This window comes from Scytonema hankhaensis NUACC26, assembly GCF_045865695.1.
GTDB lineage: Bacteria > Cyanobacteriota > Cyanobacteriia > Cyanobacteriales > Nostocaceae > Scytonema.
In genome coordinates this window covers 1-49413 of sequence record NZ_BAACAP010000172.1, presented here as the reverse complement: position 1 = coordinate 49413, position 49413 = coordinate 1, and the positions used below count along the sequence as shown (strand labels likewise).

General features: G+C 40.0%; 44 protein-coding genes. 29 read left to right on the top strand and 15 right to left on the bottom strand.

Features of this window, described 5'->3' with window-relative positions; genetic code table 11:
- Nucleotides 1-51: 51 nt before the first annotated feature.
- The 10 genes from ACKTT2_RS15190 (at nucleotide 52) to ACKTT2_RS15145 (ending at nucleotide 16796) form a co-directional block, all read left to right on the top strand.
- The gene (locus ACKTT2_RS15190) at nucleotides 52-1272 is read left to right on the top strand and encodes a glycosyltransferase family 4 protein (RefSeq protein ID WP_407888253.1); all 1221 of its coding nucleotides are present in this window, start codon (nucleotides 52-54) and stop codon (nucleotides 1270-1272) included.
- Nucleotides 1273-1335: 63 nt separating this feature from the next.
- Nucleotides 1336-2550, top strand: coding sequence for a glycosyltransferase family 4 protein (locus ACKTT2_RS15185; protein ID WP_407888251.1), 1215 nt, complete (start codon nucleotides 1336-1338; stop codon nucleotides 2548-2550).
- A gap of 18 nt (nucleotides 2551-2568) precedes the next feature.
- Nucleotides 2569-3216 carry a sugar transferase gene (locus ACKTT2_RS15180; protein WP_407888249.1) on the top strand — a complete coding sequence of 216 codons (648 nt, stop codon included), beginning with the start codon at nucleotides 2569-2571 and terminating at the stop codon, nucleotides 3214-3216.
- Nucleotides 3217-3425: 209 nt separating this feature from the next.
- Nucleotides 3426-5315 (top strand): chitobiase/beta-hexosaminidase C-terminal domain-containing protein, encoded by a 1890-nt coding sequence (locus tag ACKTT2_RS15175; RefSeq protein ID WP_407888246.1) that lies wholly within the window; start codon nucleotides 3426-3428, stop codon nucleotides 5313-5315.
- A 211-nt stretch (nucleotides 5316-5526) separates the two neighbouring features.
- Nucleotides 5527-6588: a GNAT family N-acetyltransferase gene (locus tag ACKTT2_RS15170; protein ID WP_407888244.1), complete on the top strand. Its 1062-nt coding sequence runs from the start codon at nucleotides 5527-5529 to the stop codon at nucleotides 6586-6588.
- Nucleotides 6589-6605: 17 nt separating this feature from the next.
- On the top strand, nucleotides 6606-7853 hold the full coding sequence (locus ACKTT2_RS15165; RefSeq protein ID WP_407888242.1) for a DegT/DnrJ/EryC1/StrS family aminotransferase: 1248 nt from the start codon (nucleotides 6606-6608) through the stop codon (nucleotides 7851-7853).
- A gap of 95 nt (nucleotides 7854-7948) precedes the next feature.
- On the top strand, nucleotides 7949-10144 hold the full coding sequence (locus ACKTT2_RS15160) for a GumC family protein (protein ID WP_407888255.1): 2196 nt from the start codon (nucleotides 7949-7951) through the stop codon (nucleotides 10142-10144).
- A gap of 843 nt (nucleotides 10145-10987) precedes the next feature.
- Nucleotides 10988-11491, top strand: coding sequence for an anthrone oxygenase family protein (locus ACKTT2_RS15155; RefSeq protein WP_407888240.1), 504 nt, complete (start codon nucleotides 10988-10990; stop codon nucleotides 11489-11491).
- 152 nt (nucleotides 11492-11643) lie between these two features.
- On the top strand, nucleotides 11644-16155 hold the full coding sequence (locus ACKTT2_RS15150) for an nSTAND1 domain-containing NTPase (RefSeq protein ID WP_407888238.1): 4512 nt from the start codon (nucleotides 11644-11646) through the stop codon (nucleotides 16153-16155).
- Between the two features lie 335 nt (nucleotides 16156-16490).
- Nucleotides 16491-16796, top strand: a complete 306-nt coding sequence (locus tag ACKTT2_RS15145) for a hypothetical protein (RefSeq protein ID WP_407888236.1) — start codon at nucleotides 16491-16493, stop codon at nucleotides 16794-16796.
- A gap of 24 nt (nucleotides 16797-16820) precedes the next feature.
- Here ACKTT2_RS15145 and ACKTT2_RS15140 read toward each other — a convergent pair whose 3' ends face one another.
- On the bottom strand, nucleotides 16821-17051 hold the full coding sequence (locus ACKTT2_RS15140; protein WP_407888234.1) for a hypothetical protein: 231 nt from the start codon (nucleotides 17049-17051) through the stop codon (nucleotides 16821-16823).
- Between the two features lie 214 nt (nucleotides 17052-17265).
- Here ACKTT2_RS15140 and ACKTT2_RS15135 point away from each other — a divergent pair, with 214 nt between their 5' ends.
- Nucleotides 17266-18723, top strand: coding sequence for an aminotransferase-like domain-containing protein (locus ACKTT2_RS15135; RefSeq protein WP_407888232.1), 1458 nt, complete (start codon nucleotides 17266-17268; stop codon nucleotides 18721-18723).
- 63 nt (nucleotides 18724-18786) lie between these two features.
- On the opposite strand, the gene ACKTT2_RS15130 is transcribed toward ACKTT2_RS15135, so the two are convergent.
- Both ACKTT2_RS15130 and ACKTT2_RS15125 read right to left on the bottom strand, forming a co-directional pair.
- Complete coding sequence (locus tag ACKTT2_RS15130) at nucleotides 18787-19221, bottom strand: hypothetical protein (protein WP_407888230.1); 435 nt, start codon at nucleotides 19219-19221, stop codon at nucleotides 18787-18789.
- A 269-nt stretch (nucleotides 19222-19490) separates the two neighbouring features.
- The gene (locus ACKTT2_RS15125; RefSeq protein WP_407888228.1) at nucleotides 19491-20519 is read right to left on the bottom strand and encodes a Fic family protein; all 1029 of its coding nucleotides are present in this window, start codon (nucleotides 20517-20519) and stop codon (nucleotides 19491-19493) included.
- Between the two features lie 256 nt (nucleotides 20520-20775).
- Between ACKTT2_RS15125 and ACKTT2_RS15120 the strand changes: the two genes are divergently transcribed.
- Nucleotides 20776-21042: a hypothetical protein gene (locus ACKTT2_RS15120; protein ID WP_407888226.1), complete on the top strand. Its 267-nt coding sequence runs from the start codon at nucleotides 20776-20778 to the stop codon at nucleotides 21040-21042.
- A 407-nt stretch (nucleotides 21043-21449) separates the two neighbouring features.
- Nucleotides 21450-22025 (top strand): SH3 domain-containing protein, encoded by a 576-nt coding sequence (locus ACKTT2_RS15115; protein ID WP_407888224.1) that lies wholly within the window; start codon nucleotides 21450-21452, stop codon nucleotides 22023-22025.
- 203 nt (nucleotides 22026-22228) lie between these two features.
- On the opposite strand, the gene ACKTT2_RS15110 is transcribed toward ACKTT2_RS15115, so the two are convergent.
- On the bottom strand, nucleotides 22229-22672 hold the full coding sequence (locus ACKTT2_RS15110; RefSeq protein ID WP_407888222.1) for a tetratricopeptide repeat protein: 444 nt from the start codon (nucleotides 22670-22672) through the stop codon (nucleotides 22229-22231).
- Nucleotides 22673-22769: 97 nt separating this feature from the next.
- Nucleotides 22770-23351 (bottom strand): DUF1802 family protein, encoded by a 582-nt coding sequence (locus ACKTT2_RS15105; protein WP_407888220.1) that lies wholly within the window; start codon nucleotides 23349-23351, stop codon nucleotides 22770-22772.
- Nucleotides 23352-23673: 322 nt separating this feature from the next.
- Here ACKTT2_RS15105 and ACKTT2_RS15100 point away from each other — a divergent pair, with 322 nt between their 5' ends.
- Both ACKTT2_RS15100 and ACKTT2_RS15095 read left to right on the top strand, forming a co-directional pair.
- On the top strand, nucleotides 23674-24363 hold the full coding sequence (locus ACKTT2_RS15100; protein WP_407888218.1) for a hypothetical protein: 690 nt from the start codon (nucleotides 23674-23676) through the stop codon (nucleotides 24361-24363).
- A 487-nt stretch (nucleotides 24364-24850) separates the two neighbouring features.
- Nucleotides 24851-25399 (top strand): L,D-transpeptidase, encoded by a 549-nt coding sequence (locus ACKTT2_RS15095; protein WP_407888216.1) that lies wholly within the window; start codon nucleotides 24851-24853, stop codon nucleotides 25397-25399.
- A 556-nt stretch (nucleotides 25400-25955) separates the two neighbouring features.
- Here ACKTT2_RS15095 and ACKTT2_RS15090 read toward each other — a convergent pair.
- Entirely contained in the window at nucleotides 25956-26894 is a 939-nt protein-coding gene (locus tag ACKTT2_RS15090; RefSeq protein WP_407888214.1) for an alpha/beta fold hydrolase, read from the bottom strand.
- A gap of 127 nt (nucleotides 26895-27021) precedes the next feature.
- Between ACKTT2_RS15090 and ACKTT2_RS15085 the strand changes: the two genes are divergently transcribed.
- The 3 genes from ACKTT2_RS15085 to ACKTT2_RS15075 all read left to right on the top strand — a co-directional run bounded on the left by ACKTT2_RS15085 (nucleotide 27022) and on the right by ACKTT2_RS15075 (nucleotide 29828).
- Entirely contained in the window at nucleotides 27022-27894 is an 873-nt protein-coding gene (locus ACKTT2_RS15085) for a shikimate dehydrogenase (protein ID WP_407888212.1), read from the top strand.
- Nucleotides 27895-28299: 405 nt separating this feature from the next.
- Nucleotides 28300-28539, top strand: coding sequence for a hypothetical protein (locus ACKTT2_RS15080; RefSeq protein ID WP_407888210.1), 240 nt, complete (start codon nucleotides 28300-28302; stop codon nucleotides 28537-28539).
- A 188-nt stretch (nucleotides 28540-28727) separates the two neighbouring features.
- Complete coding sequence (locus tag ACKTT2_RS15075) at nucleotides 28728-29828, top strand: bilin-binding protein (RefSeq protein WP_407888208.1); 1101 nt, start codon at nucleotides 28728-28730, stop codon at nucleotides 29826-29828.
- Between the two features lie 285 nt (nucleotides 29829-30113).
- Here the strand turns inward: ACKTT2_RS15075 and ACKTT2_RS15070 are convergent, their stop codons facing one another.
- The 4 genes from ACKTT2_RS15070 to ACKTT2_RS15055 form a co-directional block, all read right to left on the bottom strand.
- Nucleotides 30114-32213: a hypothetical protein gene (locus tag ACKTT2_RS15070; protein ID WP_407888206.1), complete on the bottom strand. Its 2100-nt coding sequence runs from the start codon at nucleotides 32211-32213 to the stop codon at nucleotides 30114-30116.
- 76 nt (nucleotides 32214-32289) lie between these two features.
- On the bottom strand, nucleotides 32290-32517 hold the full coding sequence (locus ACKTT2_RS15065) for a hypothetical protein (protein WP_407888204.1): 228 nt from the start codon (nucleotides 32515-32517) through the stop codon (nucleotides 32290-32292).
- A gap of 91 nt (nucleotides 32518-32608) precedes the next feature.
- Nucleotides 32609-33121: an orange carotenoid protein N-terminal domain-containing protein gene (locus tag ACKTT2_RS15060; RefSeq protein ID WP_407888202.1), complete on the bottom strand. Its 513-nt coding sequence runs from the start codon at nucleotides 33119-33121 to the stop codon at nucleotides 32609-32611.
- A 540-nt stretch (nucleotides 33122-33661) separates the two neighbouring features.
- Nucleotides 33662-34153, bottom strand: a complete 492-nt coding sequence (locus tag ACKTT2_RS15055) for an orange carotenoid protein N-terminal domain-containing protein (protein ID WP_407888200.1) — start codon at nucleotides 34151-34153, stop codon at nucleotides 33662-33664.
- 227 nt (nucleotides 34154-34380) lie between these two features.
- Here ACKTT2_RS15055 and ACKTT2_RS15050 point away from each other — a divergent pair, with 227 nt between their 5' ends.
- On the top strand, nucleotides 34381-35256 hold the full coding sequence (locus ACKTT2_RS15050; RefSeq protein ID WP_407888197.1) for an SDR family NAD(P)-dependent oxidoreductase: 876 nt from the start codon (nucleotides 34381-34383) through the stop codon (nucleotides 35254-35256).
- A 78-nt stretch (nucleotides 35257-35334) separates the two neighbouring features.
- Here the strand turns inward: ACKTT2_RS15050 and ACKTT2_RS15045 are convergent, their stop codons facing one another.
- Nucleotides 35335-35466 carry a hypothetical protein gene (locus ACKTT2_RS15045; protein WP_407888195.1) on the bottom strand — a complete coding sequence of 44 codons (132 nt, stop codon included), beginning with the start codon at nucleotides 35464-35466 and terminating at the stop codon, nucleotides 35335-35337.
- 17 nt (nucleotides 35467-35483) lie between these two features.
- Nucleotides 35484-35894: a DUF6335 family protein gene (locus ACKTT2_RS15040; protein ID WP_407888193.1), complete on the bottom strand. Its 411-nt coding sequence runs from the start codon at nucleotides 35892-35894 to the stop codon at nucleotides 35484-35486.
- Nucleotides 35895-36532: 638 nt separating this feature from the next.
- Between ACKTT2_RS15040 and ACKTT2_RS15035 the strand changes: the two genes are divergently transcribed.
- The 9 genes from ACKTT2_RS15035 to ACKTT2_RS14995 all read left to right on the top strand — a co-directional run bounded on the left by ACKTT2_RS15035 (nucleotide 36533) and on the right by ACKTT2_RS14995 (nucleotide 45955).
- Entirely contained in the window at nucleotides 36533-36934 is a 402-nt protein-coding gene (locus ACKTT2_RS15035; RefSeq protein WP_407888191.1) for a DUF2267 domain-containing protein, read from the top strand.
- 68 nt (nucleotides 36935-37002) lie between these two features.
- Entirely contained in the window at nucleotides 37003-38100 is a 1098-nt protein-coding gene (locus tag ACKTT2_RS15030; RefSeq protein ID WP_407888189.1) for a DJ-1/PfpI/YhbO family deglycase/protease, read from the top strand.
- Between the two features lie 131 nt (nucleotides 38101-38231).
- Complete coding sequence (locus ACKTT2_RS15025) at nucleotides 38232-38930, top strand: SRPBCC family protein (RefSeq protein WP_407888187.1); 699 nt, start codon at nucleotides 38232-38234, stop codon at nucleotides 38928-38930.
- A gap of 119 nt (nucleotides 38931-39049) precedes the next feature.
- Nucleotides 39050-40219 (top strand): zinc-dependent alcohol dehydrogenase, encoded by a 1170-nt coding sequence (locus ACKTT2_RS15020; RefSeq protein WP_407888185.1) that lies wholly within the window; start codon nucleotides 39050-39052, stop codon nucleotides 40217-40219.
- A gap of 136 nt (nucleotides 40220-40355) precedes the next feature.
- Entirely contained in the window at nucleotides 40356-40964 is a 609-nt protein-coding gene (locus tag ACKTT2_RS15015) for a hypothetical protein (RefSeq protein WP_407888183.1), read from the top strand.
- A 97-nt stretch (nucleotides 40965-41061) separates the two neighbouring features.
- Complete coding sequence (locus ACKTT2_RS15010; RefSeq protein WP_407888181.1) at nucleotides 41062-42231, top strand: zinc-dependent alcohol dehydrogenase; 1170 nt, start codon at nucleotides 41062-41064, stop codon at nucleotides 42229-42231.
- A gap of 68 nt (nucleotides 42232-42299) precedes the next feature.
- Complete coding sequence (locus ACKTT2_RS15005; RefSeq protein ID WP_407888179.1) at nucleotides 42300-43484, top strand: Gfo/Idh/MocA family protein; 1185 nt, start codon at nucleotides 42300-42302, stop codon at nucleotides 43482-43484.
- Nucleotides 43485-43568: 84 nt separating this feature from the next.
- Complete coding sequence (locus ACKTT2_RS15000) at nucleotides 43569-43910, top strand: cupin domain-containing protein (RefSeq protein WP_407888177.1); 342 nt, start codon at nucleotides 43569-43571, stop codon at nucleotides 43908-43910.
- Between the two features lie 194 nt (nucleotides 43911-44104).
- A complete protein-coding gene (locus ACKTT2_RS14995) occupies nucleotides 44105-45955 on the top strand; it encodes a tetratricopeptide repeat protein (protein WP_407888175.1) in 1851 nt (616 codons plus the stop codon).
- A 264-nt stretch (nucleotides 45956-46219) separates the two neighbouring features.
- On the opposite strand, the gene ACKTT2_RS14990 is transcribed toward ACKTT2_RS14995, so the two are convergent.
- On the bottom strand, nucleotides 46220-46828 hold the full coding sequence (locus ACKTT2_RS14990; RefSeq protein WP_407888173.1) for a DUF4276 family protein: 609 nt from the start codon (nucleotides 46826-46828) through the stop codon (nucleotides 46220-46222).
- Complete coding sequence (locus ACKTT2_RS14985; RefSeq protein WP_407888171.1) at nucleotides 46825-47973, bottom strand: AAA family ATPase; 1149 nt, start codon at nucleotides 47971-47973, stop codon at nucleotides 46825-46827. Before ACKTT2_RS14985 ends, ACKTT2_RS14990 begins: the two co-directional genes overlap by 4 nt.
- Nucleotides 47974-48176: 203 nt before the next feature.
- On the opposite strand from ACKTT2_RS14985, the gene ACKTT2_RS14980 reads away from it, so the two are divergent.
- On the top strand, nucleotides 48177-48716 hold the full coding sequence (locus tag ACKTT2_RS14980) for a hypothetical protein (protein ID WP_407888169.1): 540 nt from the start codon (nucleotides 48177-48179) through the stop codon (nucleotides 48714-48716).
- Nucleotides 48717-48932: 216 nt separating this feature from the next.
- Here the strand turns inward: ACKTT2_RS14980 and ACKTT2_RS14975 are convergent.
- A partial coding sequence (locus ACKTT2_RS14975; RefSeq protein ID WP_407888167.1) for a CO2 hydration protein occupies nucleotides 48933-49413 on the bottom strand: 481 nt, incomplete at its 5' end.

The window sequence follows — 49413 nt, the reverse complement described above, 5'->3', positions numbered from 1 at the left end:
ATCCAAAATCCCTCAATCTAAAATCTAAAATCCAAAATCCAAAATCTTAATATGCGTGTATTAGTCACAAGCAGTGCTCGTTTTGCTATTCTAAAAGATGGAACACTATGGACATCCGATCCATCTGTATCCTACAAATTTTGGTCTCGATATCTAGATGTATATGATGAAGTTCATCTGCTAGTACGTGCAACAGCACATGACGTACCACAGCCCGGATGGAAAATGTCATCAGGTTCTGGAATCAAGCCAGTACCACTCCCTAATTATCGTGGTGTGTGGCAGTACGCTAAAAATTATCATCGCGTCAAACAGATTATTCATGAAGCCATAGCCAATGTAGAAGCCGTACATTTGCGGATACCTTGTGAAATTGGCGGAATGGTTCAACATTCTCTAGAAAATTCAAGACCTTATGGTGTGGAAGTGATAGGGGACCCGTATGATGTTTTTGCACCTGAGGCTTACAAACATCCTTTGCGTCCAGCTTTTCGTTGGTGGTTTACCAGACAATTGCAGCAACAGTGCCAGCAAGCCACAGCTACTGCTTACGTTACACGAGAAGCTCTTCAACGCCGATACCCTCCTAATGCCGAGGCATTTTCTACTCATTTTTCCAGTATTCATTTGCCAACTTCAGACTTTGTGACTGAATCGCGATTGTCTTGTCCAGTTGCGCCTTATACCCTCATATCCGTGGGTACATTAACTCAACTCTATAAAGCCCCTGATATAGTCATCGATGCGATCGCTATTTGCGTTCAACAAGGATTAGATCTGCAATTAGTTTGGGTAGGAGATGGCAAATACAAGCAAGAACTTGAAGCAAGAACTCAAATGAGAGGCTTAAGCAAGCGAGTCAGTTTTTGCGGTCAATTAAACAGTAGAGAAGAAGTAATTAAGCAGTTAGATCGAGCCGATCTTTTCGTTTTGCCATCTCGACAAGAAGGCTTACCCAGAGCCATAATTGAAGCAATGGCGCGAGGTTTACCTTGCATTGGTTCTTCTGTAGGAGGCTTCGCCGAACTACTACTTCCGGAGGAAATAGTACCTCCAAACGATGTAGCCAGTTTAGCAGCCAAAATTTCCGAAATTTTAGTAAACCCACAACGCATGGCTGTGATGTCAGCCCGCAATTTAGAAAAAGCTCAAAACTATAGAGATGATATCTTACGCCAGCGTCGTATGAAATTCTATCAATATGTACGCGATCGCACGCAAGAATGGCTGACCTATCAATCTTACCCTCAACCTGAAATCACCTGTCTCTAACTCTTCCTCATCCGCGTTTGTCCGCTACAGGCTGCGGTTCACATTCAAACAGGAGCAAAAACAATGTCTAAAAACATTAAACTACTCCACATCACTACTGTCCCCGAATCATTAAACTTTTTCAAAGGGCAAATAGCCTACATGAAGGCACAAGGAGTTGAAATTCACGCCCTATCCTCTCCCGGATACCTTTTAGAAGAATTCCGCAAGCGCGAACAAGTGCCTACATATGCAGTCACCATGCAACGACGCATAACTCCATTAAAAGACATCCAATCTATATTTCAAATATGGCAATACATACAAGCTATCAATCCCCATATAGTTCATACTCACACTCCTAAAGGTGGTCTGTTAGGAACGATCGCTGCTTGGCTTGCAAGAGTCCCTGTTTGTATTTACCATGTTCATGGTTTACCAATGATAACAGCTAAAGGTTACAAACGCTTATTATTGACTTGGAGTGAAAAAATTTCTTGTCTGCTTGCATGCCAAGTCATTAGCGTGAGTCACTCAATTCGTGAAGTTGCTATCCGCGAAGGTCTTTGTCCGCCAGAAAAAATCAAAGTTTTATTGAAAGGTAGTTGCAACGGTATAGATGCGCTAGATTCCTTTAATCCGGCAAATTTACCTCTCAATACCCGTCAAGAAACGCGCAAAAATTGCGGTATTCCAGAAGATGCCATCGTTCTTGGATTTGTAGGTCGTTTAACCCGAGAGAAAGGAGTAGAAGAATTAGTCAGGGCATGGCAAATCTTGCGAGAAGAATTTTCTAACCTGCATTTACTTGCTGTTGGCTATTTTGAAGCCCAAGATCCAATATCTACAGAGATAAAAAAACTACTTCTAAGCGATCCGCGCATTCACATGACAGGAAGGATGAGTTATGTTCCGCCATTCTATACCGCAATGGACATTTTGGCTTTACCAACTTATCGAGAAGGATTAGGCGAAGTTCTTCTAGAAGCATCAGCCATGAAATTACCTATAGTCGCTACTGATATTCCAGGCTGTGTGGATGCTGTAGAAGATGGCTACACGGGGTTGCTAGTACCACCTCGCGATATTGAGGCATTAGCCAGGAAAATTCGGCAATATATCCAGAATCCTCAATTACGCTATCAGCACGGAAATGCGGGACGCGATCGTATTTTACAAAAATTCCGTCAAGAAGCGATTTGGGAAGCTCTTTACCAAGAATATTTAAAACTTTTACCTCCCGATTCTGTACTAGGTATCGAAGAAGAGATGGTACTGCTACATTCCAAACTTTTGTAAGTTACAGAGGTTGCATCAATGACTACTGAATATTTACCAGGTGTTTATTTCTCCACACATAGCAAAATCATCAAGTCTTTATTAGACAGAGTTCTTGCAGCCATTGCATTATTAGTTCTTGCCCCACTGATGCTGATACTAGCAATCGCCATCTACATTCAGATGGGTCGCCCAATTTTCTTCACCCAACCCCGTCCCGGTAAAAACGCCCGTATTTTCACCTTCTATAAATTTCGGACAATGATAGACCATCGGGATGCAAAAGGTAATCTTCTTCCTGATGAAAAACGCCTAACAGCATTTGGACAACTTCTCCGGAAAAGCAGTTTAGACGAACTCCCTCAACTCTGGAATGTTCTTAAAGGAGACATGAGTTTTGTCGGTCCTCGACCATTATTAGTCAGATACCTTGACCGTTACACACCCGAACAAGCACGTCGTCACGAAGTCAAACCAGGTATCACGGGGTTAGCACAAGTTAAAGGTCGTAACGCTATCAGTTGGGAAGAAAAATTTAAACTTGATGTTTGGTACGTAAACAATTGGAATTTATGGCTAGACTTAAAAATTCTTTATTTAACAGTCTTTAAAGTTTTACAACAAGAAGGAATTAGCCAACAAGGCTACATTTCATCAGAAGAGTTTAGAGGTCAATTACAGGAGTGACCAGTGAACAGTAACCAGTGAACAGTGACCGATGAATAGTGAACAATGGTGTTTAGATAACTAGACTATGCTCTTGTGGTACGGGCGTCCTCGCCCGTTCTCTTGAATGCACGGGCGAGGACGCCCGTACCACTCAATAGAGTCCATTAACAGGAAAATTACTGTAAACGCAACGCACCATTTATTTGTGCATGAGACAAAAAATATTTATGCAAAACCTTGCTCTATTTATCGGAACAATAGCCATAACTACAGCCTTATGGCTTAGTAGTATGTTACCAACTGTATCCTCAAAAACAGTCAGAACAGTCATAGACAATGAAAGAGGATTATACTACGTATTTCCCCACGATAAAGATTGGAAAAAAGTTGGTGCTTACATAGGTTTACCTCATTATGAGGATATTTTTTCCGCTATGAATCCCGAAGCAATTAAAGGGATTCATGGACGTTTTCAACATTTCCATCCTCAAGATGAAAAGGACTATGTTTATTTTCCATATGCTGAGTTAAAAAAATATGAATTGGATGAGTTAGCTCAACGCCGTCCTCCTCTTTGGATAACTGCCACTTATCAAGGTAAGAAAAGACCTGTTATTTTTGAGTGGCAGTCAAAAGAAAAAGCACAAGCAGTCAATATTGGCGACCAACGCTACATTGATTTTTTTATTAAAAACTATGTCCGTGACAGACTTCAAAAAGGTTCCTATCAAAATTTGTGGGTGGGATTAGACAATTGCGCTTTTATTTATAATCTTTATGGGGTATTTGATGACAAAAATAATTATAATAACAAAATAAAATGGGATCGACCATTTCCACAAAACGATAAAGAATTTATCCAAGCTGTTGAATATTTCTTTAAACGTTTAAAAGAAACATCGCCAGATATTAAAATTATTTGTAATGAGGGAAGCATTTATGATGAAAGCCTGTATAAAGAAATATTTGCTCATACTGACGGAGTACTTCTAGAAGATTTCCTAGGCGAAGTTTATAATTCCGATAGCGCTTTGACAAGATTAAGAACTTATCGTTCTTACCAGCGAATGCAAAATTTTTCAGCTAATAAATTACAAATATATCAACCTAATACGCGGAATAAAGATGAACTGATTCACAATATGTATCTTGCTTATTTAATTTTTGGAGGAAAGAACCGATTTTATAGTGGAGATGACGGTCACAGTCTAGAAATCGATCCAAAACGTTATGCAAAAATTAAGAACCTACTTGGTGATTCTATAACTCCCGCACAAGACAAACAAGAATTCGGTAAAAGTGAAGGATATCGTCTTTATTGGAGATTTTTTGAGGGAGGAGTTGCTTATTTTAATTTAACCGGAAAAACTCAAGCAATAAATTTAAACCAGGGTAAGAAGTATTTTGATGAATATAGCAATTCTATCAAACAAGTTTCAATTAAAGATAAAGAAGCAAAATATATACTTTTCTCTTCCGAAAATCGAACTGCAAAACCTATATTTTATCCAATTAGAGCAATAACTGTGGCTGGTTCAGTTTCTGTTGAGATCGGTACAATGACACCAAATGCATCTATTCGGTATACTCTTGATGGTAGCGACCCCAATCAAAACTCTCTACTCTATACCAAACCTATTAAACTCACTAAAAGTACAGTGGTGAAAGCTAAAGCTTTTGGCTCAAATTTACAGGAAAGCTTTGTTTCTACAACCTTTTATAGTATTACAGATAAACAACCGTCTGTAGAATTTCATCTGAGTAGTAACAGTAGCAGTGAATTTCTTAAAGCTGATTACCCATTAGTATCTCTCAGTCATATTTCAGCAAAACCTATTACAGTTAATTATTCTGTTATAGGAGGAACGGCTACGAGTAATGAAGATTATAAGTTACTTTCTGGAAGTCTCATATTTTTACCAGGAGAAAAGTATAAGTATTTTTCAATTGATATTAGAGATGATAAAAAATTTGAAAAAGATGAATCGATAGAGGTATCGCTTTCTCAACCTAAAAATGCTTACTTAGGATACAAAAAAGTGTATAGATACACTATTCAGGATAACGATAAACACTCGTTCAGTAAAAGTAAGTTACTAACATCAAAAAGAGAATAAAGGAATAATAAATTATTTTCAGTAGGGTGGGCAATGCCTACCAATAGTTAGTGTGGTAGGCATTGCCCACCCTACGTATATTTCAAAAATTAAAGAGGAATTTTACGAATAGGAAATAAAATCATTTTTTTAAGCAGACAATTTACCTATTCAAATCTTGCTTCAAAAAAAGCATCTAAAGTATTCAAACAGTTGAAATAGGAGAAAAACCATGAAAAGTCAAATTATTAATTTATCTAGTAACTTATGGACAGATATCTTGAAAACACTTCCACATGATATTTATCACGAACTAGAATATATATATGTAGATGCTATTAGAACTAACACAATACCAGAAGCTATTTTAGTGACTCAAGATGATAAAATCTTCTTCTTACCTTATTTATTACGTTATTGCCAGCCAGAAGAAAAAGAAATTTTTGACGTTGTATCTCCTTATGGATATCCTGGAATTCTCTTAAATGAAGCAGCTTTAAATTCACCTCAGTTTCTTAATAAAGTAATTGAAGAGTTAAAGAATGTATTTTTTTATAAAAACGTGTGCTCGGCATTTTTTAGACTCCACCCAATTTTAAATCAAGATTTAGATAAACTTTTGCCTGTTAGTATTTGTAAAGTAAATGGTGAAACTATTTCTATTAATTTAGAACTTTCTGAAGTAGAAATATGGCAACAAACACGTCATAGCGATCGCACGAGAATCAGCAAGTGCAAACGTGCGGGGATGGTAGCAAAAATGGTTCCTTTTATGGAGTATATCGACGATTTTATTGAAATCTATGAAGAGACGATGCATCGGGTCGAGGCTCAATATTCCTATTATTTTGATTATAGTTACTATTTAAATTTGGCAATCTTAGGCAAAAAAATTCATTTATGTATTGTGGAATGGGAAGGGGAAGTGACTTGTGCGGGATTGTTCACAGAATGCTGTGGGATTGTACAATTCCATCTTTCAGGAACAAGAAATCGATTTTTGAAACAAGCACCAAGCAAACTCATGTTAGATTATGTGAGATTTTGGGCTAAAGAACGTGGTAATAAAGTTTTCCATTTAGGCGGTGGAGTGGGAAGTTCTCACGATCGCCTTTATGAGTTTAAATCAGGTTTTTCCAAACAAAGACATAATTTTCTAACCATGCGTCTGATTGTCAATGAAAAAAAGTATCTGGATCTCGTTAATTTTCAAGCACGAGTCCTAGAAACAGAACCTGAAAAACTACTCGTTAATGGTTTTTTCCCCGCATATCGTTGCACGGGTATCAAATAGTCAAGAGGGACTTGGAGATGATAAAACCTATTTTACTATCAACACCCCACATGGGCGATCGCGAACTAGAATTTGTGAAAGAGGCGTTTGACACAAACTGGATTGCACCCGTTGGTCCTCAGATCGATGCTTTCGAGCAAGAATTTTGTCAAGCGAATGGTGCGCGTCATGCGGCGGCTGTCAGTTCTGGAACAGCAGCACTTCATTTAGCATTGAGATTAGTCGGCGTTGAAAGTGGCGATGAAGTTTTTTGTTCGACACTCACATTTATTGCTACCGCCAACCCAATTACATATTTAGGTGCAAAACCAGTCTTCATCGATAGCGATCTCACGACTTGGAACATGAATCCTGACTTGTTGTGGGAAGCATTGGAACGTCGTTCGAGACGAGGTAAATTACCCAAAGCAGTTGTTTTAGTGCATCTCTACGGTCAAAGTGCGGATATCGATCCTATTCTAGAAATTTGCGATCGCTATGAGATACCTTTAATAGAAGATGCAGCTGAATCTTTAGGAGCAACTTATAAAGGTCGAGCAACAGGTACTTTTGGGCGCATTGGTATATACTCGTTCAACGGAAATAAAATCATTACTACTTCTGGTGGTGGAATGCTTGTTTCTGATGACGAGCGACTTGTAACCGAAGCCCGTTTTCTAGCAACCCAAGCGCGAGATTTAGCTCCTCATTACCAACACTCAGAAATAGGCTATAACTATCGTCTCAGTAATATTTTAGCAGGAATTGGTCGCGGTCAATTGCGTGTTTTGAATGACAGAGTTGCTGCTAGACGACGGAATTATGAGATTTACGCTGCTGCTTTAGGAAAGTTACCAGGAATTGAATTCATGCCTGAAGCTAACTTTGGAAGTGCTACGCGATGGTTGACGTGTTTAACCATCGATCCAGAAGCATTTGGTGCAGATCGAGAACAGGTTCGGTTAGCTCTAGCTAAACAGCAGATCGAAACTCGTCCTGTCTGGAAGCCCCTACATCTACAACCCGTATTTACGAAATGTAAATGTATTGATGGTGCGATCGCTGAATATTTATTTACACGCGGTTTGTGCTTGCCCTCCGGATCTAATCTTACAATAGAAGATCTAGAGAGAGTAATTGATGCGATCGAGTCTGTATATAAATCTCACTCTCCCATCTTTAGTTCCCAATCTGAGCCTGTCTCTCGTTCCCAGGCTGAGCCTGGGAATGCACATCTAGAGGCTCCACCTCGCCAGTTGTTGTTGAATGGAGGCGGAGCCTCTTAAGAAGGCATTTCCAGGCTCAGCCTGGAAACGAGGTGATGTATAACAAAGGAGTTTCCCCAATCGCCAATCCCCAGTCCCTAGTCCCCAATAAAGTTATGGAATTACAAGAATCTTCCTTCATACTTGATAAATATTGGCACGTAGCCAAACGTCGTTGGCTAGCTATCCTAGTAGTATTTTTTCCAGCTTTTATAATATTTACATCAGCATCATTCATGCTCAAGAAGCCCTATTATGAAGCAGAAGGAAAGCTCATTTTTGAAAGAACAAATACTATTTCCTCTCTTACGGGAGTAGGAACAGAAATAGGAAAGTTAGAGTCTGTAGTTCAAGAGAAAAGTAACCCTCTAAGTACCGAAGCGGAAATTATACGTTCCATCCCTATTGTCAAAAAAGTCATTAATCAACTCAACTTACAAGGAAAAGACGGGGAACCTCTAAAATATAAGGATTTTCTCAAACAACTGACCGTCAATGACATCCAAAGAACAGACATACTCAAGGTGTCCTACATGGATACCAACCCTGTAATAGCTGCACGAGTTGCTAACGCTTTGATGGCGAATTATTTAGATCAAAATATTTCTGCCCACAGAACACAAGCATCAGTTGCTCGGAAGTTCTTAGAAAAACAAGTTCCCAATGCAGAATTAATTGTCAAGAGGGCAGAAGCTGAACTACGCGGGTTCAAAGAAAAAAATAAAGTGGTTGCCCTCGGAGAAGAAGCAACCAAAGCAGTAGAAGTGATTGCAGAGTTACACAAACAACGCGGAAGTACTGAATCTGAAATTGCCAATCTCGATTCTCAAGCTGAGACAATTCGCCAACAGTTAAGCATGAACCTGAAAAAGGCAGTGACTACAACTTCCCTTAGTCAGACTTCAGGAGTACAAGATATTCTCAAAGAAGTTCAACAAACTGAGTCTCAACTTGCAGTTAGGAGAACTGTTCTTCAAGGCGAACATCCCGAAATCCAAAATTTAGAAAACAAGTTAGCAGTTTTACAACAGATACTGCAAAGGCGAACAAAACAGGTTGCAGGAACAACACCAATCGGTCAAAATGATAACCTTCAAGTCGGACTATTGCAGCAACAACTCTCTGCTAAGTTAGCAGAATTAGAGTCAACTTATCAAGGTTTAAGTCATAAAGTATCAGCTTTAAACAAGTTAGAAACAATTTACAGAGAACGACTTAAAAAATTACCATACCTAGAACAGCAACAACACGAGGCAGAACGTAACGTACAAGTCGCGCAATCTACCTATTTACTTCTTCAACAAAAGCTGCAAGAAAGCAGAATTGCTGAAAATCAAAATATAGGTAATGCTAGAATGGCATCTGCTGCGGAAATTCCAGATGAACCTGTTTCTTCTAGAATGCTTGTCTTTGTCAGTGCAGCTTTATTCGCTAGCATGCTTTCTCTGGCAATTGTTTATCTATTAGAAGCAACAGATAAATCTATCAAAACTATTGATGAAGCCAAGCAGTTATTAGGATTGACTTTATTAGGGGTAATCCCTTCGTTTTATAGGTCAAAAAAGTTACATCGAAATTATCAAGAGTTAGAATTACAAACACGCCCACTTGTTGTCAGAGATATGCCTCGCTCGTATATCAGTGAAGCTTTCCGAATGTTGCGGGCAAATTTAAAATTTGTAAGTGCTGATAAAGAAATTCGAGTCATAGTTGTAACTAGCTCTATACCTCAAGAAGGGAAATCTACAGTTGCTGCCAATTTAGCCATAGCTATGGCTCAAATGGAACGCAAAGTTTTACTCATAGATGGAGATTTACACCGTCCAGTTCAACAGCAAATTTGGGAGTTACCTAATAGCAAAGGGTTAAGTAATGTCATTGTAGGACAGGCTGATATTAAGACAGCGATCGCAAAAGTGATGGATAATTTATACGTCCTCACTTCTGGAGTTGTACCTCCCTCTCCAGCATCTCTCCTAGACTCCAAACGCATGGCTACTTTAATTGACATTCTTGCATCACAATACGACTTTGTAATCGTAGATGCTCCATCCTTAACTGTTGCTGCGGATGCAGTCACTTTGGGTCAAATGGCTGATGGTGTTTTATTTGTGGTTCGACCTGGAGTTATCGATGCTACCAATGCTATCTTTGCTAAAGAACTTTTGGAAAAATCAGGACAGAATATTTTGGGACAGGTGGTGAATGGCGTCACTTCTAACAATGAACGCCATAGCTACTACTTCACTAAAGAATACAGTTTTGAAACTCAGAGCGTTGGAAATCGGGGAGCGGTCAATCTACACCTTTAGTATCAATTTATATACTAATACGCGATTGCAACAGGAGTTCCAAGGACTGTGAGGCACAGAAAGAGGACAAGGAAGAGGACAAAGATTTTAACCAGTATATAAATGATACTGTTGGGATATGGAGTTGTATGCATGATGTTGTACCTCCATTTTTAACATTAGTACCGCTCTTAAACTGAGTTGAGGGCGGAATACCTTTTTAATTTTCTTTATAGAGCAAAAACTTGAGGAACTTGTGAGGAAGCCAGGTCGCCTAATCCGATTTTTGAGAATGATGACAAAATACTTTAAATGCAGAGATATTCAAAATCAAGCCCAATACAAGTTTTACAGCAGTTTTTACCTAAATGAACCACATCGTTTGTAAGGGCGCAAGGCATTGCGCCTCTAAATCTGTGGTCTATGCTCGAATACAAAGACTACTCTATTATTTCAAAAAAAATTGATTTATTAAGACTTTTTCCATGTTTTTTAGCTCTCCTCGACCAGAAGCGCGATCGAGATTTAGCGATCGCACTAGAAACAATGCACGGTTCGGAGTCATGACGAGTACGAGTTAGAACGGCTTTCGTTTTCTTAATAACTTTTCAAGCAATACCTCGTATCTTTTTACAGAAATTAATCAAAAAACTAATGATTTAGGATAGTTCTTTACAATGAAGTAAACGGTGAAATGATATGAGCCGTCTAAAAACTGACCGCAAGATTCTGATAGTTTTATAGGAATCAGAACAAGAATTAGATAGTTAGGTATGGATTGTTGACGTAAGTTAGAAGGGTAATCGCTCGAAAAGTATAACGCATTTATTACCATTGATTAAGTGATAATTAACAGGAGGTTTTATGGCAACAATTAACTACTTATCTTTCCCATTAAAACTTTTTGCAGCACTCGGTTGTGGACTGATAGCCGGAGTTTTCTTTGCCTTCTCGACTTTTGTGATGAAGGCTCTGGCTCAACAACCTCCAGCACAAGGTATTGCCACGATGCAATCTATCAATGTCACGGTAATCAATCCGTGGTTTATGACAGCGTTTTTGGGAACAGCAGTAGCTGGCATTTTTTTGGCGATCTTCTCGCTGCTTAAGTGGCATCAACCCGGTGCTACTTACTTACTGGTTGGTAGTTTGCTCTATCTCGTCGGTACATTTGGCGTCACGATCGCCTTCAATGTTCCACTGAACGATGCACTGGCGATCGTCAAACCAGACAGTCCTGAAGGCGCACAGCTATGGGCTAAATACCTTATCAATTGGACACTCTGGAATCACGTTCGGACAGTATCGGCGCTTGTAGCAGCAGTCTTGCTTGCGATCGCTCCTTCAGTATCTAAAGTGCTTCGTTAGCTATAAAAATTTCTCAATCCTGCAGGTTGAGTCGATCTAGTAAAATAGATAATTAATCACTAATGCCTATCTTAATATCCAGCAGGGGGTGCAGGGACGCCGGAGAGGAAAGAATGGCTTAACAGAGTAGTATTGGGAGAGAACTAACTATTGTGTCCAAGTTTACTCGCAATTTGGCATTAATTGTCGGTATTAATGACTACGTGAATGGGATTTCCCCCTTACAAAATGCAGTCAACGATGCCAAAAAGCTAGTAGAAATTCTCCGCGACAAGCACGGATATCAAGTGTGGGAGTGTTTTGATGAAGGTGCTACCCTTCAACCTTTAAAGAAGTTTCTTTTGGAAACTCTTCCACAAGAAGTGAAATCCAATGACCGATTGCTGTTTTACTTTGCAGGACATGGTATTGCCCTTAATGGGGATGATGGTCCTCAAGGTTATCTCATTCCGCAAGATGCCAAACTGGGTGAGATTGAAACTTATCTACCCATGACTCAAGTGCATGAAAGCTTGAATAGCTTGTCCTGTCGTCATTTTTTGGGTATCTTCGACTGTTGCTTTGCAGGTGCGTTTCGGTGGTCAGCCACCAGAAATGCCATGTCTGTTTCCAAAGTACTTCATAAAGAACGTTACGATCGCTTCATCTCTTCTCCTGCTTGGCAAGTCATTACCTCCGCCGCTTCCGACCAAAAAGCTTTAGATGCCTTCTATCACAACACAAACCGGGGGTCATTTGGCGAGCATTCCCCATTTGCAGCCGCATTGTTTGAAGCGCTGACAGGTGCGGGTGATGCTTATCCTCCAGCAATAGATGGGAAACCAGCCGGAGATGGAGTGATGACTGCAACTGAATTGTATATGTATTTGCGCCATCGCGTGGAAGAAGTCGCGGGACAAAATCGTTCCCAACAAACGCCAGGAATTTGGGGATTAAACAAACATGACAAGGGCGAATACATCTTTCTCACACCGGGACACAAACTTAACTTACCAAGCGCACCTCCCCTCGATGAATCTCAAAACCCCTATCGCGGCTTGCAATCCTTTGAAGAAGAACATTGTAACCTGTTTTTTGGGAGAAGTGTCCTAGTTGAAAAACTGCACCACTTTGTAACAACCCATCCCCTGACCATAGTTCTGGGTGCTTCTGGTTCGGGAAAATCCAGCGTAGTGAAAGCAGGGCTGATTCCTCAAATGCGACGAACAAAGGAAGACAACTGGTGTATAGTCCCTGCAATCCGTTTGGGAAAATCCCCCTTTTTAGCGCTGAATCAAGTCTTAGCTCAACTCAATTTACCAAAAATAGCAGGTCAAATTAAACTTACAGACAGTATAGCGGCTTGGGTAACGCAAAATACCAACTCAAAATTGTTCTTGTTAATTGACCAAAGCGAAGAATTAATCTCACTGTGTCAAAATGAAGAAGAACGTAGGGAATTTTTTAAGCAGCTAGTGGAAGCGATCGCAAACCATTCCCAAGTATTAAGAGTCTTGTTGACATTGCGTTCCGACTTTGAACCCCAAATCAGAAACTACCATACTCAAAAGCAGGATTGGCAAGATGCACGATTTATTGTACCTACTATGAAGAGAGCAGAATTGCGCGAAGCCATAGAGAAACCCACAGAAGCAAGGGTCATGTTTTTCCAACCGACAGACTTGGTAGACAACTTAATTGATGAGATTGCAGATATGCCAGGAGCATTACCACTGCTATCTTTTACCTTAAGCGAACTCTATATCAAGTATCTCAAACGACAACACGAAGCAAAAATTCAAGGTGAAACCATTGACCGTGCGATTACCAAAGCTGATTATGACGAGTTAGGAGGAGTAACGCAATCCTTAACAAGGCGTGCAGACTTGGAATACGAACAATTAGTCCAAGAAAATCCGGCTTATGCTCGGATTATCCGTCATATTATGCTCCGAATGGTAGCTTTAAGTGGAGGTGAGTTAGCACGCCGACAAGTCCCTTTGTCAGAACTGCAATATCCACTAGGTAAAAACGAACTCGCGCAAAAAGCCATCAGCCGATTTTCTCAAGCCCGTCTACTAGTGGAAGGACAAGATATTGAGGGTCAATCTTATGTAGAACCCGCTCATGATGCATTAGTCAGGGGATGGGGAAAGCTACGAGAGTGGATAAAACAAGAAGAAGACGAAGAAACGATAATTTTGCAGCGACGCTTGACACCAGATGCTGAAAAATGGAAAACTAAGCAACCAGAAAAATTTCAATGGAAGAAGTATCCCTATTGGGTTAAGTATTTTCAGGAAAAATACCAGCAAAGCCGTTATTTGTGGAATGCAAATCCCGATTTATTGAAATTAAAAGATAAACTTCATTCACCAGATAATTGGTACAATCAAATAGAAGAAGAATTTATCAGAAACAGCATTCAACTCCGTCAAAACAATCGCTCCTTGAGAATTGGTGCGATCGCAAGTGTATTTTTGAGCATTGTAACATTTGCTGCATTTCAATCCTATCAAAGACAAGAAGCTGAAATTAGAGCTTTAGCTGCATCAAGCGAAGCACTTTTTGTATCGGGGCGTCAGTTAGATGGGTTGAGGGATGCATTAAAAGCAGCGCAAATACTGAAATCTACCACTGGAATAGTAGCTTCAGACACTACAAGAAAACAGGTTATGACTGCCTTAATGCAAGCTGTCTCCTTAATAAAAGAGAAAAACATTATCCAAGGACATGACAATCAGGTGCGTAGTGTTAGATTCAGCCCTGACGGGTTGTTTCTTGCTTCTTCAAGTGACGATCGCACTGTCAGAATTTGGAGTACAGCTAACGGTGAAGAAATTGTAAGATTCAGGGGACATAAAAATAGAGTTAACAACGTCAACTTTAGCCCCGATGGTAAAATACTCGCTTCATCTGATTGGGATGGACGCATCAAACTTTGGAGTTTGGTAAATAGCAGAGAAATAACACCACCCTCTCTAATCGGTCATCCCAATAATCCAGTTTATAGCGTTAGTTTTAACCGTTACGGTACGGTTTTAGTTTCTGCTGGATGGGATGGAACTATTAAACTTTGGCGAGTTGCGGATGGTAAGTTAATTAAAACACTAACAGAACACCAACAAAATGTAGAAAATAAAACCAATAAAATCAATGTTATAAACTTTAGTGCAGATGGCAGACAAATGGTTTCATCAACTGAAGATGGCACAATATATTTGTGGGATTGGGATGAAAACAAACAGGATGCTAAGCTTCGTAAACGTTGGAAAGGACATGAGGACAATGTTATTGGTGTAGTATTTAGTCCTAATGGTAAAATACTAGCCTCCGCAAGTTTTGATAACAAAGTTAAACTCTGGAGTGTTCCTGATGGGAAGCCAATTTCAACACTGACAGGACACAAAAATCGAGTCTACAGCGTTAGCTTTAGTCCCAATGGTCAAATGCTTGCTTCAGCAGGTAGCGATCGCACGGTCATACTTTGGGGGTTAGATAATCTCGAACAACCAAAAGAAATTCAAGAGATTGCTACGTTTATCGGTCATAACGACGAAATTTATAGCGTCAGATTTAGCCCGGATGGCAAAACTCTTGCTTCTACAGGCGCTGACAAACATATTCGCTTTTGGAGTTTGGACAATGACGCACTAAAACAATTGACAATTCATAAAGATAGGATTAATGCTGTTAGCTTTCAACCTGTTATTAGTAACAATGAATATATGTTTACTTCCGCAGGTACAGATCGAAACATTCAATTTTGGAGTTTAACAAAGAATGGTAAAGTAACTCTGTTGAGAAAAGCAAATTTATTACAAAATCAAGAGCATACAGGACCTATAAATAGCTTGAGTTTTAGTCCTAATGGGAAGGTATTGGCTTCAGGAAGTGCAGATGTATCTGTTAAAGTTTGGGATGCAACGACTAGACAATTAATGCAAACACTTCCAGAAAATCCAGAAAACAAATTAGGGACGAATTATGTGGTAAATTTTAGTCCCAATGGGAAGATTCTAGCAGCTGCTTATGCAACAAGAAAAATTAAATTTTGGCAGATAGCTCAGAATGGCTACGAAGAAATAAAGCCGATAAATCCTTCTATGAAAGGGTATAGTGTAAACTTCAGCCCTGATGGTTCTGCGATCGCAACAATTCTCGACGACGGCGTAATTAAACTCTGGCAATTCTCCGCACTACAGAAGGAAATTAAGTTAAAAGAGCATACTGGTGTTGTCTACAGCTTGAGTTTCAGCCCTGACAGTCAAATATTAGCTTCAGCAAGTGAAGATAATACCATCAAATTATGGAGTATGACCAACTATAAAGTTACGCATACACTCAAAGGTCATACAGGAGCAGTACGTAACATTAGTTTTAGCCCAGACGGTCAAATATTAGCCTCGGCTAGTGAAGACAACACCATTAAACTTTGGGATAGAAATGGTAAAGAACTTATTGCTTTGAAAGGACATAGCGCACCAGTTTTAAGCCTCAGTTTTAGCCCTGATGGCAAGTACTTGATTTCTGGAAGTACTGATAAGACTGTACTTTTGTGGGATTTGAAATTAAAAGATTTAGACGTTTTGTTTAAGCGTGGTTGTCAGTGGTCATCTGCTTATTTGATTGGTAACACAAGTCTCAATCAAGAAGATAAGTCTCTTTGCGGTACGGATAGGTAAAATGTATTTCTTTGATACAAGCAGGAGAACCCATACTGCTCGATCGAATCAAGGCAGGTTACTTTAACTTACTCAAATTGGTAGATAAAATACACGAAAAGTCTTACTTAAGAGAGAGGCTTTTCTTGAAATAAAAAGCTATTTTCTGAATAGGGTATATCGGACTTAAATTTATTATAGCAATTTTACTTAACTTGAGAAGGGTTGTAAGTAGTGCAGGGTAAGTCAAATCTACTATGTACAGTTTACAACTTGTTTAGTATTGCCGTAAACAATCGTTGTATTTTTAAGAATTTAAAAAATTAGTAGGAGAGCGATAATTAAGTTGAGAGATTATGCAAACTAACAAAGAAGTATCTTTATCAATAGACAAATTGATTTCTAGGGAATTTATAATTTCAAAGTTACCAGAAAATGCTCATTTGATTTCGGCTGATTTAATTCCATTTGAAGTTGCATTAGATAAAAATTTAATTTTTCATAGTGTGTTACCAAGACAGGTCGTATGGTATGTCAAAGTTTTATATTATAAAAACTTTGGCATACAAAATAAAATTCCTGTAAATGTGTTGCAAAATCTTGTTTATGATGCAGAAACAGGAGACTTGGTTTGTTGGCAAGGCACATTTGAAAGATTTTAGTTTTTCACTAAGTGCAAAAAGTGATTAAGACCTGTAATAGCACTGTTCAATCCACATCCGCATTTCTTCTTCAGATCCAAAAGAAGCGGAACGTCCTGTCATTGGGTCATAAGCATGCCAGGAAAAAACTCGTCCTTTTCGGTCTAACTCTTGCCAAACTTGCAACTCAGAAGCTCGAATTAAGTACGTTACAAATTGTTGCCAAGTTTTCTCGATCGCTAGCAATATTTTTTTATAAAAATTAATGTTTTTCATATTCACATCCTGGGAGAAGTAAGAACCATTACTTCTACTTTCTCGCGGGAATTTTTAATAGAGAAGGTACAGTTTGACGGATTTGTACTAGAACAGTTGTCAAGATGTAGAACTGTTCTAGTAAAAATTGATGAAACTGTACTAGAACAAGAAAGAAAAGATCGCGTATATTACAAGTACTAGTCACGTTGTAGTCTTTCAATAATCCACCATTATGAAGATTTGGTTGGAACGGGAATCCACTAAACCTATTTATTTGCAAATACGCGATCGCATCAGTCGTCTGATCGACTCTGGCGTACTCCAAGCAGGCGATCGTCTTCCTTCCATTCGCTCGCTAGCGGAAAGTTTGCAAGTCAATAAACTTACGATTATTGAGGCTTACAACGTTTTAGAAGCAGATGGGATTATTTCCGCCCGTCAGGGGTCGGGATACTTTGTCAATTCTGTCAATCGTTCCTCTGCCAACTTAAAATCAACATTCGCGCCCGTGCAAAACGTCATTATTCCAGAGCAGGGCAGAAGTAGTTTTTTTGATATGTATACGGCTACAGTAGAAGCACAAACACAGCCAGGAATAGTGAATTTTGGTTGTGGTTTTCCGCAGCCACCAAAAGATATCGATTTAATTGCAAGACGAGCACTCAGACAAACACCCGATGGTTTATTTAAATACGACTTACCTCAAGGACAGCTGACCCTTCGCAGGCAAATTGCTCAGATGTTAATACAGCAAGGAATGGAGGTGACGGCAGAAGATTTAATTGTTACCAATGGTTCCGAGCAAGGGCTGTCATTAGCACTGCACTATTATTTAAAGCCTGGAGATTGGGTTATTGTAGAAACGCCCACTTATTTTGGTGCGCTTGCCAGTTTGGAAAACTTGGGAGCTAAAATCATCGGTATTCCCATGACTGCTCAAGGAATGAATTTAGATTTACTAGAGAAATATCTCAAGAGCCATCGTCCAAAACTCATATACACAATTAGTGCTTTACACAATCCCACAGGAATTACAACAACACAAGCACACCGACAAGAATTGCTAGCATTAGCGGAGAAATATGAATGTCCGATTTTAGAAGATAATGCTTATGAAGGATTGACTTTTGAGGCGGCTCCTGCACCAATTAAAGCTTTTGACAAACAAGATTTAGTTATATATTTAGGGACATTTTCTAAAACTTTAATGCCCGGTTTAAGAGTTGGCTACATGGTCGTTACTGGTAAGCATTTTCATAACATTCTCGAACGAAAGTTACTGCACGATCTTCACACGTCCACTATTTCTCAAGCAATTGTTAGCGAATACCTAGCTTCAGGACATCTCCGCCGTCACCTCAATCGATTGCGAACAGAAAACCTCCGCACTCGCGATGTTATGCTAGCAGCATTAGAGCGTTACTTTCCCCAAGAAGCTAGGTGGACAGTACCAAAAGGTGGGTTATTTCTCTGGGTACAATTACCAGAATATACTCCCATTCAAAGAATACGCATTGAAGCTTTATCTCAAAACGTCCTAGTTCCCTGTCATTCAGTATTTTTCCCCGATAGGAAAGGATACCCAGCTATGCGGTTGACTTTCACGCCTTCTCCAGAAGAAATTGAGCAAGGTGTCGCTGTTCTTGGTAAATTACTGAAGAAATATCTTTGTGTAAAAATTGCTAGCTAATCGAGTACATGAATGTAGAAGTACGGAGGCAGAGGGCAGAAGATATAAAATTTCTTATTATAATCAGCTACTCATTTTTTCAGGTCTCTTAGATTGTAAAATTATTGACTCTATGCCATCGGATTTGAGATGGTTATACAGCCATTCCATTTCACATTTAGTACCGCTATGTAGAATGGAAGGGATTTTCCTAAGAGTTTTAAGCTTTTGATGTAATTCTACTGTGGATAGTTCTAGGGTTTTGCGTAATAATTTGGTAACAGTTTGCTTTTGTCTCTCGAAATTTTCAATTATTATCTCCCATTCCCCCTCATATTTCAAGATTTCTTGACGTATCTCTTCTGGTGGAAATCCAATATCGTCAAATTCCGTTGAAGAGTCACAAAAAGGGCAATTATATGAAATGTACCATCTTAGCTTATTATCGATTGCTGTTTGCCCAATTTCAAACGGAATCAACTTATGACATTCATGACAAGAATTTTGAATCAAAACCATATATTATTTCTCAGCCCGCATATGCGCTCATTCGAGATAGATAAACACTTTGCGATCGCCCTCAATATTTTATTTCAATCTTCTGTAGCTCCTGCATATTGAAGAATCCGAACAATTACATTATCTTTAAGCTCCTTCCTAAATTTCAAATAAAAAAACTGTTTTTTTCAGTATAAGTGAAAGCATATAAAAGCTATGTGCCTCAATCTTATTTTTTTAGAAATTTTAATGCTTTTGCTCTAGATAATACATGAGTTTCTTGGGAAAAGTTAATAACGTTCGCTTAAAAATGCTAACATCTCTTCGTAAAATGGAAAGCCTCGTCCTCGGCTTTCTTGAGCAGTTGATAGGATATGTAGCATTTCAATCAGCGATTGTTGAGCAGCATCCAGAAGCAACTCCAATAATGGGGAAATATTATTTTGTTGCCCTTCCACAACCGCATCAGTATAGGCTTTACCCACCTGATTGGAAATGACGGCGATGGGATAGCCAGATCTTAATAACAGCAAATTCATTAATAATCTTCCCGTGCGTCCATTCCCGTCTCGAAACGGATAAATTGAAACAAATCGCAAATGAGCTTCTGCCGCAAATTGAATTGGATGCTGAATTGTCGTTTCTGCTGAATTTAACCAAGTAACAAACTCGACCATTAGATCGTTAAGTAAGTGGTATGGCGGATAGACATACTCAGTTCCAACCACTGTCACATCAAGTTGACGGTAACATCCTGCTTCTTCAGGAGAAATTGCTCGTAGAATTAAGTTATGAATCTGTTTGATTTCCCATTCTCCAATAGGGGTTGAGTTTTGAGCAAGTTGTTCGATATAGTCGATCGCATCTTTATGCCCGATAACTTCTAAATGTTCGCGTAACGTTTTTCCACCAATCGTGATACCAGTTTCTAAAACTAAAGCTGTTTCACTTTGCGTCAAAGTGTTGCCTTCAATCGCATTTGAGTTATAGGTAAAGCGCACATCGTAGAGTTTCTTGAGTTCTGCAACTACTGTTGTTGGTAGTGGACGAAAGCTATCCAACCAAGCCTTGAGTCGATCCACCTGCTGAAATTTATCTGAAAGGGTCATATTTGGCAAAAGTGATAAGCGTTTTTGAATTTCTTTTGATACATCTTGAAGTCGATGTTGAATCAGCATTTGAATAAAAGTATCGTAGCATTGACCAGCAGTTTCAGTGAATGAGGCAGAAGACACGCTTGAGGATGAGACTGGATTTACAGTCATAAAATACTGCCTGTTTAATATGTTGTCTTCAGATTCCAAACTTGCTTGCGTCATATCATTCACCTTGATGTTCGAGCACCTAATATCCATATATCCATCTTAAAAAAATTTACTAGTATGAGCTATATCCTATTAGTAATGATACGTAGTGTTTACATTATAAATATCAACTGAGACAAACAAGGCAAACAGTCAATGTAAGCTTTTGCAACCTCAGTTCTCCACAACTACTTTATTCATTATGGTTAACCAGATAAACTATGACTTTATTATCGTCGGTGCTGGAGCAACAGGCTAGGGTTGGAAAGATGTGCTCCCTACTTTCGTCGTTCCGAACGTTACAGTCGGAGTAGTGATGAGTTATATGGCGATCGCGGATTGCTTTATGTTGAAGACTTGCGCGACCCTAATCCACTTACCACTGTCTTTATCCAAGCGGCGCAAGCAATCAGCATACCGTATAATCCCTCAACAGCGAGAATATGGGTTAGTTCCAGCTAACAAGCATGGAATGACAATTGGACTCACATTACTTGCACCTCGTAGCGTTGGGTCAATGCGTTTGCGATCGCCATGATGGTTGCGGAAATATCAACGGAACCAAGAATTATATTTCACCGTCCAAAAGCAAACAATCTTGATGATGCATTAACACTACAACTATTGCTAAACGGCAATGCTAGCGTTAATGCACTTAGGAGAATAGTAATAAATATCAACCGGGGCGACAACTTTCACTTACCTTCTTAAGAAGGGGTTAAATCTGCTGAAAAATTCTGGAAAAGTGGTATTACCTACTAGTTGAAAAAATCAAGAAACTTTTTCCGGAATATCACCGACATACTTTGTATCCTCCATTAGTAGTCGATAGTAGAAACCAAGATGAAAATAACAGGATAGTTGATGCAAATACAACTATTCAACAAAAACAAATCACTATTCTCATCACTATTAGTAAACTCAAAATAAAGGAAATTGAATCAAATGGAAATTCGTAACCAAAATTCTAAATTTGGTGTATTTTCTGTCAAGAAAAGTGTAGCAGTAGCTGGAATGTTACTTGTAACAACATTAGGCTCAGCATTTGCAACTGGTATGGCTCCGGCTCAAGCTGGTTATAACGATTACAACGACGACTATCCTAGCTACCAATATCAACCTACTGGTAATCGTCGTGCTCCTGTTCGCACAGTGCGAGTGACTGCACCTACTGCAGTGATTATCCGTTCCGGTCCGGGTTTGAACTATGAAAGAATCGGCAGAATCCCTAACGGACATGATGTTAGAGTCAGCTATTCCTCTGGAAACTGGGCAAAGCTGGTTGGTGGTCCTGGTTGGATTCATTCTGACTACATTAGTGGTGTTGGCGGTCGCGATCGCGTTTACACTGTACGAGTGAATGCACCTGTTGGAGTTGTCATTCGTTCTGGTCCTGGATCTAATTATGCAAGAATCGGTAGCATACGTCATGGACAGTATATCAAAGTGAGCTATTCTTCTGGAGACTGGGTAAAGCTTGTCGGTCAACGCGGTTGGGTTCATGCTGATTACCTTGACTAGGCTCTAATTGAACGGGATATGTGTAGAGACGTGCCATAGCACGTCTTTACATGACTATGTTCTTTGCCTATTTATTAGATGTTGCAGAAACTTTTACAGTAGTATGCTCTTGTGGTACGGGCGTCCCCACCCGTAATAAATAAAGGGCAGGCGAGGACGCCTACCCCACAGTTGTGGTAAGTTAATTTAATAGCACAATCTTGCTAAATCTCAAGCAACAAACCATTTTTAGGTGCTTTTAAAGCACGACGAGCCTTGTCAATATTATCCATAGTAATTTTGATACCTGTGCCATCGCCAATTTTCCGATCTATGACTAATGCCTCTTCAAAGAATTTTATAGCCAAAGAATAATCACCTAAAGCATAGTAGGTAACTCCAACAGAGTTAAGAGCTTTAGATTCATTTAGAAGATTATCTAATTTTTTAGTAAGAGATAATGCTTGCTGATAATAATCTAGTGCTCGATCGTATTGCTTTAAATTGTAATAGATCGATCCAATATTTCTAAGATTTTTTTCTTCCCAATAACGATTTCCAAACGAGCGAACTATTGGTAAAGATAACTGATAGTATTTTAGTGCTTGTTTGTAGTTTCCTATACGGCTATGGTTTAAACAAAAGATACTAGCACTAAGCCAAACCAAAGAAATCTAGAGTGCATGGGAATATTAAATCAATTCAACAGAGAGGCTTTAGATCTCCCCTTCATTTAGTATTCCCAAAATCGCTCGAATTATATCACTAAAGCTTTTTACCGATCGTTTTCCGAATTTCCTCGACGATCTCGTTATACTTGGAGTTAGATAAAACAGGTTCTGCTCCTTGTCGCGATACAACTTCCGCCAAATCAATCCACGATTTACAACCCCCATATTCCTTACGATATGGAATCTCTACCTTTTGGAGTAGTTTGTAAACCCTTAACAGGAGAACATACAAGGGTTGATGGTGTTTCCATTTGAGGCGATCGCTAATAAAAGACTCGCTCCAAATATGAAATGGTTCCAAAGCTTTTACAATTGATTCATCACTGACTTGAAAGATATCAGTAATTTCAGCCCAACTACTAATAGTTACTGTTTCTGGATGCCAACCTGATGTGACAGGAACCACCAAACTAGAATAGTCTAGTTTCAATAGGAAAGGTTGTTGATGCTCGTATGTGGGGTAAAGTAAGATTTGCTCGTGGGCTACTTGAAAACGCCCGCCTTGTTCTTGGATACCCCCTTTCCGTAAAAGCATAATTGTTTTACCATTTTCCAAAGCATTGATAGCGATCGCCCATTCTTTAAGTGCATTACAAGTGAGAGTCAAATCTTGCATAGAAAAACACATTTAACGTCTAATTTAATAATTCTTTAAAGCATAGCCTCACAAAATCGCATCTGCAATAAGTTAGAAATTTTTTACCCAAATCAGTAGAAAAACTTTTCTTTAATCTTATATTGTATTACAACATCAGACCATGCTTTAGATAGACGAGTTAATTCAGTAACAGAGTTAACTTATAAATGTAAATATCAATATTCCGTGCAAAACTTTTGCCTAAAGTTTCTAAAAGTTTCGGCTTTAAGTCTTGCAACATTTAGCATAAATCAGCGCCTAGTACTTACTGAAAATTTTTTATCTATGTAAGGAGACTCTAATGAACGGAAATAGCGAAAAGAAATTATTCCACATCTTAACTAGTACTGTAGGCATTGTTGGTGCTAGTGTTTTACTAAGTCTGCCAGGGTTTGCAATGCCTAATTCTAGCTCTCGTAGCGTCAAAGTTAGTGAAGCTCCTCTAGATACCTTATACAGTCAAAGCCAAGTACCCGAACCTACAGGTGGTAATACAATACAGCGGATAGAAAAAGGTCAAAATTTAAATAACAGAAATACAAATAACAGAAATACTGTCAACAACCAGCGCTCTAACGGTAGCAATACAGATGGAACAAGCCAAGTACCCGAACCTACGGGTGGTAATACAATGGAGCGGATACGCCAAGGTGAAAATTTAAATAACAGAAATACTGTCAACCAGCCTTCTCAAAATAATCGCGATACTGGAACCTCAGACACTCCCAGCAGCACCACCAACGACACTGGAACATTAGAAACTCCCAGTAACACCACTAACCAAAACCAACGCTACGAAGGCGGTAGCAGTATCGATCGACAAAACTCCCAATACAACACTCCTTCTAGAACACAGCAAAATCAGTACAACACTCCTTCTGGTACACAGCAAAATCAGTACAACAATCCTTCTGATACACAACAAAATATAGACAATGGCAATTCAACAGGCGGATCGAATACCAATGGTGGCGTAAGAGCACTTTGGTAATTTGTTTGAATTAAGGTATACCCCCCTTAGTCCCCCCAATGGATTGGGGGGAAATTTGATTGCTCTTGCAACGAGAGAAGTTTAATTTCCGATTCCCTCCCCTTTCCAAGGGGCTACGGTGTACACACAAGTTGAACTTACCCCCCTTAATCCCCCCTTTATAAGGGGGGAAACTAAATTTCCGGTTCCCTCCCCAATACATCGGGGAGGGCTAGGGTGGGGTAAAACGAAGACAAAAACCTCGGTCTATTGCTATTACAGACTTGTGTGTACACCGTAGCCTTATAAAGGGGGGAAAAATTCTCAAAGTCCCCTTTTTAAGGGGGATTTAGGAGGATCTCTAAAGATGTGTGTCCACCGTAGTTTCCAAGGGGAGGGTTAGGGTGGGGTAAAGTATAAGTCCAAAGTCGGATTCATAATTATGATATTTATCTGAAACTTTTTTGTGAACCATAAACAAAAATTTTTTATATTTAAATTCGTCCTGATGTTGAAGCAATCATTCAAGATATTTGTCCCACTTTGTGTATTTTGTATATATTCAAGTTCTCAAGTTGCACTAGCGGCTGAGGATAAGAGTCAAGATTCATTACAAAACTCGATCGCTGAACCAAGTCATACTCAAGTTAATGATTCAATAACTCTTCCTCTTCACTTAAAAATCAATCTTCGCCAACGACAAGTCACAGTTTATCAAGGAGAAAATTTAATTAAAAGTTACCCAATTGCTGTGGGACGGCGAGGTTGGGAAACTCCGGTTGGTAGTTTCCGAGTTCGTGATATGTTGGTTAATCCAACTTGGATTCACCCGAAAACGGGCAAATCTATTCCTGGGGGAGATGCAGAAAATCCTCTCGGGAATTATTGGATTGGATTTTGGACAAACGGTAAGGACTGGGTGGGCTTTCACGGAACTCCAAATCCTGAGACTGTGGGTACTGCTGCTTCACATGGTTGTATTCGGATGTATAACCAAGATATTGAGGAGTTGTTCAAGTTGGTGAGTGTTGGAACGCCCGTGACTGTTGAACGTTAGTCACCGATCGTCTAGATAAAAATCCAGTTATGTGGGACTGGTAATTTTGCGAAATTCAACAACTTGTTAAATTCACTTAACAAACACTTGCAAAGTTATAGTAGGGTGATATCTTGATAGATAAGACACCAAAAGGAAACATAAATCAAGAGGGCAATTGACAAGGTGTCTCCGGTCATAAGCCCAAGCAAATTATCAGCATATTGATGATGCTAAGTGGCAACTGCCAAAATCTACAGGCAACGCCAAATCCCAAAGCGGAAAAACAAAGAAATGCTGAGTTTGCCGAGTGTACTGTCCACCCCTAGTTGTTGAATATCTAAAAAAATCGATTTGATTAGTTGCAAGTTTTAGAAACCTGGTCCCTCTGACCAGGTTTTCAAGTTTTTATGTAGGGAATAGGGACTGGCGATTAGGGATTGGGGATTAGGATATTTGTTTTCCGATCTTCAGTCCCCAGTCCCCAGTCCCCAATCGCCCTTCGGGTTCGCCAGTTCCGGTGGTCGTGGGAAACCCGCCTACAGGACTGGTCTCACCAATACCCAAGCCCTAATCCCTAATCGCCAATCCCCAATACCCAATCCCGCAACAACGAATTAACTCGACTGGGGACTTCATCATGTGGACAATGACCGGCGGTGAGAAAATGTTCTGTCAGGTCGGGATAATATTGTCGAAACTTTTTGGAACGTTCTCTTGCATTAACCCAAGGATCGGCTTCTCCCCACAGCATCAAGAGAGGACAAGTTAACTGTTTCAACAGCGCATCAACTTTTTCTCCTTGAGGGGTACTGAAGACAGATGAAAACACATCAAAAGCACCTGTATCGCAAGCAGGACGATAAATTTCTTCGACTAATTGATCTGTAATTGCAGTTTTATCTAGGTACACTTTCTCTAAGGTCTGACGAATGACCCATTTTTGTTTGATGTACTGAAACAAAAGAAACTGGGCTAAAGGTTGTTGAAAGAACCACTTAACGATGTCACCTAGTAGTTTTTGCAATTGTTCGTTGGCTAATGGTGGTTCAATTTGAGCTTGTAACGCTTCTGGTTCTGGTGAAGGTTGATTTTCGCTAAACGGACCAGCACTATTCAGTAAGACCAAACCTGCTGCTGCATCGGAACATTGGGCTGCTACACACAAACTTGCGTAACCACCAAGGGAATTTCCCACCAACACAGCTTTTTGACCAATGACTTTAGTAATAAAGTCATGGAGTTGGTCGCGCCACAAATTGCCACTATACTCCAGTTTAGGTTTAGCTGAACGTCCAAACCCCAGAAGGTCTATTGCAAAAACTTCAAAATCGTCACACAGCCCTGTTATGTTTTTACGCCAATGGTCTGTAGACGCACCAAATCCATGTACCAAGAGTATTGCAGGACGTTGGGGATGCTTTTCTCCCGCTTTTACATAGTAGATGTTGTGTCCTCGCCATTGCCAGAATTGTCCGGGTATTGGAGTTGAAGAGGGGGCTGTCGTTACCTGCATAATGAGAAAAATGTTATTTTATGTAACTTTATTAATTTTAATAGAATCTTTTTGGTTATTTGTCATTTGTCCTTTGTCCTTACTATCAGAGAATAATGACTAATGACCAATAACTAATGACGAACTAATGATTACAGGCAAAACAAAGCTACTTGGAATAATTGGGTATCCTGTAGAGCATTCACTGTCTCCGGTGATGCAAAACGCTGCGATCGCTCATATGGAATTAGATTATGTTTACATCCCCTTTTCGGTAGAACCGCAAAATTTAAAAGTAGCTCTTCAAGGCTTTGCCTCCATTGGAGTTATTGGCTTTAACGCAACTATTCCGCATAAAGAGGCTATACTACCTCTGTTATCAGAAATTTCACCCATTGCCGCAGCAGTGGGAGCCGTTAATACTGTAACTCGCAAAGATAACAAATGGATAGGAACTAATACTGATGTAGAAGGGTTTATTGCTCCTTTGGAAACCACGTATAACCGAGATTGGCGTCAGACAGTAGCAGTTGTTTTAGGCAATGGTGGTGCAGCTAGGGCAGTGGTAGCAGGTTGTGCCAAACTAGGTTGTGCGGAAATTTATGTAGTTGGTCGCAATGCTCAAAAGTTAGATGAATTCCGTAACAGTTGGAGTCATTCTCCTACTGCTGTGAATTTACAAGTCAGTGAATGGCATTCCCTATCGAAGCTTCTTCCACAAACAAATTTACTAGTGAATACAACTCCTATTGGAATGTATCCCAAGGTAGATGAATCTCCCCTCGCTCAAGAGGAAATGGTACATCTACCAGAAGGTGCGATCGCATACGATTTAATATACAAGCCCAAACCAACCAAATTTCTGCAACAAGCCCAACAAGCAGGTATAACAGCCATTGACGGATTGGAAATGTTGCTCCAACAAGGTGCTGCTGCATTAAAAATCTGGTTGCAACGAGAATCTGTACCTGTAGACGTGATGCGCCAATCTTTATTTCAACAACTTGGTTTTAAAGATTAAGACTAGACACCCAGGGGAGATCGGCTCACAACGCTTGTCATGAAAAAAATTTTCTTACCCTAACATTACCAATTTTTGTAGTAGTAGCGCATCTAGGTTAATTTGTTGGGTAGAAATTAATCGGTTAATTAGTTTCTTTTCTTTCCCCCCTGCGCCCCTGCGCCCCTGCTCCCCTACAGTCTCAACCCAACATTTTGAGGTGGACGCGGTAGTAGGGTGGGCAATGCCCACCATTAAAAATTTTTATGGTACTATTGTACTATGAAGCCTAAGAATTAACCCCACCTGCAAAGGTGGGATTTTTCTTCAATGGAATAAACAAGGGTAACCCGCACCTGTACCGATCTCCAACGATTAACACAGGTGTGGAATTGTGCATCGCCTATAGAAAGGAGGTACAAATATATGACTGCACTTCAGACAAAACCTCAATACCGACGAGGGCAATTATTAGAGGTATCGCGAGAGGATGTCATCTATCACGGGGTAGTGATTAAGGTATGCGAAATTAATCGCTGTTGGGATAGATGGGTCTATGTGGGACATTGCGTGTACTATCCTAAAAACCTGCGCCATTACCAGAACAATGCAAACCGTCATGAATGGGCATTGTTTGAGGAAGAACTAGGTGAGTATCACGAGTAATCACTTTCAAAATTTACAGGTTCTTCACAAATTTCGTAAATTAATTTACATAAAAGCCACAGACCTCAAACGTATACTGAAACATGAGATAGCTTTTCTAGAGGAGATTACAGAAGATTAGGTATTGTATATCAAAAATTTATATGAAAAGATTAATACTTTATACTGAAACAATGAGCTAGAGCATTATGTTAATTGGCTCCCAAACTGTTAGTAATCCTGCTGTTAAATGTTTAGTTAATCTTTGGGCAGAACGTTACACCCTTGACTTATCAAGTGTATTTCGCGAGCAAGACCCCTCGGTCTACAATTCTTTAATAGAAGCGTCTTCACTTGAAGGTAGAGCTTCAACAGTCTCCAAGTTACGCGAGGCGATCGTTGATGCTAAATGCCAGTTTGCAGGTATACAGGCTAAAGCTTTATATGAATATATTCCCAATGTTGTGAATTTAAGTGAGGCAAGACGACTCACACAATTTGCTGTTCAAGTTTACATCGAGCTTCTGAAACTTTATCAACAACCAGCCTCTGCTACCAGTTCAGTAGAAGACAGGCTACAGATTTTAGCAGGTATGATTCTCACGAACCATTCTTCGCTATCAGTGTGGGGTATTCCAGATGTTGAAGATTTAGCGAAATCTTTAGAAAGCGTATTGTTAGAGTACCAAGAGCAATACATAATCTCAAAGGATTGGTGTACTCTTGGTTTTCTAACCACACAAATCAACTTTAGCAATCAGTTACTGCTGAAAAAGCTTCCACCTGTAGAGAGAATTTTGATTTATCCTTATCTCAGATTTATTGAAGAACAAATTGCCATACCTTGGCAACGAGTTTGTATAGCAGGAGCAAAACACGAACTAAACTCTCCAGCTATAACTCTTGTTAAAGAAATGTTACCGGCTTCTTTAGACGTAGCAAAAACTGTTTACCATCAATTGACCAAACTTTTTCCTGACTATTGCGGTCGTCGAGGTGGATTTGACCATCCTGGTGTAGAACACTCTTGCTTGCGCGACTTGCAGATGTTTCAAGCATATCTGTGGCTTTGTGTTTTGGAGAGGAGTTTTGCACCCGTAGAAAAAGAATTGGTGACTCTGTGTGCTATGGTTATGCAACGAGTAGGAGTGCCATGGGAAATAACGGTACAATGGAATAAACTTTTGATGGATGAAATTAGTAGCCGCGTCAAACCGGAACAACTATCTTATCTACTACCTTATATGCAAGGAATGCAGCAGGCTTTTTATGACCAGCGCGATCATTTTACAGCAATTCCTGAAGAATGAAAGTTAGCAGGTTGGTAGGGATATAGAAGTCCTAAATCATTTATAAAAAATTTTAAGTACTGTAGGGTGGGCATTGCCCACCAGTAGTATCATATGGTGGGCATTACCTGTCAGATATGGCTCAAGCATTTTTAGCACCTCAACGTTTGATTGTTTAACGAATGAAAACCAACATTACCCACAGTAGGGGCGCAATGCCTTGCGCCCCTACAAGTCTGAAACGACTATTATTCGTTGATTCATATGATAGTCAATTTGTACAGTGCGTAAGTCCTATAGACATATTTAATTCGTTTGCACTGGTAAGATCTCAGGGTCGTCGTCTAATGACAAGAGAAACTCTATGAGATCTGTTTGAGCTTGAGTAGAAAAACCAGCCTGTTTATCGACCCAGTAATTATGACCGCTACCATCTGCATTAGACTCTTGTAAGTTGGAGTTAGCACGGTTAGCTAAAACAGTTTGCCGTCGTAAGTTACGGTCTATCAAGACTCGCAAACTTGCTCTCGGTTCTGGTAATCTGTTACTTAACAATGTCCCTGGGATGCCTAACTGGTCTGGATTAACAATGTCGTAACCATTTTTATTTACCTCGATTGCTTCCGCTCCCGCCGCAACACCGCCGTCGTGTAAATAAGGTGCGGTAACGTTCAACCCAATTAAACTAGGAACTTTGTAACCGCCAGAATTAGCGATCGCAAAGGCAAGTTTAAAGTCTTTCTCTGAGGTAATATCTGTAGGAACGTTCAATGTGGGTGGATTTTCTGGGAGGGGAACCCGCAGGTTGCTTGGATAGGTTTGCGGTTTCGTGAAGTTGCGAGCAAAAGCGGCTTGTGCCATGGCGCGTGAAGGCTGTGCTTTGATTTCTCGTTCTGCAATTACGTGATTGTTTGTAAAATATCGCCCACTATGGCATTCAACACATCCAGCTTTCGTAAAAATGACTGCTCCACGTCTAACAGAGGTTGAATCTTGGTTGTTTACAGGAGGTGGTGTGAGTGAGTTTTGATACGCTGACATTCCGTTAAGTTGTGCGGCTACCGGAAATCCAGGCGAACTTGCCATCAATCCATCTAAGATAAAAGGCGAACCTTTAGGATACCCTGGCATAGCGATCGTCTCATTCATAGCAGGTGTACCGGGAGTAGGATCGATTTTTTGGAAAAATTCTGAGGGTTTGGCACCTTGAGGTAACCGAAACTCCGGATTGGCTGAGTTTTGTAGAATGACACCCAAGTACGTTTCTTTGTCAATCCCCAGAAGTTTCTGGCTAGAATCGGCAGTTGAGGTTTGGTCTGAGTTTGTTCCGTGAACATTGCTGTTCAATGATGTTAATCCATGAAACCAACCAATAGCGGCATTACCACTCCAACCATAAGGATACGCACCAATAGTATAGGATGATGGATTTTGAGAGGGATTATTGCGATTGTCTCCTGTAGAGTCAAAGTTTCCTGGAGTCCAGGTCAGTAGTTGGCGATCGACTGCATCCTCTAAAGCTTTAGCATCTGGTAAACGCCCTTCTTTACTATCAGATTTAATGTAAGTTTGTTTGCCCGAGCTGACTGTTAAAGGATTAACACCCGTCTGACGGAACCACGATGCTGAGTTACTTGCTAATGCCAGCATTAAACCTGTATCTAGATCGTTATTTGGTGCGCCTTCAAGGATACGTCCAGTTTTTCTATCTACAGTGGCATGACATGCCGCACAAGTGATACCAACTCGAATTTTACCTTTGTTGATATGAGCAATCATTCCTAGAGGAATGAGGGAGTTAGCAGGTATATCAAGCCCGGTATTTAGAATATCGCCTTTTTTGAAATTGCGTGAAGCGGAGCTATCCCGAAGGGAATCGCCAACTTTCATATCTCTATCCATGGTCACTTGGAGATTCGTTGTCGGTTGACCTTTAAGAGATAATATGGCTTTTGTCAAATTGACGATATTTAATGGACCATTTAAAATACCAGTGACATCGGTAAAGAAAATTTCGTTTCCAAAAGTTTCTTTATAGAAAGCTTTTCGTCCAAGAGCGATTAAATCTTCTGTAATAGCAACAGCACCATTATCTGCTGAGAGTTGCTGTTTCCCTTCTTCTGCTTTTATTAAACTTTCTGCTTCAGCTTTACTAACAACTTTGCCCAACACATCATAAGAACCTATTTCTTGTGCTGTAGGATGGCTTAGAGGCGTGTATGTATTGTTAAGACTTGGTGTTCCTGGAAATGTTAGGTCAATTTGATATGCAAAGAAACCAATAAAAACTAATAGACTCAACAATATAATAACTCCACGCAACCTCATAAAAAGTGGAGTTTGTTTAGATTGCCGTGCAACTGGTTGACTGACTTGGCGATCGGTAGTTTCTGGAGGTGATATCATAAAACTTGATACAGTTTTTCCAATTATTTGCTACGATAACTAGGCTATTTGTTCTACTAAATATGGTCAGAAATTCTTAAAAAGAGCGACCGCAAATAGAGTCTACATAGGCTGCTGGTTGGTTTCTATTTTGTTCGCGACAAAGTAAAAACTGAGCTAAACGCTGTTGATAGTAGTATCTATGGGTAAGCCAACCAAGAGGAGCACCAGCGATCGCTCCAATAATTAAACCAGTAATTAAACTATAAACAAGATGTTTTCTTTTAATATAATTACTTCTATTTGTAGTACTTTGAGTTACCATAAAGCATCCATATACTTTAAATTTCAATAACTGCTATGGGGCAAGCATTACCTACCCCATAACAGTTGTTAACAGTGCCAAATTGTAGTCATTACACAACCAGTTTGAGGAAAGAAACTATCTCATCTGTTTTGAAAGACTGAAGTGTTGTCAATACTTCTGTAGCATCTTGAGTAAGTTGAGTGCCATTAGGAATACCAACAAAACCACTTCCCAGTTTTCCTGCTAGCAAATACCAGAAAGCAATCTTACCCTCAGCGTTCAAAGAGTCATAAGCATGAGTAGGGATTTTTGTGTCATTACCAGTTACAAGTTCAGCCAATGCTTTACTAGGATGGGGATCGAGTACAGTGGCATCCTTATCTCTTCTTTCTGTAGATAGGAATTCGCGCAAAGCTGATAGCTGATTTTCCGGTGACAGTTGTTGAATTCGGGATACTAAGCTATTAGCATCTTGTGTTGGTAGAGCATTTGCCGCATCAGCAGGAACTGAATCAGCAATTTGTTTGTAAAAAGACGCCAAAACTGCTAATTGGTCATCAACAATCAAACTTTTGAATGCAGATGCAGCTTCTTGTACTGGCTTAATGTTTGTAGATGTCATATAAATCTCCTAGTTGATATGGAAATGAAGATTGAGGCATAGGAATTGGCAATTGGAAATTTATTAGTAGAGTGGGTAATGCCCACTATCATCGAACGGTGAGCATAGCCCACCACACTTAAGTAATATTTTTGCCAAAAATTATTACTTTCCAATCCCTATATTCCGAGTTTTTTATAACTCGGTTTTTCAATAGGTGTTAATCTGCAATTTAAAAAAATATTCCATTCGCACAAAGCTGAGTTTTAGGAATATTATGTTTTTGCTACATTCATTAACCTTCACACCTTTAAGGTTAGAGATTCAAGTTATTAGTAAATCACTGTTAAAAGATAGAGATGAGATAGAAAAATAAAATTATGATACCTACCTAAAGAAAGATGAAAAAAATAGTGAAATTCAAAATATATTAAAAATAACTCAAAGGCGTGATGGTTATCACAGGGTGCAACTACTTAAGTGATTTTCAACAGAAATAAGCACAGAGTAGAAAGTGAAATTTCTACCCTGTGCCTATATCTGTTTTTATTAAATTATATCCTAAACTTCAGCACCTGCTTTTGGTTCAGCCCCCATTGGAGAGACATAATCGCGGAAAATATTGATTTGCTGTTCAAATTCAATTTGCTTAATTTTATTGAGCAAGTCTTGAGATTGGGAAGAAAGCTTGTAGTCTGAAGGCATGGGAACAATAGTTGCGTTTTCCATACCTTGAGCTAAGCGATACCAAAATAGTAATTTTGTAGTATCGCTCATAGAACCATACATCCGGCTGTATTGATTATCTACGTTATTAATCAAATCGCGCTGAAACTGTAGTTGCTCGTCATGGGACAGCTCTTTAATTTGATTGAATAACCCTTCAGCAACCTCATCAGAAACAGTGCTTGCTCCTGGAGCAGCTGGAGTTACAGACTTGCCCATTTCTTTATAAACAAACCAGAACAAAGCTAACTGTTCATCTACTGGTAAACTTTGAAAAGCTTGAACGTGTTCGCGAATATTAGGATCGTTAGTTTGAGTAAATGTCATAATCCACTCCGATTGCAAAAAAAACTTTCACGTTTCACCCTATCAAAGTTGAATTTGGTGTTTAACCCTACTGAAGACAGATGTATGTAAATCAAAGAGAAGAACAATTAGTGGATAGTGGATAGTGGTTAGTCGTCAGTCGTTAGTCGTTAATGGTTTTAATAACTACCAACAATAAACAATTATCCACTAACGACTAACAAATAACTAATTAAGGAAATTTCACCATGAATAGACGCTTAGAAGAAAAAGTTGCAATAATTACAGGTGCTGGTGCTGGTATTGGAGAAGCTATAGCCCATAAATTTGCTAAAGAAGGTGCATCAGTAGTTGTTAATGGACTTCCTGATGACCCAATAGAAGATGTTGTCAGTTCTATCAGACACTATGGTGGTAAAGCCATAGCCTATGCAGGAGACGTTTCACAAGAATTCCACGCTCAAAATTGCGTTCAAACGGCGATTAATGCTTATGGTAAATTAGATATCCTAATCAACAATGCTGGTGTATTTTTAGCGACAGCAGAACTTCAAGACTATCCCGTAGAAGTCTTTGACGATACCATTCGCATGAATTTACGCTCGGCATTTTTAATGACTAAGTATGCACTTCCTCACCTGCACAAAACTCGCGGTAATATTGTTTCAGCCGGTTCTGAAGCGGGTTATAACGGCTTGGCATATAACACAACTTATGGCGGTACAAAAGGTTGGATGCACTCTTTTATGCTTGGTGTAGCAGTAGAACAAGCTAAATATGGGATTCGCGCTAACTGTGTTTGTCCTGGTGCTATTGATACCGCTTGGACGCATAAAGAAGATGGTCCAATGAATGCGAAGATGGAAAAAAATCTGATTGATGCTACACCACTGGCGAGACGAGGTACACCAGAAGAAATTGCTAACGTTTATGCTTTTATCGCTTCTGATGAAGCTAGCTATGTTACTGGTGCGCTATGGTTAGTTGATGGTGGAGTGACCACTGCAAAAGGATCTGCTGGTTCAGACACTCCTTTCTGGATGCGTTTCGCACCTAAAGGTGAATTGCGTCTCGACCACTCCAAGGAAGGATTAGAGAATAAGCAAACACAAACTCTCATTTAAAATTCATAACTCGTAATTTGCAATAAACTAGGGACTTTCAAATAAAAAATATCCAACTTTCTCTTGTGGTAATGGCTTCTAGCCCGCCAGTAGAATGATACGGGCGAGGACGCCCGTACCACAAGATGGGTAATTTATTTCTTGGAGATCCCTCAGCGATCGCGAACTACGAATTCTTTCATACCTCATTATCAACCAATCCCCAGCCACTGGTCACTGGTCACTGGTTACTGGTCACTGTTCACTTCCCTTTGTTGATAATCTTCTGAAGACATGGGATCTAATTCCCAACGACGCTCATCGCGTTGTTCGAGGATATCGACTCCTCGCACTGAGGCTTTATCATTCATTTCCATACCAACAGCAGCACCAAGATCGTCTACAATATCCTGGTCGGGAGTAGGAACTGTACCACCAACAGCCTCATCCCCCACTGTTGCTTCTAAATCCCAACGAGCATCTATATCTCCACCTGTTATCTCTGGATTAGCTTCTACGTTACCTATATCATCATACTCGTTGTTGCGATCGCCTACATTATACCCTGGCATATCTTTGACGCCAGTTCCATAGGACTCAGTAACAACTTGTGGCAAATCATCTGTGTCAAAGTTTTGATTAGAATTTTTTTCTGCCATAACTCTCATATTTTTTTAGTGCATTCTCACGATAACGCTTTCTCTATCTGGCATGGTCAGCCAAAAGATTTACGACTTATGAAGTAAAAAAAATACAAAATCTCTCTCTTTAGTATGAGGAATCTTGGAAGAGAGACACTTATTTTTGTTGTGATATGGTCACTTCATAAAAGTTATGGGTAAAAAGTTGGGATTCAAGAAATTCTTTCAGGAGATTCCAGGTTTTAACTCATGACTCTTTCCTTCACGAAAATTATAAATCTTTAGTAAAAAGGTATAAGGAACGGAGAACGGGCGAACATTTACTCACATAAAGCTTAATATTAAACTAAATTGAGCAAAAATCGAGAAAATCAATGTATCACTTTAGAGATAAAAAGCATATATCCCAAAAGAACGAAGAAAAACTAGCGATCGCGGCGTAATAATGAAAGTAATGAATTCATGGTCGAGTGATAAGGGAGTTAGGATTTATGACTTGGGGTATGCTTATACAACTCATCCCCAACTCATGATTCCTAACTATTTTCTGAAATAAGTCCCATAGCTAATAGATTTTATAAGAATAATAATAAGTTCACATTTATAAGGTTATAGCCTGCTTAATTCAGGTACTGTCTAGATATTGGAGGTCAAAAATGAAATATGGTGAATTTATCAAACACGTACAAAGCTTTGCTCAATTGAATTCTCATGAAGATGCAGAACGAGCAACTCGTGCGACGCTAGAAACTATTAAAGAGCGCATAGTTGGAGACGAAGCGAAAGATTTAGCATCGCAATTACCGAAGGAATTAGGCGAGTACTTGCGAGGGCGCGAAGGGGAAAACGGTCAAACTTTTTCAATACAGGAATTTATTTCCCGTGTAAGTGAAAAGGAGGGAGTCGATCCAGTATCTGCTACAACACACGCACGCGCTGTATTTGAAGTACTGAGAAACGCAGTAACGCCTGGTGAATTTAAAGATTTCCAGGCTAACTTTTCAAATGATTATGCAGAATTGTTTCCCACTTCACAAGAAAGTATGGCTAATGGCTAATAGATGAATAACAATTGCAATTAGCAATTAACTATTAGCTCTTTGATATAAATAAAAAAGGAAAACCCATGATACAATATAACAATCATTCTGAAAAAAAAAGAGTAGCAATCCTCATTGAAAACTTTGTAGAGGATTCAGAGTTTCAAGTGCCATACAACGCTCTGAAACAAGCAGGAATGGAGGTTGTTGTGCTTGGTGCTCGGATGAATGAAAATTACAAAGGCAAGCAAGGTAAAGTTTCCAAACAACCTGATGGTACTACAGCAGAAGCGATCGCATCCGAATTTGACGCTGTAGTTATTCCTGGAGGTATGGCTCCCGATAAAATGCGTCGCAACCCCAACACGGTTAGATTTGTGCAAGAGGCTATGCAGCAAGGCAAGATAGTAGCTGCTGTTTGCCACGGTCCGCAGTTATTGATTGAAGGGGATTTGCTTCGAGGTAAGCAAGCGACAGGCTTTTTAGCAATTAGCAAAGACATGATAAATGCAGGTGCTAATTACACAGACCAGCCTTTAGTCGTTGATGGTAACTTAATCACATCACGCCAACCCGGAGATCTAGCTATTTTTACCACAGCTGTTTTAAGCCGCTTGGGATATGGCGGTCAAGATGCTGCATTGCCAGATGAGAAAGATACAACAGCTGAATGGTGGAAAATTGCTGATGCTTGGGGCGGTTCTACCAAAGGTGATATAGTTAAAGCGTTGAATACAGCCCTTGCTGGCGAACGTTATTCTTTAGAAGCGCTAGAAAATTACAACCAGAAAGAATCAGATCCACAAGTGAAGTCTATCTTTCAAGAAATGATAGGCAGCAAACAAGGTAATATCAATATCTTAGAAGCACGTCTAGATCGATTAGGTGAAAAGCCTTCCTTGACAGCAAATATCGCTAACCAATACGCAAAAGTGAAAACCGCCCTCACAGGAAGCGATGACATATACCAATTACGTAGCGCTTTAGGTGACGTTCAAACTGGTATAGGTGATATTGGAGCTTTGATGGCAGCAACAACAGATCCCGTATCAACTGACATTTTTACACAAATCCACAACGACTTACGGACATACGAGCAACGACTAGTAGACCTGTATCGGTCAAGGATGGGTGCAGGGGTTAAGCCAGCGAAACCGACTACAGGGGCTGCTATGTCGATGTAGGTTTTTGTGGGACGAACCATAGGCGCAAAGATAGCGTAAAAAGTTCAGGAGGGGAGCTTTGCGCCTGGATGGTTCGTTTGTAAGGACGAGTCATACCGCGTCTATACAGTTTGTAAAGGAGAATTAATAAGATGGCATCTATGTCAGAAAATAAGCAAAACCAAGGGAAAGCAGAAGCCAGTGAAACCGAGCGTTGGGCTTCATTACTAGGCGGTAGTGCAATGGTATTGATGGGTTTAAGCCAGCGTTCCTTAAGAGGAGTATTGATGGCTGCAGCAGGTGGCGGTCTGATTTATCAGGGTGCAACAAAGCAAAGCACGATTCAGCAAGCACAACAAGCAATAGGCATGACTCAACAAGGCATTAAAGTTGAAAAGACCGTGACTATTGATAAGCCAGTAGACGAACTTTATCGTTTCTGGCATGATTTTGAAAATCTACCAAGATTTATGAAGCATCTCAAATCTGTCAAGGTGTACGATGCTAAACGTTCTCATTGGATAGCTACCGCACCTTTAGGTGGGAGCGTAGAATGGGATGCAGAAATTTTAGAAGACCGAGAAAATTCCTTTATTTCTTGGGCTTCTGTAGAAGGAGCAGATATAGATAATTCCGGTTTTGTCAGATTTAAACAAGCACCTGGTAACCGTGGAACTGAAGTTAAGGTTGTGATTGAATACTTTCCACCAGGTGGAGCGCTAACAGCAACTTTCGCTAAACTCTTTGGTGAAGAGCCAGAACAACAAATAGGTGACGATTTGCGCCGTTTCAAAATGTTGATGGAAGCAGGCGAAATTGCGACTACAGAGGGACAGCCCAGAGGAAAATGAAGGAATTATGAATTATGAATGATAAATTATGAAACAGGTTTTCTTTTCAGCATTCATAATTCACAATTTACAATTCAAATCCACAATTCACAATTCATAATTCATAATTCATAATTCATATGAAAGCAGTCTGTTGGCAAGGCGCTAATGATGTACGGGTGGAAAATGTACCAGATCCAACAATTCTTAACCCCCGTGATGCCATTCTCAAAATTACATCAGCAACTATATGTGGTTCCGATCTGCATATTTATGACGGCTATATCCCAACAATGAAAGCTGGTGACATTATCGGTCACGAGTTTATGGGAGAAGTCGTTGATGTAGGTCGTGAGGTTAAGAAGTTAAAAAAAGGCGATCGCGTTGTAGTTTCTTCAATCATCGGGTGCGGTCAATGCCACTACTGCCAACAGCAGAAGTGGTCGCTGTGCGATAACTCCAACCCCAACGGTTGGATTAACGACAAATTATTTGGTTTTGGTACAGCCGGAATATTTGGCTATTCTCATGCTTTCGGTGGTTATGCAGGAGCCTTTGCAGAGTATATACGAGTCCCGTTTGCTGATTACGGTGCTGTAAAAGTGCCAGAAGGTATTCCTGATGAAAAAATACTGCCTATTTCAGATGCTTTCCCCACTGGTTATATGGGAGCAGAAATGTGCAATATTTCTCCTGGAGACACCGTAGCAGTTTGGGGTGCAGGTCCCGTAGGTCTCTTCGCCATGAAAAGCGCCTATATGTTGGGAGCAGAAAGAGTCATTGCGATTGACCGTTTTCCAGAACGCCTGCAGATGGCTCAAGAATTTGCCAATGCAGAAACTATCAACTACGAAGAAATCAGTGCAGGCGACGCTCTCAAAGAAATGACAGGCGGACGTGGTGCTGATGCTTGTATCGATGCTGTTGGGCTTGAAGCACACGGTATGGGTTTAGAAGGAATTTACGATGAAGCCAAGCAAGCAGTCAGATTAGAAACAGATCGTCCCCACGTGTTGCGCGAGATGATTCTAGCTTGTCGAAAAGGCGGAATTTTGTCAATTATGGGTGTTTATTCGGGATTTGTAGACAAAATCCCCATGGGTGCAGCAATGAACAAAGCCCTGACTTGGAAAATGGGGCAAATGTTCGGTCAGAAATATATGCCCATGTTGTTGGATCGAGTTCTTAATAACGAAGTCGATCCATCCCGTGTTTTCACCCATCGCTTACCTCTAGAGGAAGCTAAGCAGGGCTTTGAAATATTCAAGCACAAGAAAGATAACTGTGTCAAAGTTCTGCTGAAACCATAAAGTTTGTTAGTTGTTAGTAGGGGCGCAAGTCCTTGCGCCCATACATAGTTAGTCGTTAGTGGTTCTTATCACAACTAACAACTAACGAATAACAACTAACTATTAACCAAATTCTAATTATTTTGGAGGAAAATTTATGAAACGCTTACGTCATATCTTGACAGTTTTTTTAGTGGCATCAACCTTTTTTGTGATGCAAGCTTTTGGTATGACATTACAAGCACAAGCTGACCAGACTGTAACTAGCCCAGAGGGTATTTACTATAAAGCAGTACCTGGAGAAGCAAGCAATGTTAATAGTACTGATAAGCTCAGAACTATTGATAACAATAATGTGGGCAACACGAGTAATAACAGAAATGGTAACGATCTGATTGGAAACACCAAAAGAAGCTTGAAAGAAACTGCTGATAATGTTCGCCAATCAGTTTCTCATGGTGTCAATGAGACCGCTCGAACTATTGGTGATAATGTAACAACTCCAGAAGGGACTTATTACAAATCAACACCTAATGGAGTTAACTATAGCAATAGCGATAGTTATAGTAATCGCTCCTCTCAAGGTTCTGGAAATCCTTTAAAAGATGCTGCTGAGAATATTCGCGAAAAGCTCAATTTAGATGAGGAACTTCCTCGGAGTACAAAAGAGTTTTTGAATTCTTCTGAAAAGAGAGTTGAAAAGACAGTTAAACCAATTACTCAAACACCAGAAGGTTACTATCAAGCACCTGCTCGTGCTCGGTAAGTAGGGATTAGGGATTGGGGACAAGGGACTGGGATTTTCCCAATCCCCAATCTCCAACCTCCAGTCCCCAATCTCCAATAATAAAGGAATATTAATAATGAAAGCAGTTTGCTGGCAAGGTGCCAATAAAGTACAAGTTGAAACAGTACCAGATCCAAAAATTTTGAATCCACACGATGCCATTGTTAAAATTACCTCAACAGCGATCTGTGGATCTGACTTACACCTTTACGATGGCTTCATCCCTACTATGGAAAAGGGTGACATTCTCGGTCACGAATTTATGGGAGAAGTTGTTGAAATTGGGAGTGAAGTTAAGAAAATAAAAATAGGCGATCGCGTTGTTGTTCCTTTTACTATCTCCTGTGGTAACTGCTTTTTCTGCCAACGGGATTTATGGTCTCTGTGCGATAACTCCAACCCTAATGGCTGGATGATTGAAAAACTGATGGGTTATTCACCATCTGGTCTATTTGGTTACTCTCATTTATTTGGTGGTTATGCAGGCGGTCAAGCAGAGTATGCTAGAGTGCCATTTGCTGATGTAGGATTGTTTAAAATTCCTGATGGATTAACGGACGAGCAAGTCTTATTTTTAACTGATATTTTTCCAACAGGTTATATGGCAGCAGAGAACTGCAACATAAAACCCGGTGATATAGTCGCCGTTTGGGGTTGCGGACCTGTTGGACAATTTGCTATCAAGAGTGCTTATATGCTGGGTGCCGAGCGAGTTATTGCTATCGATCGCATTCCCGAACGCTTGCAAATGGCACAAGAACAAGGCAAAGCAGAAGTTTTGAACTACGAAGAAGTGAACGCCGGCGATGTCCTGAAGGAAATGACAGGCGGGCGCGGTCCCGATGCAGTTATCGATGCTGTAGGGCTAGAAGCTCACGGAACAGATTTTATAGCCTTCCACGACCGAGTTAAACAAATTGTACGTCTAGAAACAGACAGACCAAGCGCATTAAGACAGGTTATTCTGAGTTGTGGTAAAGGCGGTCACGTCTCCATTCCTGGCGCTTACGGTGGTTTTCTAGACAAAATTCCTATGGGAGCAGCCATGAATAAAGGGTTAACGTTCAAATCGGGGCAAACACACGTACACAAGTACTTGCGTCCCTTACTCGAACACATTCAGAATGGCGACATCGATCCTACTTTTATCATTACTCATCGTTTGCCTTTAGAACAAGCACCTCACGCATACGAAATTTTCAAGCACAAAAAAGATAACTGCATCAAAGTTGTACTGAAACCGTAGTAGCTAATAGCTAATAGCTAATTGTTCATTGCTATTAGCCATTAACTATTAGCCATTAGCAATAAATTATGTTTGATTCCTTTAGAAAAGAACTTTCTCGCCGCCATCTTTTACATAAAGCAGGTTTTAGCTTTATGGCAGTTGGTGTTACAGGGGCAATAGGGTACATTATTAAACCATCTCGGACTCTAGCCCAGGCTGCTCCTGCACCATCGAAGGAACCTTCTTTACCTCCTGAGAAAAAGCTGGGATGGGCAGTTGTAGGGTTGGGTAAGTTTGCTACCGAACAAATCATGCCTTCATTCGCTGAGTGCAAAAGGTCAAAATTGGTTGCTCTAGTGAGTGGCGATCGCTCTAAAGCAGAAAAGTATGCACGACAATACGGTATCAACTCCAAAAACATTTACAATTATCAGAACTACGACAATCTTCGCAATAACCCAGAGGTAGATGTAGTTTATATTATCTTACCTAACGGGATGCACGCCGAATACAGTATTCGTGGCGCAAAGGCTGGTAAGCACGTCATGTGTGAAAAGCCCATGGCAAACACTGTCGAAGAATGCCAAGCCATGATTGATGCAGCCAAAAAAGCCAACCGCAAGTTGATGATTGCTTATCGCGCTCAGTACGAACCCTACAATTTAGCCGCCATTCAACTTACTCAAAGTGGCAAACTAGGAAAATTGAAAGTTGTTACTTCCGACCACGGACGAATTCTTGACCCTAAAGACCCTGCTGATGTTTGGCGCATGGACAAGAAATTAGCGGGTGGAGGTTCTCTTTACGATATTGGTATTTATAGCTTACAAGCAGCAAGGTACATTACAGGCGAAGAACCTACAGAAATTACCGCCTTCACCTACAGCACTCCAGGAGACCCCCGCTTCCGTCAGGTTGAAGAAAACGTTAACTTCACCTTGCGCTTTCCTAGTGGTGTATTAGCGAACTGTACTTCCAGTTATGGTTACTCCACAACGAAGCGTATCCAAGTTTTTGGGTCTGAAGCAGTTTTGGAATTAGATCCAGCTACAGACTACTATCAACATCGCTTGTATATCAACCGAAATAACCGTAGAGAAGAGCAAAACATAGAAGAGAAAAACCAGTTTGCTCTAGAAATAGATCACCTTTCTGAGTCCATCATGACAAACAAGCAGCCTAAAACTCCCGGTGAAGAAGGTTTGCAAGATGTCAAACTCATGAACTTAATTTACCAAGCCGCCCGTACAGGCGAAAAGGTAAAAGTGTAAATAAGTGACTGGGGACTGGCGATTAGGATAGTTTGTTCTTTCCCAATACCCAGTCCCCAATCCCTAGCCAAAGAGGAAACAAATATGTCAGATACAACTGTTAATAAAATAGACTCAGCCTATTCCCCTAAAGGCGAACAGGGTCAAAAATATCTTGCTTCTGGTAAGACTGTTTCAATGCGCCTTTGGGAAAACGAACAGCCCAATGAACCTAAAGAACCAACTTCACGCGAATATGAAACTGTTGGTTATGTTATTAGCGGTCGGGCTGAGTTGCATATTGAAGGACAAGTGGTTTTGCTAGAACCTGGGTCTTCCTGGGTAGTACCAAAAGGCTCGTCTCACACTTACAAAATTTTAGAATCATTCACAGCTGTTGAAGCAACAAGCCCACCCGCTCAAGTTCATGGAAGAGATGAGAATTAATCAGAATCTTTTGTCCTCTCGTACCCAATTGCTCGTTGGTGAACGATAATTCATCGCCTATAATCCATATAGAGACGCGCCATGGCGCGTCTTGTTGTATTTACTACAATTGGCAAAAAATGAGAACTTTACGACAGATAGCACGATCGCAAAGAAGTAGTTCATAATTGTTTTAATGCTTTCAGGTTGCTACAGTGTCTGATTCTTTGCCATTGCGCGATCGCTACCTCACTTTAATCGACGAAATTGTCCAAAGCACCCTTAAGGGCAAAATTAGCTCTCAAGAGCAAGTGTATCAAATGCTACTGAAAGGTGTGACAATAGGGACAGGAGAAGTGTTTGAATTGGTTTTGAGCGATCGCCTCAACTCCACCCAGCAGCAAGTCGATATTGAAAAAGACGAACTCAAGCACGCTAAGGCAACCCGCAGTCTCAGGGCAATGAAGACGATTCAGAGTCAATGGCAGCGAGCCGAACAGCAAAACAAAGTTGCAGAGGCTATTACTTCGGCAGTCAAAGAAATTACTTCAGCTAATTCAAGCGAGCGTTTAGCCGCATTCTTAAGAGCAATCGATCCCAATCGAAAAAATCCCCTCACCTTACCACAAATTCAACAAGTCTCAAAATCTTTACAGCAATTTGCTCAAGCTAGTCCAGATTTTCAGCAAATTTCAGAAGGCATTACTCGTGGTATCGCATCTTGGCAACGGCTACAGGATCATTTGATTAGCTGGATGTACGAACAAAGTCGAGGAACTCTGGGATTTGGAGGCGTACCAGGAGAACAAGGTCCCTGGGCAACTTGGGCGAAGCAGGTCAATAGTAGTCATCTCCAAGCGCTGTTTCGTACCTTAGCTATGGAACAATCTGCCATTGATTTTGCCCAACAAAGAAGTGGTATGAGCCTCAGTGATTGGGTAGAAATGGCAACGCTCTTGCAGTCCTTACACAGAGGGTTAGTGAATTGGTTTGACCAACAACCCTACAATGTCAAAGCAGGCTCGAATTTGTCAATTTCAACTTACTTAACTTTTGCAGTGATTTGGAGTCTCCTTGCAAACGGTTTTAGTAATACTGCGTCCTCGTACAGCGCTGCTTGTCATCAAGTCATGCTCCAGATTTTACGAACCTTTGCACAGCGCCCGTATTTTCCTTTATATGGAGGAATTTTTGCATCCTTCTCCGGTAGTTATCTACGGGATGCTCTAGATTATCTCAATGAACCAATGCAATATGCAGAAGGAACTCAAGAAAAAGCCAGAATATTAACACTTTTAGGTTATTCTCAGCGTGCAATGGGACAGTATCGTCGTTCGGCAGAGTTTCATACCGCTGCACTAGAAATAGCTCGCAATGCAGGCGATCGCTCCTGTGAAATTGCTAATTTCAATCACCTCAGCCGGACTTGTGTTGCTGAAAAAATGTATGCAGAAGCAATTGATTACAGCCAAAGGGCATTAATACTGAGCCGTCAGACAGGCGATCGTACAGGAGAAGCAAATGCTCTGGTGAATTTAGGTTACAGCGAAGTCATGCAAGCACAGCAGACAGAACAAACAGAACCAGAAACCTATGAAATGGCGATTAACTATTTGCAACAAGGCTTAGCATTATCAGAGAGATTGGGCGACCTTCAAAGTAAAGCTTTGTGTTTCAGCAGTTTAGGTATTGCTTACTTAGTCATTGGACAACCGCAAGCAGCAATTAAACATTTAGAAGACGGCTTGCAAACAGCACAAATCGCTGGCGATTTATACCTTCAAGGTTTAAACTTAGCTAATTTAGCAGAGGCTTACTATCAACTGCAAACTCAAGAACAAGCTGTTTATACTGGTACTTTGGGAATGTATTTGTTAAATCAAATTGCATCAAATGAGTGGAGAAAAACAGCAGGTTTACTCACAATTTTGCAGGGACAGATAGGAGCAGAAGCGTTTAGTCAATTACTACAGCAAAACCGTTCTAAAATTATTTCTGTCATTGGAGTAGATGGTTACGATTACATTCCACAATTACTAGAGGAATACAGGCAAAGTATTCAGTGACCAGTGACCAGTGACCAGTAGGGTGGGCATTGCCCACCAAAAGCCATTAAACTCAACGATTATTATTAACAATCCACCCATTTAGAATGGTGGTGTTGCAAAGAACTCCTCTCCTGCTGCATTCTTAGCAAAGTGATTGTTGCTGATACTTGATAAACAACTGATAGAGTTCCTGATGCTTTTAGTTTGGCATTGTTGCAGTGATTTCAGATCTTTCAATCTGATGATATTTCAATTTTTTAAGCAGAGCCTTGTTTGCTTTATTTAAGGGATCAAGTCACTGTCACACAAAAACAAAATAGTGTTTATAAATGCTTTTAATTCAGGACACAAATTTACTGCATCCATCAAATTATTTTTTCTTAAAATACTTGCTGCGTCACGGATTTTACTATAACTTCGTTTACATTTACCTATTTCAAATATTTCTTTAATACGATATGAAGGTGGGTTATTATGATTGACTTGTTCAGGTAAGCCACTAGGTGCTAATTTATTATGCCCAGCTAATTTTTGAATGGTTGACCAATAGGGTAACAGCCAAGCTTCAAAATCATATTGAGCTACGTGAGGATAAAACTTAGGATGGTTTCCTACCCAAGCGTTCATTTTAGCTTTAGCATCTGTTGCATCTATAAAATCATCTGTTCCCGTATATACATCTGTTAATGCAATTACAGCATTATAAGCATCTTTGCCGATTAGCAAATTTTCAACAATACGCTTGAGTTTTGCTTCTTTAGGAATGCGACCATCATAAGGTATAAACTTAAGTCTAGGCATTTTCTGTTGTAACCGCAATTTAAGAAAAGCTTCTAAAATTGGCTTAAAAGCTGTTTCTGTTGCGCCTTCAACTAAAATAGCTATTTTCATGGACGACCACCTAATAAATTCATTGCCCAAACTTGGTCTAAGCTATAGTCCTCTAACCATTTCTCTAGATCTAATGAGTCAGCCCAAGTCATAGTAGTTGTACCATCTTCAGCATCACAAACTAATACTTCTTCAGGTTTTAAAAATCTTACCAATCTATCTGAATGTGTTGCCACAATGAGCTGAGTTCGTTTTGAAGATTCTCTCATTAAATCAGCAAGCAACCGCAATAATTCAGGGTGCAAACTGACTTCTGGTTCATCTATTAAAGTGACAGCAGTTAAATCTGGGCTTTGCAAGAGTGTTGCCAGCCAGAGAAATCGCAAAGTCCCTTCAGATAACTGGTGCATATAAAGGGGTCGTGAGAAATTTTTATCTTTCCACGTCATCGCCAAAGTTCCTGCAGCTACCGGAGGAAATCCCAATCGTTCAAAATCAGGAAAAGCTGTAGCAAGCGTATCCTCTACAATTTCAAACCGATTCGGGTCAGTTTCGCGTAGATAATAAAGGCAAGATACTAAATCTTCTCCATCAGAACCGGGCAATGTTACCGGACGCATAGATTGAGGTAAACGAACCGGACTTTTAGGCGTAACATTCAATGCCCCATAAAACGTGCAAGAAGCTAGTTGTTTGCGGAAATTCTCTGGTTCTTGGTACATTTTAGGAACTTGAGAAAGAGAAGTTTCATAGGGATTATGTTCCCAAGTTGGACGAATTAACTCATACTGCTGTGGAGTAGAATACTTTACATCCAAACCACGAGAATCAATATGCTTGAAAGGTTGAGAAGCATTAGGATCGCGGTTTTGACTGAGGGTTTCCAAAGCAATTTCATAAAACTGACCTTTAGGAACAAGCTTCAGATAGTAATTTAACGGTTCCCCGTGAGTCAAAGCCATAGATAATTTAAACACCAGACTATCGGCTTTGTCACGAGTCATAATTTCACTGAGACCGCTTAATTCAGACATTTTTAACTGCAACTGACCTTTCGCCGATGCTGCTAATAGTAAAAAAATCTCTAAAAGGGACGTTTTACCTACTCCGTTGGCTCCAATCATCACAGTTAAGGGACGCATTTCAACTTGTACATTGTATAAGCGCCGATATCCTTCAATACTAATATTTTGAAAAGAACTCATAATGTACTTCTGACTAACTGTTATAGTAGCAATTGCTTTTTAGCATCTATACCTCTTTATTCTCGCTTACTCCAATGCTCTAGGTTAGTCCTTACACACAACACTATATAAATGTGCTTAAATTTACTAAAAGAGAAAATATACTTAAATCATGCTATATTTAGAACAGTTGTCTCGGTGAGCTTACTTTAAAAGTTGTAATTATGTACAATGATGAACTTGAATCACGTCAATTATCCTTAGAGCAGCTATTTTTAGACCCGAATAATCCTCGTTTTTCTAGCGAACGTGATAAGTCAACTCCGGAACATAAAATTCCCGATCCAAAAATCCAAGAGAAAACGTTGAAGAGAATGAGCGAAAATTTTGGAGTTAAGGATTCTGTACAACTGGAGTATGCAAAATTTCGAGACCTTCAAAGAACAGGTCAATTTGCTGAGTACTTGGCAGCATTGGGAACAGGTAACTCTGCTGACGGTCGAGCAGTATGCTACGCCATGTTTGCTAGTGCTGAATTCAAGGAGCCATCTCGAGAATATGCGCGACGGGAAGGGGTCTTATTGCGATCGCGTCGGCAAGCAGCTTTTTGGCTGAGCCAAAGTTTCAGTATTGATAGTCTTTGTCAGATGCGGCAAAAGGTTAGTACAACCTTAATTCGGAATCTCAGCCGAAATCTTGCGCCAGTGATTACACCATATCGTCGAGATACAGCTTTTGCTACACTAAGACCACCACAGATATGAAACAAAGAATCAACACCTAGTTATTACGAATACAGATATAGATGCTTATTTATATTTTTAAATTGCGCAATACTTTAATATTACTTAGCAATACGTCTAGTATTCCCTTAGTCCTCCCGATGGATTGGGGGGAAATCAGAAATTAAATTCCCTCCCCAATCCATCGGGGAGGGTTAGGGTGGGGTAAAACTAAATCTAAAACCTCGAGCTATTATATTAACGATAATCCTGCCGTTGAATATCGCGTAGACGAGCTGCATTACGCATACCGTATTCGGGACGAGTGAAGCGATTTAACTGAGATTCAAAAAACTCCCTATTAGCTCGCAAATGTTCGGGGTCGGGGTCATCTAAAGGATGACAAAGCGCTGTCCGTAATGCTTGAATAACAGCAGAGGTGACACAGTACATTGACCGTTGAAAACTAATTCCCAACTGAATCAACATATCTTCTTCTCCACGGCAATATTGCTTGTAATAATCAACAAGATATTGTGGTAAGAAGTGCAACATATCCTGCATCAGCAATGTTGGTGGAATGCCTGCAGTTCCTACTGGGAAAACATCGGCATACAGAATTCCATAGTGGAAATCTTTCTGGTCTGTTGGCACTTGACGTGCTTGAGCATTGTAGGATTTTGTACCTCGGAAGGGAGCAGTACGATAAAAAACAGCTTCTACGTAAGGTAATGCCGCT

Excerpts from the sequence above, each read along its gene's own strand:
- ACKTT2_RS15190 (WP_407888253.1), top strand. The coding sequence starts at position 52 with ATGCGTGTATTAGTCACAAGCAGTGCTCGTTTTGCTATTCTAAAAGAT.
- ACKTT2_RS15185 (WP_407888251.1), top strand. The coding sequence starts at position 1,336 with ATGTCTAAAAACATTAAACTACTCCACATCACTACTGTCCCCGAATCA.
- ACKTT2_RS15180 (WP_407888249.1), top strand. The coding sequence starts at position 2,569 with ATGACTACTGAATATTTACCAGGTGTTTATTTCTCCACACATAGCAAA.
- ACKTT2_RS15175 (WP_407888246.1), top strand. The coding sequence starts at position 3,426 with ATGCAAAACCTTGCTCTATTTATCGGAACAATAGCCATAACTACAGCC.
- ACKTT2_RS15170 (WP_407888244.1), top strand. The coding sequence starts at position 5,527 with ATGAAAAGTCAAATTATTAATTTATCTAGTAACTTATGGACAGATATC.
- ACKTT2_RS15165 (WP_407888242.1), top strand. The coding sequence starts at position 6,606 with ATGATAAAACCTATTTTACTATCAACACCCCACATGGGCGATCGCGAA.
- ACKTT2_RS15160 (WP_407888255.1), top strand. The coding sequence starts at position 7,949 with ATGGAATTACAAGAATCTTCCTTCATACTTGATAAATATTGGCACGTA.
- ACKTT2_RS15155 (WP_407888240.1), top strand. The coding sequence starts at position 10,988 with ATGGCAACAATTAACTACTTATCTTTCCCATTAAAACTTTTTGCAGCA.
- ACKTT2_RS15145 (WP_407888236.1), top strand. The coding sequence starts at position 16,491 with ATGCAAACTAACAAAGAAGTATCTTTATCAATAGACAAATTGATTTCT.
- ACKTT2_RS15140 (WP_407888234.1), bottom strand. The coding sequence starts at position 17,051 with ATGAAAAACATTAATTTTTATAAAAAAATATTGCTAGCGATCGAGAAA.
- ACKTT2_RS15135 (WP_407888232.1), top strand. The coding sequence starts at position 17,266 with ATGAAGATTTGGTTGGAACGGGAATCCACTAAACCTATTTATTTGCAA.
- ACKTT2_RS15130 (WP_407888230.1), bottom strand. The coding sequence starts at position 19,221 with ATGGTTTTGATTCAAAATTCTTGTCATGAATGTCATAAGTTGATTCCG.
- ACKTT2_RS15125 (WP_407888228.1), bottom strand. The coding sequence starts at position 20,519 with ATGACGCAAGCAAGTTTGGAATCTGAAGACAACATATTAAACAGGCAG.
- ACKTT2_RS15115 (WP_407888224.1), top strand. The coding sequence starts at position 21,450 with ATGGAAATTCGTAACCAAAATTCTAAATTTGGTGTATTTTCTGTCAAG.
- ACKTT2_RS15105 (WP_407888220.1), bottom strand. The coding sequence starts at position 23,351 with ATGCAAGATTTGACTCTCACTTGTAATGCACTTAAAGAATGGGCGATC.
- ACKTT2_RS15100 (WP_407888218.1), top strand. The coding sequence starts at position 23,674 with ATGAACGGAAATAGCGAAAAGAAATTATTCCACATCTTAACTAGTACT.
- ACKTT2_RS15095 (WP_407888216.1), top strand. The coding sequence starts at position 24,851 with ATGTTGAAGCAATCATTCAAGATATTTGTCCCACTTTGTGTATTTTGT.
- ACKTT2_RS15090 (WP_407888214.1), bottom strand. The coding sequence starts at position 26,894 with ATGCAGGTAACGACAGCCCCCTCTTCAACTCCAATACCCGGACAATTC.
- ACKTT2_RS15085 (WP_407888212.1), top strand. The coding sequence starts at position 27,022 with ATGATTACAGGCAAAACAAAGCTACTTGGAATAATTGGGTATCCTGTA.
- ACKTT2_RS15080 (WP_407888210.1), top strand. The coding sequence starts at position 28,300 with ATGACTGCACTTCAGACAAAACCTCAATACCGACGAGGGCAATTATTA.
- ACKTT2_RS15075 (WP_407888208.1), top strand. The coding sequence starts at position 28,728 with ATGTTAATTGGCTCCCAAACTGTTAGTAATCCTGCTGTTAAATGTTTA.
- ACKTT2_RS15070 (WP_407888206.1), bottom strand. The coding sequence starts at position 32,213 with ATGATATCACCTCCAGAAACTACCGATCGCCAAGTCAGTCAACCAGTT.
- ACKTT2_RS15065 (WP_407888204.1), bottom strand. The coding sequence starts at position 32,517 with ATGGTAACTCAAAGTACTACAAATAGAAGTAATTATATTAAAAGAAAA.
- ACKTT2_RS15060 (WP_407888202.1), bottom strand. The coding sequence starts at position 33,121 with ATGACATCTACAAACATTAAGCCAGTACAAGAAGCTGCATCTGCATTC.
- ACKTT2_RS15055 (WP_407888200.1), bottom strand. The coding sequence starts at position 34,153 with ATGACATTTACTCAAACTAACGATCCTAATATTCGCGAACACGTTCAA.
- ACKTT2_RS15050 (WP_407888197.1), top strand. The coding sequence starts at position 34,381 with ATGAATAGACGCTTAGAAGAAAAAGTTGCAATAATTACAGGTGCTGGT.
- ACKTT2_RS15040 (WP_407888193.1), bottom strand. The coding sequence starts at position 35,894 with ATGGCAGAAAAAAATTCTAATCAAAACTTTGACACAGATGATTTGCCA.
- ACKTT2_RS15035 (WP_407888191.1), top strand. The coding sequence starts at position 36,533 with ATGAAATATGGTGAATTTATCAAACACGTACAAAGCTTTGCTCAATTG.
- ACKTT2_RS15030 (WP_407888189.1), top strand. The coding sequence starts at position 37,003 with ATGATACAATATAACAATCATTCTGAAAAAAAAAGAGTAGCAATCCTC.
- ACKTT2_RS15025 (WP_407888187.1), top strand. The coding sequence starts at position 38,232 with ATGGCATCTATGTCAGAAAATAAGCAAAACCAAGGGAAAGCAGAAGCC.
- ACKTT2_RS15020 (WP_407888185.1), top strand. The coding sequence starts at position 39,050 with ATGAAAGCAGTCTGTTGGCAAGGCGCTAATGATGTACGGGTGGAAAAT.
- ACKTT2_RS15015 (WP_407888183.1), top strand. The coding sequence starts at position 40,356 with ATGAAACGCTTACGTCATATCTTGACAGTTTTTTTAGTGGCATCAACC.
- ACKTT2_RS15010 (WP_407888181.1), top strand. The coding sequence starts at position 41,062 with ATGAAAGCAGTTTGCTGGCAAGGTGCCAATAAAGTACAAGTTGAAACA.
- ACKTT2_RS15005 (WP_407888179.1), top strand. The coding sequence starts at position 42,300 with ATGTTTGATTCCTTTAGAAAAGAACTTTCTCGCCGCCATCTTTTACAT.
- ACKTT2_RS15000 (WP_407888177.1), top strand. The coding sequence starts at position 43,569 with ATGTCAGATACAACTGTTAATAAAATAGACTCAGCCTATTCCCCTAAA.
- ACKTT2_RS14990 (WP_407888173.1), bottom strand. The coding sequence starts at position 46,828 with ATGAAAATAGCTATTTTAGTTGAAGGCGCAACAGAAACAGCTTTTAAG.
- ACKTT2_RS14985 (WP_407888171.1), bottom strand. The coding sequence starts at position 47,973 with ATGAGTTCTTTTCAAAATATTAGTATTGAAGGATATCGGCGCTTATAC.
- ACKTT2_RS14980 (WP_407888169.1), top strand. The coding sequence starts at position 48,177 with ATGTACAATGATGAACTTGAATCACGTCAATTATCCTTAGAGCAGCTA.